The organism is Methylobacterium sp. AC433 (genome assembly GCF_979253015.1).
The window spans coordinates 55,305-110,429 of sequence record NZ_CEEDBN010000010.1; the positions used below are offsets into that span (position 1 = coordinate 55,305).

At 70.8% G+C, this 55,125-nt stretch carries 53 protein-coding genes and 2 pseudogenes (2 of these 55 running past the window's edge); 23 read left to right on the forward strand and 32 right to left on the reverse strand.

Annotated features, from left to right (window positions below; genetic code table 11):
* Nucleotides 1-687, reverse strand: partial view of a L,D-transpeptidase gene (locus AC0IWM_RS15025; protein WP_471756267.1) — the 5' portion only. Its footprint begins 627 nt before the window's first position; 687 of the gene's 1,314 nt are visible here — the first part of the coding sequence; the start codon lies at nt 685-687; its stop codon lies off the left edge, out of view.
* A gap of 70 nt (nt 688-757) precedes the next feature.
* Nucleotides 758-1,705 (reverse strand): extensin-like domain-containing protein, encoded by a 948-nt coding sequence (locus AC0IWM_RS15030; protein WP_471756269.1) that lies wholly within the window; start codon nt 1,703-1,705, stop codon nt 758-760.
* Nucleotides 1,706-1,907: 202 nt separating this feature from the next.
* Here AC0IWM_RS15030 and AC0IWM_RS15035 point away from each other — a divergent pair, with 202 nt between their 5' ends.
* Nucleotides 1,908-4,010, forward strand: a complete 2,103-nt coding sequence (locus AC0IWM_RS15035) for a M3 family metallopeptidase (protein WP_471756271.1) — start codon at nt 1,908-1,910, stop codon at nt 4,008-4,010.
* Nucleotides 4,011-4,080: 70 nt separating this feature from the next.
* The gene (locus AC0IWM_RS15040) at nt 4,081-4,896 is read left to right on the forward strand and encodes a hypothetical protein (RefSeq protein WP_471756273.1); all 816 of its coding nucleotides are present in this window, start codon (nt 4,081-4,083) and stop codon (nt 4,894-4,896) included.
* Nucleotides 4,897-4,942: 46 nt separating this feature from the next.
* Here the strand turns inward: AC0IWM_RS15040 and AC0IWM_RS15045 are convergent, their stop codons facing one another.
* The 9 genes and pseudogenes from AC0IWM_RS15045 to recQ form a co-directional block, all read right to left on the reverse strand.
* Nucleotides 4,943-5,158 carry a hypothetical protein gene (locus AC0IWM_RS15045; RefSeq protein ID WP_056474321.1) on the reverse strand — a complete coding sequence of 72 codons (216 nt, stop codon included), beginning with the start codon at nt 5,156-5,158 and terminating at the stop codon, nt 4,943-4,945.
* 168 nt (nt 5,159-5,326) lie between these two features.
* Nucleotides 5,327-6,316: pseudogene (locus AC0IWM_RS15050) on the reverse strand (SMP-30/gluconolactonase/LRE family protein).
* Entirely contained in the window at nt 6,285-7,184 is a 900-nt protein-coding gene (locus AC0IWM_RS15055; protein ID WP_471756275.1) for an NAD(P)/FAD-dependent oxidoreductase, read from the reverse strand. The pseudogene AC0IWM_RS15050 and the gene AC0IWM_RS15055 overlap by 32 nt, the downstream one beginning before the upstream one ends.
* 132 nt (nt 7,185-7,316) lie before the next feature.
* A complete protein-coding gene (gene grxD / locus AC0IWM_RS15060) occupies nt 7,317-7,658 on the reverse strand; it encodes a Grx4 family monothiol glutaredoxin (protein ID WP_056473356.1) in 342 nt (113 codons plus the stop codon).
* A 32-nt stretch (nt 7,659-7,690) separates the two neighbouring features.
* Nucleotides 7,691-8,068: a DUF29 family protein gene (locus tag AC0IWM_RS15065; protein WP_471756277.1), complete on the reverse strand. Its 378-nt coding sequence runs from the start codon at nt 8,066-8,068 to the stop codon at nt 7,691-7,693.
* 22 nt (nt 8,069-8,090) lie between these two features.
* Nucleotides 8,091-8,327, reverse strand: a complete 237-nt coding sequence (locus AC0IWM_RS15070; protein WP_055951915.1) for a BolA family protein — start codon at nt 8,325-8,327, stop codon at nt 8,091-8,093.
* A 33-nt stretch (nt 8,328-8,360) separates the two neighbouring features.
* Nucleotides 8,361-10,586 carry a phosphoribosylformylglycinamidine synthase subunit PurL gene (gene purL / locus AC0IWM_RS15075; protein WP_471756279.1) on the reverse strand — a complete coding sequence of 742 codons (2,226 nt, stop codon included), beginning with the start codon at nt 10,584-10,586 and terminating at the stop codon, nt 8,361-8,363.
* A gap of 111 nt (nt 10,587-10,697) precedes the next feature.
* Nucleotides 10,698-11,861 (reverse strand): hydrolase, encoded by a 1,164-nt coding sequence (locus AC0IWM_RS15080; RefSeq protein ID WP_471756281.1) that lies wholly within the window; start codon nt 11,859-11,861, stop codon nt 10,698-10,700.
* A 170-nt stretch (nt 11,862-12,031) separates the two neighbouring features.
* Nucleotides 12,032-13,882 (reverse strand): DNA helicase RecQ, encoded by a 1,851-nt coding sequence (gene recQ, locus AC0IWM_RS15085; protein WP_471756283.1) that lies wholly within the window; start codon nt 13,880-13,882, stop codon nt 12,032-12,034.
* Nucleotides 13,883-13,989: 107 nt separating this feature from the next.
* On the opposite strand from recQ, the gene AC0IWM_RS15090 reads away from it, so the two are divergent.
* Complete coding sequence (locus AC0IWM_RS15090) at nt 13,990-14,250, forward strand: type II toxin-antitoxin system VapB family antitoxin (RefSeq protein ID WP_471756285.1); 261 nt, start codon at nt 13,990-13,992, stop codon at nt 14,248-14,250.
* A 3-nt stretch (nt 14,251-14,253) separates the two neighbouring features.
* On the opposite strand, the gene AC0IWM_RS15095 is transcribed toward AC0IWM_RS15090, so the two are convergent.
* The 5 genes from AC0IWM_RS15095 to rpsT all read right to left on the reverse strand — a co-directional run bounded on the left by AC0IWM_RS15095 (nt 14,254) and on the right by rpsT (nt 19,728).
* Nucleotides 14,254-14,865, reverse strand: a complete 612-nt coding sequence (locus tag AC0IWM_RS15095; protein ID WP_471756287.1) for a LysE family translocator — start codon at nt 14,863-14,865, stop codon at nt 14,254-14,256.
* 14 nt (nt 14,866-14,879) lie between these two features.
* Nucleotides 14,880-16,007 (reverse strand): DNA replication/repair protein RecF, encoded by a 1,128-nt coding sequence (recF, locus tag AC0IWM_RS15100; RefSeq protein WP_471756289.1) that lies wholly within the window; start codon nt 16,005-16,007, stop codon nt 14,880-14,882.
* Nucleotides 16,008-16,068: 61 nt separating this feature from the next.
* Complete coding sequence (dnaN, locus tag AC0IWM_RS15105; RefSeq protein WP_471756291.1) at nt 16,069-17,190, reverse strand: DNA polymerase III subunit beta; 1,122 nt, start codon at nt 17,188-17,190, stop codon at nt 16,069-16,071.
* 189 nt (nt 17,191-17,379) lie between these two features.
* Complete coding sequence (gene dnaA / locus AC0IWM_RS15110; protein ID WP_471756440.1) at nt 17,380-18,894, reverse strand: chromosomal replication initiator protein DnaA; 1,515 nt, start codon at nt 18,892-18,894, stop codon at nt 17,380-17,382.
* A 567-nt stretch (nt 18,895-19,461) separates the two neighbouring features.
* Nucleotides 19,462-19,728, reverse strand: a complete 267-nt coding sequence (gene rpsT, locus AC0IWM_RS15115; RefSeq protein WP_056190238.1) for a 30S ribosomal protein S20 — start codon at nt 19,726-19,728, stop codon at nt 19,462-19,464.
* A 240-nt stretch (nt 19,729-19,968) separates the two neighbouring features.
* Between rpsT and speB the strand changes: the two genes are divergently transcribed.
* Nucleotides 19,969-20,958, forward strand: a complete 990-nt coding sequence (gene speB / locus AC0IWM_RS15120) for an agmatinase (protein ID WP_471756293.1) — start codon at nt 19,969-19,971, stop codon at nt 20,956-20,958.
* A gap of 52 nt (nt 20,959-21,010) precedes the next feature.
* The gene (locus AC0IWM_RS15125; RefSeq protein ID WP_471756295.1) at nt 21,011-21,646 is read left to right on the forward strand and encodes a glutathione S-transferase family protein; all 636 of its coding nucleotides are present in this window, start codon (nt 21,011-21,013) and stop codon (nt 21,644-21,646) included.
* Between the two features lie 44 nt (nt 21,647-21,690).
* Here the strand turns inward: AC0IWM_RS15125 and AC0IWM_RS15130 are convergent, their stop codons facing one another.
* The 4 genes from AC0IWM_RS15130 to ubiE all read right to left on the reverse strand — a co-directional run bounded on the left by AC0IWM_RS15130 (nt 21,691) and on the right by ubiE (nt 25,971).
* On the reverse strand, nt 21,691-21,978 hold the full coding sequence (locus AC0IWM_RS15130; RefSeq protein WP_471756297.1) for a hypothetical protein: 288 nt from the start codon (nt 21,976-21,978) through the stop codon (nt 21,691-21,693).
* 270 nt (nt 21,979-22,248) lie between these two features.
* A complete protein-coding gene (gene coaBC / locus AC0IWM_RS15135; protein WP_471756299.1) occupies nt 22,249-23,520 on the reverse strand; it encodes a bifunctional phosphopantothenoylcysteine decarboxylase/phosphopantothenate--cysteine ligase CoaBC in 1,272 nt (423 codons plus the stop codon).
* A gap of 47 nt (nt 23,521-23,567) precedes the next feature.
* A complete protein-coding gene (gene ubiB, locus AC0IWM_RS15140; protein WP_471756301.1) occupies nt 23,568-25,124 on the reverse strand; it encodes a 2-polyprenylphenol 6-hydroxylase in 1,557 nt (518 codons plus the stop codon).
* Nucleotides 25,125-25,185: 61 nt separating this feature from the next.
* Nucleotides 25,186-25,971, reverse strand: coding sequence for a bifunctional demethylmenaquinone methyltransferase/2-methoxy-6-polyprenyl-1,4-benzoquinol methylase UbiE (gene ubiE / locus AC0IWM_RS15145; protein WP_471756303.1), 786 nt, complete (start codon nt 25,969-25,971; stop codon nt 25,186-25,188).
* A gap of 131 nt (nt 25,972-26,102) precedes the next feature.
* Here ubiE and mutM point away from each other — a divergent pair, with 131 nt between their 5' ends.
* Both mutM and AC0IWM_RS15155 read left to right on the forward strand, forming a co-directional pair.
* Nucleotides 26,103-27,002: a bifunctional DNA-formamidopyrimidine glycosylase/DNA-(apurinic or apyrimidinic site) lyase gene (gene mutM, locus AC0IWM_RS15150; RefSeq protein ID WP_471756305.1), complete on the forward strand. Its 900-nt coding sequence runs from the start codon at nt 26,103-26,105 to the stop codon at nt 27,000-27,002.
* Between the two features lie 241 nt (nt 27,003-27,243).
* Nucleotides 27,244-28,647: a diguanylate cyclase domain-containing protein gene (locus AC0IWM_RS15155; RefSeq protein WP_471756307.1), complete on the forward strand. Its 1,404-nt coding sequence runs from the start codon at nt 27,244-27,246 to the stop codon at nt 28,645-28,647.
* A 7-nt stretch (nt 28,648-28,654) separates the two neighbouring features.
* Here AC0IWM_RS15155 and AC0IWM_RS15160 read toward each other — a convergent pair whose 3' ends face one another.
* The 3 genes from AC0IWM_RS15160 to uvrB all read right to left on the reverse strand — a co-directional run bounded on the left by AC0IWM_RS15160 (nt 28,655) and on the right by uvrB (nt 32,857).
* Nucleotides 28,655-29,389 carry a YidB family protein gene (locus tag AC0IWM_RS15160; protein ID WP_471756309.1) on the reverse strand — a complete coding sequence of 245 codons (735 nt, stop codon included), beginning with the start codon at nt 29,387-29,389 and terminating at the stop codon, nt 28,655-28,657.
* Nucleotides 29,390-29,513: 124 nt separating this feature from the next.
* The gene (locus AC0IWM_RS15165; RefSeq protein ID WP_471756311.1) at nt 29,514-29,897 is read right to left on the reverse strand and encodes a hypothetical protein; all 384 of its coding nucleotides are present in this window, start codon (nt 29,895-29,897) and stop codon (nt 29,514-29,516) included.
* A 104-nt stretch (nt 29,898-30,001) separates the two neighbouring features.
* Nucleotides 30,002-32,857: an excinuclease ABC subunit UvrB gene (gene uvrB / locus AC0IWM_RS15170; protein ID WP_471756313.1), complete on the reverse strand. Its 2,856-nt coding sequence runs from the start codon at nt 32,855-32,857 to the stop codon at nt 30,002-30,004.
* 52 nt (nt 32,858-32,909) lie between these two features.
* On the opposite strand from uvrB, the gene AC0IWM_RS15175 reads away from it, so the two are divergent.
* From AC0IWM_RS15175 to AC0IWM_RS15205, 7 genes and pseudogenes are all read left to right on the forward strand, one after another.
* Nucleotides 32,910-33,683, forward strand: a complete 774-nt coding sequence (locus AC0IWM_RS15175) for a hypothetical protein (protein ID WP_471756315.1) — start codon at nt 32,910-32,912, stop codon at nt 33,681-33,683.
* Nucleotides 33,684-33,800: 117 nt separating this feature from the next.
* Nucleotides 33,801-34,331 (forward strand): annotated as a pseudogene (locus AC0IWM_RS15180) (glycosyltransferase family 61 protein); the annotation flags it as partial.
* Between the two features lie 25 nt (nt 34,332-34,356).
* A complete protein-coding gene (locus tag AC0IWM_RS15185; RefSeq protein WP_471756442.1) occupies nt 34,357-34,530 on the forward strand; it encodes a hypothetical protein in 174 nt (57 codons plus the stop codon).
* Nucleotides 34,531-34,633: 103 nt separating this feature from the next.
* On the forward strand, nt 34,634-35,173 hold the full coding sequence (locus tag AC0IWM_RS15190) for an ankyrin repeat domain-containing protein (RefSeq protein WP_471756317.1): 540 nt from the start codon (nt 34,634-34,636) through the stop codon (nt 35,171-35,173).
* Nucleotides 35,174-35,244: 71 nt separating this feature from the next.
* Nucleotides 35,245-37,011 (forward strand): outer membrane protein assembly factor BamB family protein, encoded by a 1,767-nt coding sequence (locus tag AC0IWM_RS15195; RefSeq protein WP_471756319.1) that lies wholly within the window; start codon nt 35,245-35,247, stop codon nt 37,009-37,011.
* Between the two features lie 94 nt (nt 37,012-37,105).
* The gene (locus AC0IWM_RS15200; protein ID WP_471756321.1) at nt 37,106-37,528 is read left to right on the forward strand and encodes an acyl-CoA thioesterase; all 423 of its coding nucleotides are present in this window, start codon (nt 37,106-37,108) and stop codon (nt 37,526-37,528) included.
* Entirely contained in the window at nt 37,525-38,661 is a 1,137-nt protein-coding gene (locus AC0IWM_RS15205; protein ID WP_471756323.1) for an endo-1,4-beta-xylanase, read from the forward strand. Before AC0IWM_RS15200 ends, AC0IWM_RS15205 begins: the two co-directional genes overlap by 4 nt.
* Nucleotides 38,662-38,665: 4 nt before the next feature.
* On the opposite strand, the gene AC0IWM_RS15210 is transcribed toward AC0IWM_RS15205, so the two are convergent.
* Nucleotides 38,666-39,574, reverse strand: a complete 909-nt coding sequence (locus AC0IWM_RS15210; RefSeq protein WP_471756325.1) for an alpha/beta hydrolase — start codon at nt 39,572-39,574, stop codon at nt 38,666-38,668.
* A gap of 111 nt (nt 39,575-39,685) precedes the next feature.
* Entirely contained in the window at nt 39,686-40,639 is a 954-nt protein-coding gene (locus AC0IWM_RS15215; RefSeq protein ID WP_471756327.1) for a lytic transglycosylase domain-containing protein, read from the reverse strand.
* 138 nt (nt 40,640-40,777) lie between these two features.
* Here AC0IWM_RS15215 and AC0IWM_RS15220 point away from each other — a divergent pair, with 138 nt between their 5' ends.
* The 4 genes from AC0IWM_RS15220 (at nt 40,778) to AC0IWM_RS15235 (ending at nt 44,305) form a co-directional block, all read left to right on the forward strand.
* Nucleotides 40,778-42,406, forward strand: a complete 1,629-nt coding sequence (locus AC0IWM_RS15220; RefSeq protein WP_471756329.1) for an ABC transporter ATP-binding protein — start codon at nt 40,778-40,780, stop codon at nt 42,404-42,406.
* A 10-nt stretch (nt 42,407-42,416) separates the two neighbouring features.
* On the forward strand, nt 42,417-43,637 hold the full coding sequence (locus AC0IWM_RS15225) for a phosphopentomutase (protein WP_471756331.1): 1,221 nt from the start codon (nt 42,417-42,419) through the stop codon (nt 43,635-43,637).
* 20 nt (nt 43,638-43,657) lie between these two features.
* Nucleotides 43,658-43,849, forward strand: a complete 192-nt coding sequence (locus AC0IWM_RS15230; protein WP_471756333.1) for a DUF1192 family protein — start codon at nt 43,658-43,660, stop codon at nt 43,847-43,849.
* A 237-nt stretch (nt 43,850-44,086) separates the two neighbouring features.
* Nucleotides 44,087-44,305: a hypothetical protein gene (locus tag AC0IWM_RS15235; protein WP_471756335.1), complete on the forward strand. Its 219-nt coding sequence runs from the start codon at nt 44,087-44,089 to the stop codon at nt 44,303-44,305.
* Nucleotides 44,306-44,315: 10 nt separating this feature from the next.
* Here AC0IWM_RS15235 and AC0IWM_RS15240 read toward each other — a convergent pair whose 3' ends face one another.
* Nucleotides 44,316-45,428: a helix-turn-helix transcriptional regulator gene (locus tag AC0IWM_RS15240; protein ID WP_471756337.1), complete on the reverse strand. Its 1,113-nt coding sequence runs from the start codon at nt 45,426-45,428 to the stop codon at nt 44,316-44,318.
* Nucleotides 45,429-45,659: 231 nt separating this feature from the next.
* Between AC0IWM_RS15240 and AC0IWM_RS15245 the strand changes: the two genes are divergently transcribed.
* The 5 genes from AC0IWM_RS15245 (at nt 45,660) to AC0IWM_RS15265 (ending at nt 49,196) form a co-directional block, all read left to right on the forward strand.
* On the forward strand, nt 45,660-46,301 hold the full coding sequence (locus tag AC0IWM_RS15245) for a TetR/AcrR family transcriptional regulator (protein ID WP_471756339.1): 642 nt from the start codon (nt 45,660-45,662) through the stop codon (nt 46,299-46,301).
* Between the two features lie 87 nt (nt 46,302-46,388).
* Nucleotides 46,389-46,841, forward strand: a complete 453-nt coding sequence (locus AC0IWM_RS15250) for a DUF2852 domain-containing protein (RefSeq protein WP_471756341.1) — start codon at nt 46,389-46,391, stop codon at nt 46,839-46,841.
* 195 nt (nt 46,842-47,036) lie between these two features.
* Nucleotides 47,037-47,678: a uracil phosphoribosyltransferase gene (gene upp / locus AC0IWM_RS15255; protein ID WP_471756343.1), complete on the forward strand. Its 642-nt coding sequence runs from the start codon at nt 47,037-47,039 to the stop codon at nt 47,676-47,678.
* Nucleotides 47,679-47,751: 73 nt separating this feature from the next.
* The gene (locus AC0IWM_RS15260) at nt 47,752-48,762 is read left to right on the forward strand and encodes an NAD(P)H-quinone oxidoreductase (RefSeq protein WP_471756345.1); all 1,011 of its coding nucleotides are present in this window, start codon (nt 47,752-47,754) and stop codon (nt 48,760-48,762) included.
* A gap of 131 nt (nt 48,763-48,893) precedes the next feature.
* Nucleotides 48,894-49,196 (forward strand): hypothetical protein, encoded by a 303-nt coding sequence (locus AC0IWM_RS15265; protein ID WP_056473427.1) that lies wholly within the window; start codon nt 48,894-48,896, stop codon nt 49,194-49,196.
* 25 nt (nt 49,197-49,221) lie between these two features.
* Here AC0IWM_RS15265 and AC0IWM_RS15270 read toward each other — a convergent pair whose 3' ends face one another.
* The 6 genes from AC0IWM_RS15270 to AC0IWM_RS15295 form a co-directional block, all read right to left on the reverse strand.
* Nucleotides 49,222-50,103 carry a 3-hydroxybutyryl-CoA dehydrogenase gene (locus tag AC0IWM_RS15270; protein ID WP_471756347.1) on the reverse strand — a complete coding sequence of 294 codons (882 nt, stop codon included), beginning with the start codon at nt 50,101-50,103 and terminating at the stop codon, nt 49,222-49,224.
* A 203-nt stretch (nt 50,104-50,306) separates the two neighbouring features.
* Nucleotides 50,307-51,254: an electron transfer flavoprotein subunit alpha/FixB family protein gene (locus AC0IWM_RS15275; protein ID WP_471756349.1), complete on the reverse strand. Its 948-nt coding sequence runs from the start codon at nt 51,252-51,254 to the stop codon at nt 50,307-50,309.
* A gap of 101 nt (nt 51,255-51,355) precedes the next feature.
* The gene (locus AC0IWM_RS15280) at nt 51,356-52,105 is read right to left on the reverse strand and encodes an electron transfer flavoprotein subunit beta/FixA family protein (protein ID WP_447676008.1); all 750 of its coding nucleotides are present in this window, start codon (nt 52,103-52,105) and stop codon (nt 51,356-51,358) included.
* A gap of 272 nt (nt 52,106-52,377) precedes the next feature.
* Nucleotides 52,378-52,950, reverse strand: coding sequence for a cob(I)yrinic acid a,c-diamide adenosyltransferase (locus AC0IWM_RS15285; RefSeq protein ID WP_471756351.1), 573 nt, complete (start codon nt 52,948-52,950; stop codon nt 52,378-52,380).
* Between the two features lie 162 nt (nt 52,951-53,112).
* On the reverse strand, nt 53,113-53,727 hold the full coding sequence (locus AC0IWM_RS15290) for an acyloxyacyl hydrolase (RefSeq protein WP_471756353.1): 615 nt from the start codon (nt 53,725-53,727) through the stop codon (nt 53,113-53,115).
* 131 nt (nt 53,728-53,858) lie between these two features.
* Nucleotides 53,859-55,125, reverse strand: the 3' portion of a protein-coding gene (locus tag AC0IWM_RS15295; RefSeq protein WP_471756355.1) for an AmpG family muropeptide MFS transporter. 26 nt of this gene lie beyond the right edge of the window; the window shows 1,267 of its 1,293 coding nt (coding positions 27-1,293); its start codon lies beyond the right edge, outside the window — the gene reads right to left on this strand; the stop codon is at nt 53,859-53,861.

Below are 55,125 nucleotides of genomic sequence, written 5' to 3' on the forward strand. Positions count from 1 at the left end.
CGGCTTCACAGCGGCGACCAGGATCGTCGTGCCGGCCTTGCCGAAATCAGCGTCCGGATTGAGCGCGCCGAGGAGATCGGGGGACATGTGGAAGCGCTCGGCCAGCATCTCGCGCGGACTGGTGTAGCCCAGGGCGTCGAGGTCGGCCTGATCCTCCATCTTCGGCGGCATCTCGTCGACGAACGGCCCGGCCGCGTCGGCCTCCGTGATGGCGTACGCGGTCAGCACCGGATCGCGGCTGGTGGCCTGCAGCTTGTCGGCGAGGTCCGGCTTGATCTCCGTCTCGGGCTTGAGGCCGTTGGCGGTGGCGAAGGCCGCCAGGGCGCCGCGGAGGTTGTCGCCGTCGCGCCCGTCGATGGCGCCGGGCGAGAAGTGCGCCCGGTCGAGGAGGACCTGGGCCTTGATCAGGGCGGGCTCGGGCCGCTTCGCGCCGCTGCGCCTGGCCGCCTCGCCCTTGTCCGCCTTCTTCGCGTCGCTCTTCTTCGCCTCGCCATCCTTGGCATCGGGCTTCGTCGCGTCCTCGGCCGGCGCCAGCGCGGCGGATTCCACCGCCTCGCGCGTCAGGGCCGGCGCCTCGGCCTTGCCCTTCGTCTCGGCGCGCGCTCCGCCCGCCAGCGTGACCAGGGTCAGGACCGCGAGGCCGCCGATGGCCCGCCCGCCGATCCGTGTCGAAGGATACCTGATCACCGAAGAACTCCCGCGCTATCCGCCTGATGGCGCAGAAGTAAGCGCGCTGGGGCGTTCAGCGTTCCGCCCCTCACTGACACAGGCGGTGGCCGGCATTGCGCTGCCGCTCGTCGAGGTGGAGATGGTTGGCATGCGCCGCATCCGAGCCCGGGCCGAGGACCGTGCGGAAGAAATCGCAGGCCCGGCCCCGCGCCGCGGCGAGGAAGGTCGCCTCGGGCGTCCCCTCGGGCGCGGCCAGGACGGAGATCGCCGGGCGATTGGCGAAGGTGAAGCCCATCACGTCGACCCCGTTGGCGAAGCTGTGCTCGCTCAGCTTGGCGTCGGGATCGTGGTTCTGGCCCCGGCACTCGTAGGAGGTGCCGATCGTCAACCCCTTCAGCGGCTGGCCGAGGTCGCGTTCGGCGGCGACCTGCGCCTCCGTCGCCCAGCGGGCGAGGGATTCGGCCGCCGCGCAGACCAGGGTCACGGACGGCGTCAGGGCGAGGTCGTCGGCGAGCGCCGTGACCTTGAGGGGCTTGGCGGCCCCGCACTGGCCGTTCGTGATGGCCGGCAGGGGTTCGAACCGGGCGCCGAGGCGCTCCAGGCGGCGGCGGCAGCCGCTGTCGTCGGCGGGCGCGACGGTGAGCGCGAGCGCGGGGGCCGAGAGCTCGGCCGGCCGCGGCGGCGGGGCCGGCACCTCGGCGCCTTCCGACGGCTTGACCGGCTCGGGCTCGCGGGCCTTGGCGGAATCCGCGGGCGGCGAAACGGCGGGCGCCGAGATTGCGGGCGCCGAGATTGCGGGCGCGGAGAGTTCGGGCGGGCGCTCGGGCGGGCGCGGGGCCTCGGCCGGTACCGGCGCCGGCGTCGCGAGTTCGGGCGGGCGCTGGGGCGGCTCCGGCGGCGGCATCGGGATCGCGGTGGCGTCGGAGGGCACGCCCCTCTGCTCGGCCATCGCGGCGCCGGTCAGGGCGCCTCCGCCGGACAGGGCGAGGATCGCGGCCGCGGCGAGGCGCGTGGCGAGGCGGTGGCGCAGGGGCATCTCGTTCCCGATCTGGTCCGTCGAAACTGGTCCGTCTCGGCGGACGGCCTGTAACGGCCGAGACGACCGCAGGGTTCGAACGGGCGGAAGCGTGACGGATGACGCCCCGCGACGCCGCCGACCGCGCGCACGGCTTTGCGCTTCGCGCCCACGTGCTTACCTTGCGGCGCGACGCGCGACGAACCGCTCGAAGGAACCGCGAATGACCATTGGCACGCCCGACGCTTCCCAGGAGACCGCCCAGGAGACCGCCACCGCCCCGGCGCAGATCGGGCCCTTCGCGGAGCGGACCTGGTCGACGCCCCACGGGCTGCCGCCCTTCGAGCAGATCGCGCCGGCCCATTACCTCCCGGCCTTCGAGGCCGCGCTCGCCAGCCACCGGGCCGAGATCGACGCCATCGCGGCGGAGACGAGCCCGGCGCGCTTCGACGACACGGTCGCGGCCCTGGAGCGGGCCGGGCACGACCTCGACCGCGTCGCCTCGGTGTTCTTCAACCTGAGCGGCAGCCACACCAATCCCGAGCTCCAGGCCGTCGAGCGCGCCATCACGCCCCGCCTCGCCCGCCACGGCAGCGCGATCTACCTGAATGCGGCCCTCTGGGCGCGCATCTCCGCCGTCGATGCCGAGGCCGAGCGGCTCGGACCGGAGGAGCGGCGGGTGCTCGACCGCTACCGGACCCGCTTCCGCCGCTCGGGCGCCGACCTCGCGCCGGACGCCAAGGCCCGGATGGCCGAGATCGCCGCGCGCATGGCCGAGCTCGGCACCACCTTCAGCCAGAACCTCCTGGCGGACGAGAGCGCCTTCGCGCTGCCCCTGGAGAGCGAGGACGACCTTGCCGGGCTGCCGCCCTTCCTGCGCGCCGCCGCCGCCTCGGCCGCCCGCGAGCGCGGCAGCGCGCACGGCCACGTCATCACCCTGTCGCGGTCGCTGATCGAGCCGTTCCTGGTCTTCTCCACCCGCCGCGACCTGCGCGAGAAGGCCTACGAGGCCTGGACCCGCCGCGGCGAGGGCGGCGGCGCCACGGACAATCGCGGCATCATCGCCGAGATCGTCTCCCTGCGGGCCGAGCGCGCGCGCCTCCTCGGCTACGACAGCTTCGCGCATTTCAAGCTCTCGGACACGATGGCCGGTTCGCCCGACCGGGCGATGGACCTGCTGCGCAACGTCTGGACGCCGGCCCACCACCAGGCCGCCGCCGAGCGCGACCGGCTCCAGGCCCTGGTCCAGGCCGAGGGCCACAATTTCGACCTCGCCAAGCACGACTGGCGCCACTACGCGGAGAAGCTGCGCCGGGCCGAGCACGACCTCGACGAGAGCGAGATCAAGCCGTACCTGCCCCTCGACGGCGTCATCGCGGCGGCCTTCGACACGGCCGAGCGGCTGTTCGGCCTGCGCTTCACGGAACTGCCCGACGTGCCGCGCTACCATCCGGACGTGCGCGCCTGGGCCGTGCGCAACGCCGACGGCTCGGAGGTCGGTCTGTTCCTCGGCGACTATTTCGCCCGCGCCACGAAGCGCAGCGGCGCCTGGATGAGCGCCTTCCGCTCGCAGGAGCGGCTCAACGGCGACATCAAGCCGATCATCGTCAACGTGATGAACTTCGCCAAGGCTCCGGAGGGCGAGGCGACGCTGCTCTCCTTCGACGATGCCCGCACCCTGTTCCACGAATTCGGCCATGCCCTGCACGGCCTCCTGTCCGACGTGACCTACCCGCTGCTGGCGGGCACCGCGGTCGCGGGCGACTTCGTCGAATTGCCGTCGCAGCTCTACGAGCACTGGCTCGAACAGCCCGAGGTGCTGCGCAAGCACGCCCGGCACCACCGCACCGGCGAGCCGATGCCGGAGGACCTGCTGAAGCGGCTGCTCGCGGCCCGGACCTTCAACCAGGGCTTCGCCACCATCGAGTACACCTCGTCGGCCATCGTCGACATGACGCTGCACCTGTCGAGCGGCGGCGAGGACGGCCTCGACGTAACCGCCTTCGAGGCGGACGCCCTGAAGCGCATCGCCATGCCGGCGGAGATCTCGATGCGGCATCGGACGCCGCACTTCGCGCACATCTTCTCGGGCGACGGCTATGCCGCCGGCTACTACAGCTATCTCTGGTCGGAAGTCCTCGACGCCGATGCGTTCGACGCCTTCCGCGAGGCCGGCGACATCTTCCATCCCGAGACGGCGGCCCGGCTGCGCAAGTACGTGTACGGGGCCGGCAACCTGCGCGATCCGGGCGAGGCCTACACCGCCTTCCGCGGCCGCCTGCCGAGCATCGACCCGCTCCTGCGCCAGCGGGGGCTCGCGGCCTGAAAACAGGGTAACGGTTTCGTAAAGAAACAGCCTTAACCAATGCTTCCTGCCCCATCAGGAAGCATTGGTCATGACGGATAAGGTCCTCGCGGCGTCGGCGGAACCCTCGCCCGACACCCTGCTCAAGCAAGCGATCCTCGGCGCCCGCGCCTCGGCCGAGAAGGCCGCGGCGCCACCGACCGAGACCGGCACGGCCTGGGCGGGCAGGTTCCGCGTCGAGCCGCGCCTCCTCGCCATCGCTGCTGCGAGCCTCGGTCTCGGGTCGCTTCTGGGCGCGGGCGCGATGGGCCTGACGGCCCCAAGGGGAACCGAGAGCGGCGAGACCCTGACGCAGATCCGCCACCAGATAGAGATCGGCCGCACCGAATCCGAGCGCCAGGTCGAGCGCCTGGCCAAGGGGATCGCCCAGCTCCAGGACAATGCGGAGGCCGCCCGCACGGAAGCCAAGGCCCGCCACACGAACCTCGCCGAGCGGCTCGGCCGGGCCGAGCAGAGCCTCACCACGAAGCTCACCGCCACCGGCGACCGCCTCGAACAGGCCGAGAAGGACCAGACCGCACGATTGGCGGCCCTCACCACGCAGATCGAGAAGCGCGCCGCCGCTCCGGTTCCGGCCGCGGCGCCGCAGGCGGCCAAGGCCATGCCAGCGGAGCCCACCGAGACCGGCACGATCCCGGACAAGCCGAAGCCGTCACCGGCCGAGGGCTGGGCCGTGCGCGAAGTCTACGACGGCGTGGCGGTGCTGGAGGATCGCAAGCGGCGACTGGTCGAGGTCGGCCTCGGCGACACCATTCCGGGCGTCGGACGAATCGAAAACATCGAGCGGCGCGGCAAGACCTGGGTCGTGGTGACGAAGCAGGGAACGATCACGCCGCAGGCTTGGTGAGATCGAAGCAAGCCGATGCCGTGGGCCGGAGAGACGCGGCGCGAGCCTAGGAAGCCTGTGCCTCGATCTCGGTCTCGGCGCTGCGCACGGGAAACCGCGGCTCGATCGTCAGCGGATCGGCGATCATCGAGCCGCGGGCCGCACGGTTGCGGCCATGGGTCAGGGCCCGGGTCTGCGCCTCCGCGGACGGATGCAGAATCGCCGTCAAGAAGGCAAAGCCTTCGAAATCGGCATCGAGGTTCTTGGCTTCGAACACTGGCATGGCGGTCACCGGACCCGAGGTCCTGAATGGCCCCCGGAAGGGAGCCTCAAGACCCGTCATTGGCAGATAATGTGGACAACGGCAATAAGTTCCGAAAGCCGACGATTATTTACCCTTAATTTACGTATGCCCGCCGCCAAAGGTTAACGCCGTGTGGCAGCGCACCCATTACAGTGTTCGCGCGTCGCGGTAGATTCCCGTCGGCAGCCCGGCGACATCGGTCTCGACGGCGAAGAGGTGGCCGGCCATCGGGTCGATCGTGGGGTCGCGGCCACGCGTTCCGGTGGTGATGAACAGGGTCGTGAGGTCGGGCCCGCCGAAGGCGCACTTGGTGACGAGCGCGGTCGGGACCGGCAGGACGCGCTCGATCGCGCCGTCCGGATCGTAGCGAGTGATGCGCGATCTGCCGTAGTGACAGCCCCAGAGATGCCCCGCCGCGTCGACGGTCAGGCCGTCGGGCCTGCCCCAGCCCGATTCGAAGACGGCGAAGGACCGGGGTGGCCCGATCCCATCGTCATCGACGCGATGAACCCGGATCAGCCCCTCGGTGGTATCGGCGGTGTAGATGCGGCGGCCGTCGGGCGTCACCACCGGGCCGTTCGAGACCACCACCCGGCCGCCGAAGGCATCGAGGCGCTCGCCATGCCAGCGGTGGAAGATGCCGGTCGGCTCAGCCTCGGCGTCGTCCATGGCCCCGAAGTACAGGGCGCCGTCCGGTCAGACATAGCCGCTGTTGAGCCGGTTGCCCGAGCGAGGAGCGTCGGGCGTGATCAGCGGGCGTCTCCGGCCGCTCTCGAGGTGCAGCAGGGCGATGCCGGCCTCGAATCCGGCGAGCAGCGTGTCCGGATCTTCGGTGAGGAGCGCGAAGCCGAGCCTCTCGTCCTGCGGATGGTGCTGCGTCGCCCCGCTCGCCGGGTCGTAGCGCCAGATCGTCGGCTTCTCGACGTCCACCCAGATGAGCGCGCCCGACCGGGCGTCCCAGGTCGCCTCCTCGCCGAGTTCGCAGCCGCAGGGAACGGCGATGCGCGGCGTATGCGAATGGACGCTGACGGTGAATCTTATCTCGGACTCCGGGGGCAGGTGGCTCGATCGGCGAGACGGCGACGGTCCCTTCGCGCGGCTCCGGTCAGGCGACGTCCTCGCGCAGGAGCTCGGTATTGGCCGCGAAGGCCGCCATGGCGCCCTCGGCGGCGGCGACCACCGCGAACTGCACCCGACGGGAGGCGTCGCCCGCGACGAACAGGCCGGGCACGTTGGTGGTCTCGTACTCGCCTGTGGGCACGACGCCCTTGTGGGTCAGGTCGCAGCCGAGCTGTGTGATGAGGTCGGAGGGGTCGCAGGGCATCGGCATCAGGAAGACCGCGTGGCAGGGCAGGGCGCTGCCGTCCGTGAAGCGGATGCGCTGCGGCTGCCGCCCATCGCCCTCCAGGCGCCGGATCGGCGTCTCCACGATGCGGACGCCATGGCGTCCGAGGCGCTTCCGGTCGTGCTCGGAGAAGTCGGTCGGATGGGCGTCGGTGCAGAGGGTGACGTCGTCGCTCCAGACCGTCAGCTCCAGAGCCATGCCCTTGGCGGCCCGGCCATGGGCATAGACCACGAGGGGCCGGTCCCGATTCTCGTAGCCGTCGCAATAGGGACAGGAATGGACGCCGTGACCCCAATAATCCTCGAAGCCCTCCACCGAGGGCAGGGCCTGGTGCAGGCCCGTGGCGAGGATCAGCTTGCGGGTCGCCTCTCGGGTTCCGTCGGCGAGCAGGACCGAGAAGCCGTCGTCCCGGCGCTCGGCTCGCGTGATCTCGGCCTCACGCCGCTCCACGGTCGGGTACCGGGCGAGATCGGCCTCGGCCTGCGCCCGCAGCTCCAGGGGCGGGGTTCCGTCCCGCGTGAAGACGCCCCAGCTTCGCGGCGTGACCGCGTTGCGCGGATGCCCGGCATCGCAGAGCAGGACGTTGCGGCGGCAGCGGCCGAGGATGAGCGCCGCGTTGAGCCCCGCGGGGCCGCCGCCGACGATGATGACGTCGCGCATGTCGTGCCGCTCCCCGGTCCGGACTGTCCGAGGCTCAACGGCTCGACCGGGGCGGATGTTCGGTCGCCTGCCCCGCGGACAAGAAAAAGGGCGCTTTCGCGCCCTCGTTCCGTCCCGCAGGGGTGATGCGCCTCAGGCGGCGGTCGGCGCCTTCACGGGGATGCCCTTCTCGGACAGGAACTGCTGCAGCTCGCCCGACTGGAACATCTCGCGGGTGATGTCGCAGCCGCCGACGAATTCGCCTTTCACGTAGATCTGCGGGATCGTCGGCCAGTTGGAGAAGGCCTTGATGCCGTCGCGGATCGCCATGTCGTCGAGGACGTTCACGCCCTTGAACGGCACCTCGAGGTAGTTGAGGATCTGCACGACCTGGCCCGAGAAGCCGCACATCGGGAATTGCGGTGTGCCCTTCATGAACACGACCACGTCCTGGGACTTGATCTCGTTCTCGATGGTGGTGTTCGCGTCGCTCATGGTGTCTCGATCCTCTAACGTGTGACGCTGATCTAATGATGGTCGGCCGGCCTGTTCAAGGTCGCGGCCAAGCGTTCGAGCGCCCAATCCATCGTGAAGGTCTCGGCGACGAGTTCGTCCGGGGTGAACGGCATCCTGTCGGGCAGGCCCGCGACACGATGATCGTCGTACGTCCGAAGCGATGCTTCCGCCTGGAGTCGGGCCGTCTTCAGGACATGGATGAGGGTCTGGAGCAGTGGCTGCTCCGCCGCGCTGATCTGCGACCGCCCCGCGCTCTCGATCTCCACGGCGACGTTCTCCCAGTCGAGAATGTTCGCCGGGTCGGGCCGCCGCGCGAGTTCGTGCAGGGTCGAGGCCTGCTGCTCGGCCCAGGTCACGATGTCGTCGTCGTAGAGGCTCGGCTGGTCCATGCGGTCCGCCTCCGGAGGGGCCTCAATCCTGCGGGACGCCCGTGGTCAGCGCAAGGGCGTGCAGCACGCCCCCCATCCGCCCCTGGAGCGCGCCGTAGACCATCTGGTGCTGCGCGACCCGGGTCTTGCCCTTGAAGGCCGAGGACAGCACCGTGGCGGCGTAGTGGTCGCCGTCGCCGGCCAGGTCCTTGATCTCGATCCGGGCGTCGGGCAGCGCCTCGCGGATCATCGCCTCGATCTCGCGCGCATCCATCGGCATCGGGTTGGCTCCTGACGATCGGGAAAGGGGGCTTCAGGCGGGAACGCCCGCCGGCTGGCTCGCCATGTAGGCCGGCAGCCAGCCCTCGTGGGTCTCGCGCAACTCGGCCACCGATATGGTCTCGCCGTGCGGCAGGGTCAAATGGTCGTTGCCCGTCACGCCGATCACCGCGGCCGGCACCCCCTGCGCGGAGGCGCTGTAGAGGAGGTCGGGCGCGGTCTCCGGGTCGACGGCGAGGAGGTAGCGGGCCTGGTCCTCGCCGAAGAGGTAGGCGTGGGTCGGCACGCCCGGCGGCACCTCGGGAATTACGGCGCCGATGCCGCCGGCCATCGCCATCTCGGCGAGCGCCACGGCGAGGCCGCCGTCGGACAGGTCGTGGACGGTGTCGACGAGCCCCGCGGTGATGAGTCCGCGCACGAAGTCGCCGTTGCGGCGCTCGACGGCGAGGTCGACCGGGGGCGGGGCGCCCTCTTCACGTCCGGCGACGACCGCGAGGTAGACCGACTGGCCGAGCCAGCCGGCGGTCTCGCCGATCAGCACGAGGACGTCGCCGGCGCGCTTGAGGTCGAGGGTGGCGTGGCGCGTCACGTCGTCGAGGACGCCAACGCCGCCGATGGTCGGGGTCGGCAGGATTCCGACGCCGTTGGTCTCGTTGTAGAGCGAGACGTTGCCGGAGACGACGGGGAAGTCGAGGGCCTTGCAGGCCTCGCCGATGCCCTTGAGGCAGCCGACGAGCTGGCCCATCACCTCGGGCTTCTCGGGGTTGCCGAAATTCAGGTTGTCGGTGATGGCGAGCGGGCGTCCGCCGACCGCCGTGATGTTGCGCCAGGCCTCCGCCACGGCCTGCTTGCCGCCCTCGACCGGGTCGGCCTCGCAGTAGCGCGGCGTGACGTCGGCGGTCATGGCGAGGCCCTTCGGGCCATCCTCGACGCGCACGATCGCGGCGTCGCCGCCCGGCTTCTGCACGGTGTTGCCGCCGATGAAATGATCGTACTGCTCGTAGACCCAGCGCTTCGACGACAGGTCGGGCGAGCCGACGAGGCGCTTCAGGGCCTCGGCGCTGCCCACCGTCTCGGGCACGTCGGCGGCGGCGAGCACCGGCTGGTGCGTGTTGGCGATGTGGGGCCGGTCGTAGAGGGGCGCCTCGTCGCCGAGCTCCTTGATCGGCAGGTCGGCCATGACGACGCCGTCATGCTTCACGACGAAGCGGAGCGTGTCGGTGGTGTGGCCGATGATCGCGAAGTCGAGGCCCCACTTCACGAAGATGGCTTCCGCCTCCGCCTCCATGCCGGGCTTGAGCACCATGAGCATGCGCTCCTGGCTCTCGGAGAGCATCATCTCGTAGGCGGTCATGCCGGCCTCGCGGGCCGGCACCTTCTCGATGTGGAGCTCGACGCCGAGGTCGCCCTTGGCGCCCATCTCCACGGCCGAGCAGGTCAGGCCGGCCGCGCCCATGTCCTGGATCGCGATCACGGCGCCCGACGCCATCAGCTCGAGGCAGGCCTCCAGCAGCAGCTTCTCGGCGAAGGGGTCGCCGACCTGCACGGTGGGGCGCTTCGACTCGGAGGCGTCGTCGAACTCCGCCGACGCCATGGTGGCGCCGTGGATGCCGTCGCGGCCGGTCTTCGAGCCGAGATAGACGATCGGATTACCCACGCCGGTGGCGGCCGCATAGAAGATCCCGTCGGTGCGGGCGAGGCCCACCGCCATGGCGTTGACGAGGATGTTGCCGTCGTAGCGCGGGTGGAAGCCCATGGCGCCGCCCACCGTCGGCACGCCGAAGGAATTTCCGTAGCCGCCGATGCCCGCGACGACGCCCGAGACGAGGTGGCGGGTGCGCGGATGGTCCGGCGAGCCGAAGCGGAGCGCGTTGAGGGCCGCGATCGGGCGCGCGCCCATCGTGAACACGTCGCGCAGGATGCCGCCGACGCCGGTCGTCGCGCCCTGGTAGGGCTCGATGAAGCTCGGGTGGTTGTGGCTCTCCATCTTGAAGACGCAGGCGAGCCCGTCGCCGATGTCGATGACTCCCGCGTTCTCGCCCGGCCCCTGGATCACCCAGGGCGCCGAGGTCGGCAGGCCGCGCAGGTGCTTGCGGGAGGACTTGTAGGAGCAGTGCTCGTTCCACATCGCCGAGACGATGCCGAGCTCGGTCAGGGTCGGGTCGCGCCCGATCAAGCCACGGAAGCGCGCGTACTCGTCCGGCGTCAGGCCGTGCTGGCGGACCAGTTCGGGGGTGATCGGAACATCGTTGCGGAACATGCGACCCTCTCGGCACGGCCCCCGTCCGGGTCCGGCCGTGCGTGACGGCTCTAAAGCGGAACGCCGCGCCCTGGCAACACGCGATCGCGGATCGGGGCCGCTCCCGGAGGGTTAATCCGCCGGCTCTTCCTCGAAGAACCGGCCCTTGGGCTGCTCCTTCACGTCGCGCCAGCGCCGGATTAGGTCGTGGACCGGCTCCGGGCCGGCCACGAAGGCGATGTAGTCGAACGCCTCCGGGTCGCGGCTCGACATCAGCAGCTGGAAGTGCATCCGGAACAGGTTCCACTTGCGCCGCGCGATGATGCGCTTCTCGATCAGGTCCTCGATCCGGACGTGGATCTCGACGGGGCGATGGGCGAAGGGCGCCGGCAGCTTCGAGGCGCTGAGCGGGTTGCGCTGATGCACCGAGAGCCAGTCCCACTTCGCCCGCACGTCGAGCCAGCGGATGGCCTCGCTCGCCGCCACGCGGGCGAGGGCGCCGCGGGTCTCGGCGGCGCGGGGGTCGAGGGTGATCCAGGGAATCACGCTGCCGATGCTGACGAAGGAGACCGGCGTGCCGCGCAGGCCGAATTCGGGATCGGCGGTGAGAACCCGGTCCAGGGCCTCGAGGCCGAGGAAGCTCGACGAGGAATGGCCGATGACCACGATCTCGGAGGCCTTGCCCTCCGCCCCCCGGATGATCGCCGCGAAGGCGTCGAGCCGCGCGCGCATGCGGGTGTCGCCGCCGCCGGCGTGATCGTGGGTGAAGGCGGTGTCGTCGACGAGGTGGGCCACGTAGAACGGCTTGCCGCGGGTCGCCCGCATCAGCAGGGCGAGGAGCCCGTAGGCCAGGACCGGGATCGCGGGGAGCTTCCAGGTCCAGCCCAGGCCGGGCACCAGGGCGACCGCGCCCGCGGCGAGGCCGAGGCTCAGGACGACCAGGAACAGGTAGATCAGGTGAACGCCGACGATGACCCGGGCGAAGCGCCGGGCCTCGCGGCGAAAGGGCCGGATGTAGCCGGACCGGATCAGGCGCCACCACAGGGCCGGCACGGAGAGGAGCCGGCGCCCGTTCGAGCGCGGGAAGCGGGCGCCGACGATGTCGTCCCAGCGGAGCAGGGTGTAGTGCGTCGTGTGCCCGTCGAGGTCGACCCGCCAGTCGACGGCGAGTCCGTCGGCCGTCCGCTCCGGGTCCCCGACCGTGATCGTCATTCCGCGGCGGACGGCCGTCAGCCGGGCCTCGCGCCGGAACAGGCCCCAATAGGTCTCGGGTTCGCGGGGGTCGAACCCCGGCATGTAGAAGACCTGACGGGCGACCGTCGCGGGCGTCGCTGAAGGCGTGATGATGAGAGACCCGTTCGATTCTTGGCTTGCGATCCCTGCCGCGCCCGTCCCTACACGAAGGCGATCCGGAAAGACGAGTGCGAAAGCGCATCAGGCCGGCGAGGTCCGGGAGGGCCGGATCCCTACCGGGCGGCCGGTGCGTGGGAGAGGAAGTCGGCCACCGCCGCGACGAAGCGCTCGCCATAGGCCTCGCGCTTGCGCTCGCCGACCCCGTGCACGGTGCGCAGGGCATAGAGGTCGACGGGCTTGGTGCGCGCCATCTCGATCAGGGTCCGGTCGGGGAACACCATGAAGGCGGCGATGCCCTCGGCCCGGGCGATGGTGGCGCGCAGGCCGCGCAGGTGCTGGAACAGGGCCTCCGTGGCCGGATCGAGGTCGAGGCTCGCCTCCTCGCGGGCCGGCCCGCGCCTGCGGTCGCGCGGTTCGGCCAGCTTCGGCTCCGGGTCGGGCCGCATCTGGATGGCCTCCCGGCCGAACAGAATCGCCTCGCCCTTGTCGGTGAGCGAGAGGCCGCCGAAACCGTCGCCGTTCTCGGTGACGGCCCCGGCCGCGAAGAGCTGCCGCAGCATGGCCCGCCAGGCGGCGATCGGCTTGTCGGCGCCGACCCCGAAGGTCTTGAGCGCGGTGTGCCCGTTGCGGCGGATCGTGTCGGATTCCTTGCCGTGGACCACGTCGCAGACATAGGCCGCTCCGAAGCGCTGGCCGGTGCGTACGATGGCCGAGAGCAGCTTCTGGGCCGGGACCGTGGCGTCGATGAGCGAGACGCCCGAGCGGCAGAGGTCGCAGCGCCCGCAGGGTTCGCTCGCCTCGCCGAAATAGCCGAGCAGCGACTGGCGCCGGCAGGTGGCGCCCTCGCAGAGCGCGATCATCGCCTCGAGCTTGCGCCGCTCCACCCGGCGGCGCTCGTCCGGCACCTCCTTCTCGTCGATCTGGCGGCGGCGCAGGGCCATGTCGTCGAGGCCGTAGATGGTGAGCGTGTCGGCGGGCAGGCCGTCGCGGCCGGCGCGGCCGATCTCCTGGTAGTAGCCCTCGACGTTGGAGGGCATGTCGGCGTGGCAGACGAAGCGCACGTCGGGCTTGTTGATGCCCATGCCGAAGGCGACGGTGGCGGTCATCACCACCCCGTCCTCCTGCAGGAAGGTGTCCTGGTTGCGCATGCGCGTGCCCTGGTCCAGGCCGGCATGGTAGGGCAGGGCGTTGAAGCCGTCCTTCGAGAGGACCTCGGCGAGTTGCTCCGTGCGCTTGCGCGAAGAGCAGTAGATGATCCCGCTCTCGGACCGGCGCGGCCGGAGGAAGCGCTCGATCTGGCGGGTGGGGTTGTCCTTCGGCACGAAGGTCAGGCGGATGTTCGGCCGGTCGAAGGAATGAACGAAGGCCTTCAGCTCGCGGCCGGCCGGAAACAGCCGCTCGGTGATGTCGGCCCGGGTCGCCTTGTCGGCGGTGGCGGTGAGCGCCACGGTCTGGACGTTGCCCAGCGCTTCCCGCGCCCGCGCGAGGTCCCGGTACTCGGGCCGGAAGTCGTGCCCCCATTGCGAGACGCAATGCGCCTCGTCGACGGCGAGCCGGCGCACGCCAGCGCCCCGCAGGGCGTCCATCAGGCCCTCCATCATCAGGCGCTCGGGCGAGACGAAGAGCAGGCGCAGGTCGCCGGAGCGGATCTGCCGCCAAGTCTCGCGGGACGTCGCCTCGGCCACCGAGGAGTTCAGGGTCGCGGCGGCGACGCCGAAGCCGAGCATCTGCTGCACCTGGTCGTGCATCAGGGCGATCAGCGGCGAGACCACGACGGTCAGCGAGGATTCCACCAGCGCCGGAAGCTGGTAGGTCATCGACTTGCCGGAGCCGGTGGGCATCACCGCGAAGACGTCGGTTCCGTCGAGGACGGCGCCGATCACCTCGTCCTGGCCGGGCCGGAAATCGTCGTAGCCGAAGGTGGTCTTCAACGCGGCGCGAGCCTCGTCGAGGCGGCTTGTCATGGGCATCCTGGCCTGGCGGTGTACGGGCGGGCGGCTTATGGCCCCGATGTGTCGGCAATACGCTCGCGGCGTCGACACGGGCGGCGGGCCTATCGGCGATCGGCATAATGCCTCTGGCCATCCGAAGCGAGGAGGTCAATCACCTCGCGGAAAAGGTCGCGGCGCGGGCCGGGGTCAGCAGGTCCGAGGCGGTGCACCGGGCGCGGGCGCACGAGATCGAACGCCCGGAGCCCGGGCCGCCGCACGCCCTCGCCCCATGCAGATTCGCCCGATCCAAGAAAGCACTCGGAGCGGCACCAGGTATCGAGTCGGATGACGGCAGATACCTGAACGAGGCATCCGACGATGTCCCGTCGGTCCACGCCTGACCCTCAACGCAGGGCGATCGCGGCCGCGGCACCGGCCATGACGGTCGCGGAACCCTGGTTCAGCCGGCGGCGCGCCCGCCGCGAGGTGAAGGCCCGGCGGGCGCGGTCGGCCGCGAGGACGTAGAGGCCGAGCACCGTCCCGAGCACAACGACCAGGGTCGCGGCCATCGACCCGAGGCCGGCCGGCGAGAGGTGCGGAAGATCGACGACGCTCGGGAGGAGTGCGACGAAGAACAGGATCACCTTCGGGTTTCCCAGGGTCATCGCGAGCCCGCCCAGGAAGGCGCGCAGGGCGTCCTGGCGCGCGGAGGCGGCCGGCACCGCCGCGTCCACGGGCGCGTTCCAGGTCTTCCAGGCCAAGTAGACGAGGTAGAGGACGCCGCCCGCCTTGAGGGCGACGAAGGCGGCGGCGAAGGCCTGCGCCAGGAGCGCGAAGCCGCAGGCGGCGATGGTGAACCAGACGAGATCGCCGACGATCATCCCCAGGACGAAGCCGACGAGGCCACTGGTGCCCGCGGTCATCACCCGGGCCACGAGCGCGGCGATCCCGGGCCCGGGCGAGGCCACGGCACCGGCATAGATCAGCGCGAAGAGGGCGAGGCTGGAAAGGGGCATGGTCCCGGCGCGAGTCAGTCCTGGACGATCCGCCCGTCCGCGACCTTGACCATATCCGCCCGCCCGTCCAGTTCGCCGAACAGCGCCGGGTCGGCGCCCGTCATCCAGACCTGACCCTGCAGGGCTTCGAGGGCGTCGAAGAGCCCGGCGCGCCGGCGCGGATCGAGATGGGCCGCGACCTCGTCGAGGAGGATCACCGGCGCCAGGCCGCTCATGGCCTGGACGAGCCGGGCATGGGCGAGGACGAGGCCGATGAGGAGCGCCTTCTGCTCGCCGGTGGAGGCAGTGGCGGCGGGCACGTCCTTCGGGCCGTGGCGGACCACGAGGTCGCTGGTCTGCGGGCCGCTCAGGGTGCGCCCGGCGGCGCGGTCGCGGCTGCGGCCCTGGCGCAGGGCCATGCGGAAGCGGTCCTCGGCCTCGATCGCCGGCCACACCGCCACGAGGTCGTCGAGGTCGCCCTCCAGGCGCAGGCCGGCCCAGGGGAAGGGCTGGGCATCGTCGCGTCCCTCGGCGATGAGGCGGTCCAGGCGCTCGGCGGTCTCCCGCCGGGCCAGCGCGACCGCGACTCCGAGTTCGGCGACCTCGCGCTCGATGGCGTCGAGCCACTGCCCGTCATTCGGCCGCTCGTCGAGGAGCCGGTTGCGCGAGCGCAGCGCCCGCTCCATCGCGTTGACGCGGGCGCCGTGCGTGGCGTCGACCGCGAGCACCAGACGGTCGAGGAAGCGGCGCCGGTCGCCGGCCGGCCCGCGGAACAGGCCGTCGAGGTCCGGGGTCAGCCAGACCACCCGCAAGAATTCCGAGAAGGCCACGGGGGAGGGCGCGGTGGCGCCGTCGATGCGGCACAGGCGGGCGGCGCGCCCGTCGAAGCCCGGCGGCTCGTAGCCGGTCCCGATCCGGTGCTCGGCCTCGTCCCCGGCCAGGGTCATCGAGACGGCGAAGCCGCCCGGCCCGCCGCTGCGCGGCATCGCGGCGAGATCGGCCCGGCGCAGGCCGCGCCCGGGGGAGAACAGCGAGATCGCTTCGAGAAGGTTGGTCTTTCCGGCCCCGTTCTCGCCCACCAGGGCGACGAAGCGGCGGTCGACCGCGAGGTCGAGGTCGGCGTGGTTCCGGAAATCGCGGCAGATCAGACGGGTGAGGCGCACCCGTTTGCCCTTAGCCGATCGGCCCGGGCCTGTCTCGCATCGCGACGCGGCAGCGCGCCGGTCACACCCGCATCGGCATCAGCACGTAGAGCGCCGCCGCGCCCTCGCGGTCCTGGATCAGGGTCGGCGAGCCGGGATCGGCGAGCTTGAACAGGGCGGTGTCGCCCTCGAGCTGGCTGGTGATGTCGAGGAGGTAGCGGGCGTTGAAGCCGATATCGAGGGCGGGCGCGTCGTAATCGACGTCGAGCTCCTCGGTGGCGCTGCCGGAATCCGGGTTGTTCACCGAGAGGGCGAGGCGGCCCTCCTGCACGGCGAGCTTCACCGCGCGGCCGCGCTCCGACGAGATCGTCGAGACGCGGTCGACGGCCTTGGCGAAGACCTCGCGCTCGACGGTGAGGAACTTGTCGTTCCCGGCGGGGATGACGCGCTGGTAATCGGGGAAGGTACCGTCGATCAGCTTGGAGATCAGCACCACGCCGCTGGCGAACTTGAAGCGGATCTTGGCCGGCGACAGGTCGATCTCGACGCTCTCGCCGCCATCCTCGACCAGCTTGATGATCTCGGCGACCGCCTTGCGGGGCACGATGATGCCCGGCATGTCGCGGCTGCCCTCGGGCGCCTCGATCTCGACCCGGGCGAGGCGGTGACCGTCGGTGGCGACGCCGCGCATGCGCAGCGCGCCCTCCACCTCGATGGTGTGGAGGTAGATGCCGTTGAGGTAGTAGCGCGTCTCCTCGGTCGAGATCGCGAACTGCGTCTTCTCGATCAGGCGCTTCAGGTCCGAGGCCGCGATGACGAAGCGGGTCGGCAGCTCGCCGGCGGCGAGGTCCGGGAAGTCGCCCTCGGGCAGGGCGCCGAGGGAGAAGCGCGAGCGGCCGGAGCGGATCGTCATCTGGCCGGTCTCGCCGCTGGTCTCCAGCGAGACCTGGGCGCCGTCGGGCAGCTTGCGGACGATGTCGTAGATCACGTGCGCGGGCACCGTGGTGGCGCCGGCATCCACCACGTCGGCGGGGATGGTTTCCGTGACCTCGATGTCGAGGTCGGTCGCCTTCAGCTCGAGGCCGTCCGCATGGCAGCGCAGGAGCACGTTGGAGAGGATCGGGATGGTGTTCCGCCGCTCCACCACGCGGTGCACGTGGCCGAGCGACCGAAGGAGGGCCGCACGCTCGACAGTGACTCTCATGGTCTGAACTCGTGGTCTCTCGTCGGGCGTCGCCGGGAGGCGCGCGATCGACGCGCTCCGGTCCCGCGTGCGCCCTGGCACCGTGGCCGCTGAACTTGGCGAAGCCTCCGGGCGAACGCAAGTGCGAGAGGCCGGCTATCCCGCAGATGATTCGGGGCGTCGCGGGTCGCCGCGACGCCCCGGCGGGCCTCAATCCTGGAGCATGCGCTTCAGGAGCTCGACCTCATCGTTCAGCACGTTGTCCTCGCCGATCAGCTTGTCGATCTTGCGCACGGCGTGCAGCACCGTGGTGTGATCGCGCCCGCCGAAGCGGCGGCCGATCTCGGGCAGCGAGCGCAGGGTGAGGACCTTCGACAGGTACATCGCGATCTGGCGCGGCTTGACCACGGCCGCGGTGCGCCGCTCTGAGAGGATGTCGGAGCGCGAGACGTTGTAGCGCGAGGCCACCAGCTTCTGGATGTCCTCGATCTTGATGCGCTTGGGCTCGCGGTTCTTCACGAGGTCGCGGATCGCGGTCTCTGCGGTCTCCATGGTCACGGCGGTGCCCGTGAGGGTCGCGTGGGCCAGGAGGCGGTTCACGGCGCCCTCGAGGTCGCGGCCATTGGCCGTGATCGCCCGGGCGACGTAGGTCGCCACCGTCGGCGAGACCTCGAAGTTCGGGTGCGAGACCTGCACGGCGGCGAGACGCGCCGACAGGATGGAGGTGCGCAGCTGCTCGTCGAGGCTGCCGATCTCGACCACGAGGCCGCCGGCCAGGCGCGAGCGCACGCGCTCCTCCAGGGCTTCGAGCTCGGTGGGCGGGCGATCCGAGGCGACGACGACCTGGCGGCCGGCATCGATCAGCGCGTTGATGGTGTGGCCGAACTCGGCCTGGATCGACTTGCCCTGGATGAACTGCACGTCGTCGAGGATGAGAAGGTCGATCGCCCGCAGGCGCTCCTTGAAGGCGAGGGCGTTCTGGGTCTTCAGGGCGTTCACGAAGCCGTACATGAAGCGGTCGGCGGTGAGGTAGATCACCCGGCGGCCGGATTCGCGGGCCGCGTGGCCGATGCCGTGCAGGAGATGGGTCTTGCCCAGGCCGACGCCGGCATGGAAGTAGAGCGGGTTGTAGAGCGCGCCCTGGCCGTCGTGACGGGCGACGCGCTCGGCGGCGGCGTGGGCCAGGGCGTTCGAGCGGCCGACGACGAAGCTCGCGAAGGTCAGGCGGTTGTCGAGGGGCGCGCCGTTGAGGTCGCCGCCGGCCTCGCCGCGCGGGGCCTGGATCGACTCGCCCTCGGAGGCGCTCATCGCGTCGCCGTGCGACGGCATCGCGGCGTTGACGGATTGCAGGCGGGCCAGAGGGCTCGCCGCGCTGCTCGCCGTCTTCGGGGTGCTCGGGACGGGTCGGGCCGCGGCGGACGGGCCGCGCACCGAGACGTCGAGGCGCGAGACGGTCTCGACCTCGCTGCGGAAGGTGTTCAGCACGCGATCGAGGTAGTGGGATTCGATCCAGCTCTTGAGGAATCGGGTCGGGACCGTGAGGCGGGCGGTCCCGTCGACGACCTCCACCAGTTCGAGCCTGGCGAACCAGCTCGCGAAGACATCCTCACCCAGCTCCGCCCGCAGGCGGCGCTTCACCCGGGCCCAGGCGGCCACCATATCGGGACCGCTCACGCCGCTCATGCCCATCTCGGCATTGCCGGACACGCTTCCGTCGACATGCATCATCGCTCTCCTCGTGCCGAGGGCGGAGGGCCGCCACCGGTACGTACGCACACTTGACTGACGTCGCGCCCCGCGAGGTATTCGCGAGACCCATAATGCCGGGCCAGAGTCAACAGGCTCTGGAGTGGCTTTTGTCGATGAAGCAAGCCTATCAACAATAAGCTACGGTTCTCCTAACAACGGGACTTATGGGGACAGCAAAAATTGCAGCAATTCCGGCCTGGGGTTCGTGGCCAGAGTCGAGGCGACCATCCCACCTTGTGGACGATTCGGCTTGGACTCAGAGGTGCGGGGGATTTGCTGGTTCATCGTCAGACATCGTTAAGCTACACTCGGCACGAACGGGTCGCAACAAAACAGATTTCGGTTAGCGTTAACGCCTTATCACCGAAACTGTCCTGATTCGGGAGTCCGATCGCAGCGGCGCTTCGCCAGACCGTGCGGCACGGGCCGGGCCCAGCGGGCGGCCTTCGCCTCCGCATCGGGCGCCTCCGCATCGAGAAGGCCGAAACGAAAAAAGCCCGGCATCGCTGCCGGGCTCCTTCGCGTCACTGCTGGAAGGATGGCTTAGGCGGCGAGCGCCTTCACCCGCGCGGCGAGGCGCGACACCTTCCGGGAGGCGTTGTTCTTGTGCACGATACCGTGCTGGGCGGCCCGCATGATCTCGGGCTCGGCGGCGCGGAGGGCGGTCAGCGCGTTCGACTGATCACCGGTGGCGATGGCCTCCTCGACCTTGCGGACGAAGGTGCGCATACGGCTGCGACGCGAGCGGTTGACCGCGGTGCGCTTCGCAATCTTGCGGGTCATTTTCTTGGCCGACACGGTGTTGGCCATGGGGCATCCTCGTCACGTTTGAGGCGATCGCGACGAGCCCGCGGGCTGAGATGTCGGTTGATCGCGTGCAGGTTGTTCGGGCAATGGCGAAGCCGACGATCGCGGTGTGCGCGCCCGTCGGCGATGGGGGCTCTATAGCCACGCGTTGCCGATCCGTCAACGGAACGTCATCGTGCCGTCTTCGGTCCGGCGCGGAAAGCCGGTTCGCCTCCATCACCATCCCCGTCACGAGGAGACCCCATGCTGAGCGCGGCGGATCAGGCACGGATCGCACGGCACAGCCCGCTCTCGGGCATGGCGACGCCCCGGTTCTCGGGGCTTGCGAGCTTCATGCGCCTGCCCCTCGTCGATCCCGCGGAGGCGCCGGGGCGAATCGATATCGGCCTCATAGGTATTCCGTTCGACGGCGCTACCACCAACCGGCCGGGCGCCCGCCTCGGTCCGCGCGGGGTGCGGGAGGCCTCCACCGGCACCCGCGCCCGCAACGCCGTCACGGGCATCGCGCCCTACGACCTCGCGGCCTGCGCCGATCTCGGCGACGTGCCGGTCAATCCCATCGACGTGGCGGCGACCGCCCGGGCGATCGAGGCCTTCTACCGGCCCCTGGCGGAGGCCGGCATCGTGCCGCTCTCGGTGGGCGGCGACCACTTCGTCACCTACCCGGTGCTGCGCGCCCTCGGGCGGCCCCGTCCCGTCGGCCTGATCCACGTCGACGCCCACAGCGACACGGATGACGGGCAGTACGACGGCACCCGCCTGACCCACGGCACCCCGTTCCGCCGCGCCATCGAGGACGGCGTGCTCGACCCGCGGCGGATGGTGCAGATCGGCCTGCGCGGCAGCACCGATTCGGCGGACGAGCTCGACTGGGCCCTGGCTCAGGGCGTGCGCATCGTGCCAATGGAAGCGGTCGTCGCGCGCGGCCTGCCGGATGTCCTGGCCGAGGCCCGCGCCGTAGCCGGGACCGGCCCGGCCTACCTCAGCTTCGACATCGACGCCCTCGATCCCGCCTACGCGCCCGGCACCGGGACGCCCGAGATGGGTGGATTCACGTCCCGGGAGGCGTTGCAGATCGTCCGCGCCCTGCGCGGCCTCGACCTCGTCGGCGCGGATGTCGTCGAGGTCGCCCCGCCCCTCGATCCCTCCGGCGTGACGGCGCTCGCCGGGGCGACCCTCGCCTTCGAGATCCTGTGCCTCCTGGCGGTGGCCGTGGCGGCGCGGCGCGATTGACGCGGTGGACCCGAATGGAAAGCCTGCACCGATCGATTCGCAGGAGCCGACCTTGGACGCCGACCTGACCCTCTACCACTCGCCCCAGACGCGCTCGACCGGCGTGCGCATCCTGCTCGAGGAGCTCGGCGCGCCGCACAGGCTCGACGTCCGCGACCTGCGGTCGGGACAGGGGCGGGATCCCGCCTACCTGCGGGTCAATCCCCTGGGCAAGGTCCCAGCCCTGCGCCACTGCGATGCGCTGATCACCGAGCAGGCGGCGATCTACCTGTACCTCGCCGACCTGTTTCCGGAGCGGGGCCTCGCCCCGCCGATCGGCGACCCGCTGCGGGGGCCGTACCTGCGCTGGATGGTGTTCTACGGATCGAGCTTCGAGCCGGCCGTGGTCGACCGGGCGCTCCAGCGCGAACCCGGCCCCAAGGCGATGTCGCCCTACGGTGATTTCGATGCGGTGCTGAAGACGGTGGTGGATGCGCTCACGCCCGGTCCTTACCTCCTCGGCGCGCGGCACTCGGCGGCCGACGTGCTCTGGGGGTCCGCGCTGAACTGGACCACGAGCTTCAAGCTCGTGCCGGAGGAGCCCGCGATCATGGCCTACCTCGCCCGCATCAACGCCCGACCGGCGGTCGGCACGATCCTGGCGGCCGAGGCCGCCCTCTCGGCGGAGCTGGAGGCGGCAAGGGGGTGATTCCCGAAACCGGTCTCGGCCGCGTGACGGAGCCTGGCGAAGCCTCAGCCCGGCGGCAGCGACGTCGCCGTGTTGCGGGCCGCCACGTCGGAGGCCGGCGCGGTGGGGGCGTAGGCGGCGATCAGGTGGACGCCGATCACCGGGCCGAAGACCAGGGTCATCATCACGGCCATGATCAGGGCCACGTTGGCATCGCCCGAGGCGGCCTTGCGGACTTTGGGGCGACGCGTCTTGACGCGCACCGGCGCCGCGCCGTCCGCGCGGCGGAAGCTCAGGGTCCGCACGGGCGCTACGGCGACGCGCAGGCGTGGAAGGGCGTTCGAGAAGGTCATCGGCTCACCTCGTTCGACCGGGCCATCGGCGGCCGGTCGCGGGCGAGCCCGATCAAGCGATCAGGCGCGGGTCTCGCGGAGGGCCATCGGCGGCGCGGTCCATCGACTACTGTCGCTGGGCATTAGGGTCGGGAGTTCCTGTGGAGCCGCACGGGCGAGCGAATGTGCTGCACGTGCGAACGACGCCGAAATGATGCGGCGGGAGACGTTAGTCAAGCCTTAACGCGCCAGCACCGGATCGGCTCCGCCCGCTTTTCCCGAGGCTGTGGATCAGGCGCCCAGCAGGCCGGCGAAATGTCGGATCAGCCGGCGTCCGACTTCGTCCTTGTCGAGGGTCGGCCAGGTCTCGACGTGGCCGTCGCGGCCGACGAGGTGGACGGTGTTGGCGCTGCCGCCCATGACGCCGCCGGCCGGCGAGACGTCGTTGGCGACGATGAGGTCGCAGCCCTTGCGGGCGATCTTGGCGCGGGCGTTGTCGAGGACCGCGTCCGTCTCGGCCGCGAAGCCGACGACGAGGCGGGGCCGCCCGGCCGAACGCCCCGCGATGGTCGCGAGGATGTCGGGATTCTCGACGAGGGCGAGGGGCGCCGGCGCGGCGCCGTCCTTTTTGATCTTGGACTCCCGGGTCTCGGCCGGGCGCCAGTCGCCGACGGCAGCGGCGAAGATCGCGAGGTCGGCCGGCAGCGCGGCCTCCACCGCCGCCAGCATCTCGCGGGCGGTCTCGACCGCCACGACCTGCACGCCCGGCGGGTCGGGAATCGCCACCGGGCCGGAGACCAGAGTCACGGTCGCGCCGGCCGCGGCGGCCGCGGCGGCGATGGCGTGGCCCTGGCGCCCGGAGGAGCGGTTGGCGAGGTAGCGCACCGGATCGATCGGCTCGTGCGTCGGGCCGGAGGTGACGAGCACATGCCGGCCGGCCAGCGGACCGGCCGGCGAATCGGCGGTGGCTCCGCGTCCCGCCAGAAAGCCGAAGCCCGAGGCCGACCGCGCCTCGGCCAGCATCGCCTCCACCGCGTCGGCGATCTCGGCCGGCTCGGCGAGGCGGCCGGGTCCGAACTCCGCCTCGGCCATGGCGCCTTCGTTCGGGCCGACGACCCGGACGCCGTCGGCCCGCAGGGTCGCGAGATTGCGCTGCGTCGCCGGGTGCTGCCACATCCGCACGTTCATCGCCGGCGCGATCAGGATCGGCAGGGTGGTGGCCAGCAGCACCGTGGCGGCGAGGTCGGAGGACTCACCGGTGGCCATGCGCGCCATCAGGCTCGCGGTGGCGGGCGCGACCACGATGGCGTCCGCGTCCCGCGCCAGCTTGATGTGGCCGATATCGGCTTCCTCGGCCCGGTCGAACAGGTCGGTATGGGCGCGCTCGCCGGCGAGCGCCGCCGCGGCCAGGGGCGTCACGAATTCCTGGGCGCCCTTGGTCAGGAGTGGGCGCACCTGCGCCCCGCGCTCGCGCAGGCGCCGGATCAGGTCCAGCGCCTTGTAGGCGGCGATGCCGCCCCCGATGACGAGGAGGACGCGGCGGTTCTGGAGCGGGCGGGTCATGGTTGAACCCCTCGGGAGGCGAGCCTGACGGATCGTTGCGAAGCAGGCTACCGGAACGCCATCACCAGCGCACCGATGGCGATGCCCCACAGGGCCACCGTCGACCAGATCGCGCGCTTGCGCTCGGACCGGGCGAAGATGTCGAGGCGGCTGGCCTCGCTGGCCCCCGTCTCGTCGAGGCGCACCAGGATGCGGCGCAGGCGCTGGGCCAGGTCGGGAATGTCGGAGACCACGTCGGTGATGGTGAGCGCGGCGCGGCCGAGGCTCTCGACGCGCCCCACGGGACCGAGGTTGCGGGCGATCCAGGAGCGCACCACGGGCTCGGCCCCGGTCCACATGTCGAGCTGCGGATCGAGGGAGCGGGCGACGCCCTCGACCACCACCATGGTCTTCTGCAGCATCACCAGCTCGGTGCGGGTGCTCATGTCGAACAGAGCGGTGATGTCGAACAGCAGGGTGAGCACCTTGGCCATCGAGATCTCGTCGGCCTTGCGCTGGTGGATCGGCTCGCCGATCGCCCGGATCGCCTGGGCGAAATCCTCGACCGAGTGGTGGGCCGGGACGTAGCCGGCCTCGAAATGCACCTGGGCCACCCGCTTGTAGTCGCGCAGGATGAAGCCGAGCAGGATCTCGGCGAGGAAGCGCCGCTCCATCTGGCCGAGCCGGCCCATGATGCCGAAATCGACCGCCACCAGGGTGCCGGTCGGATCGACGAACAGGTTTCCGGGATGCATGTCGGCGTGGAAGAAGCCGTCCCGGATCGCGTGGCGCAGGAAGGACTGGATCACCGCCCGGCCGATGGCCCTGGGGTCGTGCCCGGCCGCCACGATGGCGGCGCGGTCGTTCAGGCGGATGCCCTCGATCCACTCGCTGGCGAGCACGTCGCGGGCGGTCAGCTCCCAGTCGGGCTTGGGGACGCGGAAATCGGCATCGTCCTTCGTGTTCTGGGCCAGCTCGGACATCGCGGCCGCCTCGAGCCGAAAGTCCATCTCCATCATGACGGAGCGAGCGAGGATCTCCACCACCTCGCGGGGGCGCAGGCGCTCGGCCTGGGGCGACAGCGCGTGCACCACGCCGGCCATGAAGCGCATGACCTGAAGGTCGCGCTGGAAGCGCTCGCGCACGCCCGGGCGCATGATCTTGATCGCCAGCACCCGCTCGGCGCCGTCGGCGTCGAGGACATGGGCCTTGTGGACCTGCGCGATCGAGGCCGCCGCGATGGGCGGGCTGAACGAGACGAAGAGATGCGCCACGGGCTTGCCCAGGGCCGCCTCGACGAGGCGGATCGCGGTCTCCTGCGGGAACGGGGGAACGCGGTCCTGCAGGGTCTCGAGGTCGCGGGCCGCCGCCATGCCGACGATGTCGGGGCGGGTCGCCAGGAACTGTCCGAACTTGACGTAGCTCGGCCCGAGGCGCGTCAGCGCGCGCTGGAGGGGACCGGCGCCGGCACCGAGGCCGGGACGCTCCAGCATCCGCCCGATCCGCAGCACGAAGCGCAGGTGCGGCGGCAGGTCGGCGGAATCCACCAGCGCGAGCGCGCCCTCGCGGGCGAGCACGAAGCCGACATGCGCCCCCCGGACCAGGTGAACGACGGCACCGAGCATCAGGCAGCCCAGTCCGTCACAGGACCTGCCGTCACAGGACCCGCCGTCACGGGACCCGCCGTCACGAGACCTTCCAGCCCGAATGGATCGCCACGATGCCGCCCGTGAGGGCACGGTGGCTGACGTGCCGGAACCCGGCCGCCTCGATCATCCCGGCGAAGCGCCCGGGGGAGGGGAACTTGCGGATGGACTCCACGAGGTAGCGGTAGGAATCCGCGTCGCCCGCCACCTGCGCGCCGAGGCGCGGGATCACGTGGAACGAGTAGGCGTCGTAGATCCGGTCGAGCACCGGCAGGTCGACCTTCGAGAATTCGAGGCAGAGGAAGCGGCCGCCGGGCTTCAGCACCCGGTGCGCCTCGGCGAGGGCCTTGTCGATCCGCGGCACGTTCCGGATGCCGAAGGCGATCGTGTAGGCGTCGAACCGCTCCGCGGGCAGCGGCAGCGCCTCGGCATTGGCCGTGACGAAGTCGATGCGCCCGGTGAAGCGGTCGCCCGCCCGCTCGGCGCCCACCCGCAGCATGGCCTCGTTGATGTCGAGGACGGTGGTGTGCGTGCCGGGGCCGCCGGCCTCCAGGGCGCGAAAAGCGATGTCCGCGGTGCCGCCGGCCACGTCGAGGTGACGGAAGGGCCGGTTGCGCGGCGGCCGCAGCATCGAGATGAGGTGCGACTTCCAGGCGCGGTGGAGCCCGCCCGACATCAGGTCGTTCATGAGGTCGTAGCGCTTGGCCACGGAGCGGAAGACGTCGTCGACGCGTCCCTGCTTGTCGTCGAGGGCCACGCTTTCGAAGCCGAAATGCGTGCTCGCCTCGTCCGCGGATTGATCGACCGACCGTTTCACCGAACTCATGGACCACCCTCTCGCGGACGCTCATAGCGAAACGTGGTCGAAATCGCCATCTGCCTTCCGAACCCATTCCCCATCGGCGACGCCGCACGTGCCCCATCGGCGACGCCGCACCGAAGACCCCGATCGAACGCATGCCCGAACTTCCGGAAGTCGAAACCGTACGGCTCGGCCTCGCACCCGCCCTGGTGGGCGCCCGCTTCAGCCGGGTGATCCTGCGACGCCCGAACCTGCGCTTCCCGTTCCCCGACCGGTTCGCCGAGCGCCTGGAGGGCCGCACGGTGACGGACCTCGCCCGCAGGGCGAAGTACCTCGTGGCCGGCCTCGATTCCGGCGAGTCGCTGATCATGCACCTGGGCATGAGCGGCCGCTTCGACGTGGCCCTGCCGGACGGACGCAACCTCTCGCCCGGCGATTTCTACCTGGAGGGCGCGCAGGGCAACGCCAAGCACGATCACGTCGTCCTGGCGATGTCGAACGGCTGCACCGTGACCTACAACGACGTCCGGCGCTTCGGCTTCATGGACCTCGTTCCGACCCCCGCCCTGGCCGAGAGCCGGCACTTCGCCGGCATGGGCATCGAGCCCCTGAGCGAGGCCCTGACGCCGGACGCCGTCGCCCGCCTGTTCCGCAACAGGATCACGCCGCTGAAGGCCGCGCTCCTCGACCAACGCCTGATCGCCGGCCTCGGCAACATCTACGTCTGCGAGGCCCTGCACCGGGCGGGCCTGCATCCCGAGATGCGGGCCGGGCTTCTCGCCAGGCCCGACGGGACGCCGACCCCGAAGGCGCGGCGCCTCGCCAGGGTCATCGGCGAGGTGCTGACGGAGGCGGTGGCGGCCGGCGGCTCGACCTTGCGCGACTATGCCCGGACCGACGGCGCCAGCGGCGCCTTCCAGCACGCCTTTCGGGTCTATGACCGGGTCGGCCATGCTTGCGGGGCCAGGGGATGTACTGGTGTGATCGAGCGGATCGTCCAGTCCGGACGGTCGACGTTCTTCTGCGCGACCTGCCAGACGCAGCCCGCGAAATAACGGAGTCCGAAGACGGCCGGTCGTTTCGTTCCAGAAATCGTCGGGACCGGTCCGTTAAAGCTGATTTGATGATTCGGTGCGAGGATCAGGTCCGAAGAACGGAAATCCGGTTCTTCGGAAAACCTATCCTTCAACCACACGATGAGAGCTTCGGCCCGAGACAATCAGGCCGGTTCCGGCCCGCGGGAGGCGCCGGGTCGGCTCGGTCGGGTGCGCCGGTCCGCTGGAATCCTGGGCACGCATGTACCCCAAAGCGAGCAACGAAGCCGACCGCCTCCGGGCCTTGCAGGATCTCGATCTCCTGGAGGCGGAACCTGAGCCGCATTTCGACGCCCTCTGCCGGACGGCGGCGGCCCTGTTCGGCATGCCGATCTCCTACGTCTCGCTGGTGGCGCAGGACCATCAGCGCTTCGTCGCCAAGTGCGGCTTCGACCTCGACGGAACGGCGCGCGAGGGCGCGTTCTGCAACTACGCCATCCTGTCGGACGCTGTGTTCGTGGTGGAAGACGCGCGGACCGATCCGCGCTTTCGGGACAGTCCGCTGGTCGTCGGGCCGCCGCACGTGCGCTTCTACGCCGGCGCGCCGCTCGTCACGCAGGTCGGCCTGCGTGTCGGCATCCTCTGCGTCCTCGACCGCGTGCCGCGCCGGTTCACGCCGGAGGATTGCGCCCGGCTGCAGGATCTCGCCTCCGTCGTCTGCGCCCAGCTGAGCCTCCACCGGGCCAAGGCGGAACTCCGGGAGCGGGAGGCCCATTACCGGCTGCTCGCCGAGAACAGCTCCGACATGGTGATCTGGGCGACCCTCGACACCGTGCGCCGCTACGTCTCGCCCGCCTCCCGGAGCCTCCTCGGCTACGAGGCGGAGGAGCTGATCGGCACGAAGCCCCTGGACCAGGTCCATCCGGCCGACGCCGAGGCCTATCGCCGGCTGCTCGACGACCTCTGCCACGGACGCGTGACGCGTGCGGTGGCGACCCAGCGCTATCGACGCAAGGACGGCAGCTGGATCTGGGTCGAGGTCAATTTCAACCTGACCTACGAGGCCGAGGGCGGGCGCGCGACGGGCTACGTCGCGGCGGCGCGCGACATCAGCGCCCGCAAGGAGGCCGAGTTCCAGATCGCCCACATGGCCCGCCACGATGCGCTCACCGACCTGGCGAACCGGACGCTGTTCCACGAGCGTCTGGTCCAGGAGCTCGCCGTGAGCCAGCGCCGGGGCGCCAGCTTCGCCGTGCTGTGCCTCGACCTGGACCGGTTCAAGTTCGTCAACGACACCCTCGGCCACCAGGCCGGCGACGCCCTGCTGCGCAAGGTGGCGGATCGTCTGCGCACCCTGGTCCGCGCCGAGGACACCGTGGCCCGGATCGGCGGCGACGAGTTCGTGATCATCCAGACCGGCCCGGTGGTGGGAAGCAGCATCCGCACCCTCGCCCAGCGGCTGATCGAACTGGTGTCCCAGCCGATCGACCTCGACGGCACCAGCGTGACGGTGGGCGTCAGCGTCGGCGTCGCCGTGGCGCCGCAGGACGGGACGGATCCCGACCTTCTGTGCCGGCATGCCGACCTCGCCCTGTTCCAGGCCAAGGATGCCGGCCGAAACACCTTCCGGCTCTACGAGGCCGGCATGCGCTTCGGCCCGGCCTGACGGCCGGTCACCAGCCGCGGACGTCCTCGCCCGTGGGCCGACGGCCCTGCGGCGTCAGCCCGTTGATCACCTGCGGCAGCGCCTGGGCCAGCTGCGACAGCAGGTCGTCGCGGTTCAGGCCGGTGCGCTGCTGCAGGGCGTTCACCGTGTCAGAGCCGAGGGCGTCGGCGAGGCGGTTCGGGGCCACCGGGCGGTTCTCGCCGTGCCCGATCCAGGATTCCATGACGTCGCCGAGGCCGCCCCGCTGGAAGCGGTCGATCAGCCCGTCGAGGCCGCTGCGGCCATCCTGGGCCTCGTGGTCGAGATGCGCGTAGGGGCCGGCGCCGGCGCTGCGATCCTCCGGAGCCGAACCACGGTCTCCCGGGCCGTCGAGCATGCCGGAGAGGTCGCTGAAGTCGCCCTCCCGGCCGGACGGGGGCGGACCCTCGCGGTTCTCGTCCCGCCCGTAGCCGCCTTGGCCGCGGTCCTGGCCGCGGTCCTGGCCGAAGCCGCCGAGATCGCCGCCATCGTCACCGCGCGGGGCGCGCGCCTCGCCGCGATGGCCGCCGCCGAGGAGATCGCCGAGGCCGCCGGCCCCCTTCGACATGAGCAGCATGAGCAGCGCCTGGACGATCGGCGACATCGCACCGCCGAGCATGCCGCCGCCCTGACCACCGCCCTGGCCGCCGCCCCGTCCGGGCTCGCGCCCACCGCCGAGCACCTGCCCGAGCACACCGCCGATGACCTGATCGAGCAGACCCATTGCGCTTCTCCCCTGTATCGCCTGAAGGCGGTGGTGCGAGAGCCGTGGCCGACCGCGTCGGATCGGATCACGTCTCGAGACCTTTGATTTGGCGTGCTTTCTTTCGACGTCGCCGGAAAGCGCTCTAGTCGCGGCGGGTTCCGCCGGTGGCCGCGCGGTCCTTCGCCGGCAGGTGGTCGAGCGGATTGGTGCGTGCGCCCGACCTGGCGCCCGAGGCGGTGACGGCGGTCGTGGCCGAGATCGCCTTCGGCGGAGCGACCTGACCGGTGGGCCGCTCGGCCGCGCCGGCGCCGGTGTCGCGGCCCGGCAGGGTGCCGGGGGTCGGCTGGTCGTTCGGATTGGCCACCGTCTGCGCGGCGGCCGGGCGCAGGCTCGCGGGGCCGACGAGCAGGCCGGCGGCACCCGAGAGGGCGAGGCCGGACAGGAACAGGGCGGTGACCGCGCCACCGGCGCGCGGCCGGAAGACCGGACGGGACGATCGGGATCGGAGAGTCGGAATGCGAGTCACGGGACGGTCTCCGGGCGCGGGGGGACGTCTGATCCCGAACCAAGCCTTGCCGCCGCCGATGGGTTCCGGCCCGCTCGCGGGCAAAAAGCCGGCGGGCCCGGCGCTCAGCCGCGCTTTCGGCCGCCGCCGCCCTTGTATTTCGGCTTCTGGCCGCCGAGCCCCTGGGTCGAGCGGGCCTTCGGGCGCTCCTGCCAGACCGGCGCGCCGACGGGCACCTCGCGGTCGGTGCCCGGCCCCATATTGTCGAGGGTCGGCTTGGAGATGCGGCTCTGCTTGGCGCCGTAGCGCCCGGCCTCGCGCTCGACGTCGCCCTGGCGGGCCATGGGATCGTCCGAGACCAGCAGCTCGGTCGCCTGGAGGCGCTTGAGCTCGTCGCGCAGCCGGGCCGCTTCCTCGAAGTCGAGGTCGGCGGCGGCTTTGCGCATCCGCTTCTCCAGGTCGGCCATGACCGCCTTGAGGTTGTGGCCGATGGTGACGGCGTTCTTGGCGAGCCCGGTATCGACCTGGACGTGGTCGCGCTCGTAGACGCTGTCGAGGATGTCGGCGATGCCGCGCTTCACGCTCTGCGGGGTGATGCCGTGCTCTGCGTTGTAGGCCAGCTGCTTCTGGCGCCGGCGCTCGGTCTCCGCCATCGCCCGCTCCATCGAGCCGGTGATCTGGTCGGCATAGAGGATGCAGCGGGCATCGGCGTTGCGGGCCGCGCGGCCGATGGTCTGCACCAGCGAGGTCTCGGAGCGCAGGAAGCCCTCCTTGTCGGCGTCGAGGATGGCCACCAGGGCGCATTCCGGGATGTCGAGGCCCTCGCGCAGCAGGTTGATGCCGATCAGCACGTCGAAGGCGCCGAGCCGCAGGTCGCGGATGATCTCGATGCGCTCCAGGGTGTCGATGTCCGAGTGCATGTACCGCACCCGGACGCTGTTCTCGTGCAGGTACTCGGTCAGGTCCTCGGCCATGCGCTTGGTCAGCGTCGTCACCAGGGTGCGGTAGCCGGCCTGCGCGACCTCGCGCACCTCGCCGAGGAGGTCGTCGACCTGGGAGCGCGCCGGGCGCACCTCGATCACCGGGTCGACGAGGCCGGTCGGGCGGATGACCTGCTCGGCGAAGACGCCGCCGGTCTGCTCCATCTCCCACTTGGCCGGCGTCGCCGAGACGTGGATCGACTGGGGGCGCATCGCGTCCCATTCCTCGAACCGCAGCGGGCGGTTGTCGAGGCAGGACGGCAGGCGGAAACCGTACTCGGCCAGGGTCGCCTTGCGGCGGAAGTCGCCCTTGTACATGCCGCCGATCTGCGGAACCGTGACGTGGCTCTCGTCGGTGAAGACGAGGGCGTTGTCGGGCAGGTACTCGAACAGGGTCGGCGGCGGCTCGCCGGGCTTTCTCCCGGTCAGATAGCGCGAATAGTTCTCGATGCCGTTGCAGGCGCCGGTGGCCTCGATCATCTCGATGTCGAAGGTGCAGCGCTGCTCGATGCGCTGCGCCTCGATGAGGCGGCCCATCTTCGTCAGCTCGTCGACGCGCTGCTTGAGCTCGGTCTTGATGCCCTTGACCGCCTGCTGGAGGGTCGGGCGCGGCGTGACGTAGTGCGAGTTGGCGTAGACCTTCACGAACTTCAGGTCGTTGATCTTCTTGCCCGTGAGCGGATCGAACTCGGTGATCGACTCGATCTCGTCGCCGAACAGCCCGATGCGCCAGCCGCGGTCCTCCAAGTGGGCGGGCCAGAGCTCGATCACGTCGCCGCGCACCCGGAAGGTGCCGCGGGCGAAGTCCGACTGGATGCGCTTGTACTGGAGCGCCACGAGGTCCGCGATGAGCTGGCGCTGCTCGATCTTCTCCTCCAGCGACACCGTGAACGACATCGCGGTGTAGGTCTCCACCGAGCCGATGCCGTAGATGCACGAGACCGAGGCGACGATGATGACGTCGTCGCGCTCCAGCAAGGCGCGCGTCGCCGAGTGGCGCATCCGGTCGATCTGCTCGTTGATCGAGGATTCCTTCTCGATGAAGGTATCCGAGCGCGGCACGTAGGCCTCGGGCTGGTAGTAGTCGTAGTACGAGACGAAATACTCCACCGCGTTGTCTGGGAAGAAGCTCTTGAACTCGCCGTAGAGTTGCGCCGCCAGGGTCTTGTTCGGCGCCAGGATCAGGGCGGGACGCTGCGTCTCGGCGATGATCTTGGCCATGGTGAAGGTCTTGCCGGAGCCGGTGACGCCGAGAAGCACCTGATCGCGCTCGGCCTTTCGGACGCCGTCCACCAGCTCGGCGATGGCGCGCGGCTGGTCGCCGGCCGGCTCGAACTCGGATTTCAGCGTGAAGGCGACGCCGCCCTCGGACTTCTTCGGCCGGTCCGGGCGGTGGGGCACCCAGGTCTGGCCGTCCCTGAACAACGGATTGCCCTCGGTGAGCAGGCGCGAGAGCGCGTCCACCGTGGCCGAGACGCCGTCCGTGGCCAGCGACGGATCGCCGTCATCCGCCGATCCGGCCGGGTCGAGGCCGGCGGGCACCGGGCCGTCCTCCGGCGCGCGCAGCCCCAGGGCCTGGGCGAGGCGCGGATCGACATCGGCCGCCTCGCCATGGGCGAAGGTCGCCTGCGCGGCCTCGCCGAAGCCCATCCCGGACGTCTTGTCGGGGGTGGCCGGGCTCTTGTCGGGGGTGGCCGGGCTCTTGCCACGTCCGCGCGCCGGCTTCGGCTGTCCCGGACGCGCCGGGGCATGCGGCTCGACCGGCGGCAGGCGATTCCGGTTCAGCGCCGGGCTGAGCAGCGCCGCAAGGTGCTCGTCGAGGGGCTGAAGCTCCGGCTTCGAGGCCTTGGAGTTCGGCGTCCGCGGGCTCGACGCCTTCGCGCCACCTCTAGAGCCCGCCCCCTTCGATCCCGCACCCTTGGAATTCTCGACGTTCCTGGCCAGAACCTCGGCGTCGGGAGCTGGGTCGGATGCGGCGCGTGGCTTCTTCGGAGTCGGCATGGTGCAAGTATGGTTTCTACCGGCCGCTTGGAAAAGGGTGCGATCCGGCCGGATGTGGCGCGCGCTCCGATCCGCCCGCCCGGAGGGCGCCGCACGGGGCGATATATCGCGCCTCGCGACGCTGCCGGCGGTCCTCGCGATGGCGACGCGGCCGAGCGCGATCCTGATCCTGAGCGATCACCTCGACCCCGGCCTCGACGCGTTCGCACGGCGCTTCATCCATGCGCCGATCTGCCTGGCGACCGGGAATCCGAACCTTGCGCAGCACCCACCGGCCGGCGTGACCGTCGCGTGCGGCGACCTCGAAGACCGCCGATGGCTGCGTGCGCTGGCCGTCGCGCACGGACCGAGCCTGATCGTCGATCAGCGCGCCGGCTCCGAAAGGACGCTGGCCCGGGCCTTCACCGTTCTCTTCCCGGTCCTCGCCCAGGGGGGCGTCTACGCGATCCAGGGCCATGGAGGGCCGTGGGACCGTCTCCGGGCCTGGAGCCGGTCGGCGCGGGCACTCGACAGGCGCCTGGCGGCCGCGGGCGGATCGGCTCGTCGCCGGGACGGCGACCGGATCGCCGGCAAGCCGGACGCGGTGCCCCGACCGATCCGCCTGCGTCCCGCCGCCGAGATCCCGGCGCCTCCGGCCGTCGCCATCGACGCGCCGCGCTATCGCCGGGCGACGGCCGTGCTGATCGGCGCACAGCCTGCGGTCGCGGATTTCGCCGCGCGGTTTTCCGGCTCCGAGGCCGTTCCGCCGGAGGCCCGGGTCTACCGGTTCCCGGAAGCGATCGTCTTCGGCATCGCCCTGGTGCAGGTCGGCGACACCCTGGTTTAGGAGAGCCTGATCAACCGCGACCGCAACGGCTACCTCGGCGCGCTGTCGCTCGGCCCCGACGGGACGGGCACAATTCACCATACCCTCCCGCGTCCCCGCCGGATCGCTGGTCGCACCGTGCATCTCTGGCAGCTCTGGGCGGAGAATTACGGGCACTGGCTCATCGAGTGCCTGCCGCGGCTCCACGTGGCCGCCCGGGCCGGCCTCCTCGACGGCGCCAAGGTCACCGTCCAGGCCATCCCGTCGATGGAGGCACTGTACCGGGAGTCGCTCTCGGCCCTCGGCATCGGCGCCGACAGGATCGTCTGGCTGACGCAGCGCGAAGTCGTGTTCGAGGAGCTGGTCTATCCCACCCCGGTCACCCTGCAGCCGATCACCAAGTCGCCCCTCGTCATCGACGCCGCGCGGGATCCGCGCGAACGGATCGGCCCGCCGCCCGAGCCCTTGCCGGAGCGCATCTATGTGAGCCGCAACCGCAACGCCCGGCGGCGGCTCGTCAACGAGGCGGAGGTGGTCGCTCTCCTGGCGGAGCGCGGTTACCGAACCGTGCATCCGGAGACGGAGTCCTTCGCGCGTCAGATCCAGCTCTTCGCCGCCGCGCGCTTCGTCGTCGGCGGCATGGGGGCCGCCCTCAGCAATCTCGCCTTCTCCGCGCCCGGGGGTGCGCTGCCTGATGCTCACCAACCAGGACATGCTCGACGACTTCTTCCTCGACCTCGCCGGCCTCGTCGGCGGGAGCTACGTCTCGATCCACGGCGACAGCATCGCGCCGGAACTCGGCATGCAATCCGACTACACCATCCCGATCGAAACCCTGCGCGAGACCCTCGACCGGCACGGGTTCTGAGCGGCGGCGCAGGCGAGAATTGCGCGCGCGTTGCTCGACACCGAGCCGAACGGAGCTAGGTTCCGGGCCAGCCCCCTGCCGCATCCCCAGACCGGACGGACCGATGGATCCCGCGACGCCGCCGAAGCCCGAGCTCGACGCCGACACCCTGGCCTTCGCCGCCCGGGTCTTCCAGTACGCCCGGATGGGCCGCGCGGAGGAGCTCGCGGAGCTGTTCGGGCAGGGCCTGCCGGCGAACCTGCGCAACGACAAGGGCGACAGCCTGCTGATGCTCGCGGCCTACAACGGACAGGCCGAAGCGACCCGGGTGATCCTCGAGGCCGGCGGCGACCCCGAACTTCACAACGACCGGGGCCAAACACCGCTGGCCGGCGCCGCCTTCAAGGGCGAAATGGACATCGCCGGCCTGCTCCTCGCCCACGGCGCCGCGGTCGACGGCACCGGACACGGCAGTCGCACTGCGTTGATGACCGCGGCGATGTTCAACCGCACCGAGATGGTCGCACTGCTCCTCGACCACGGGGCCGACCCGGACGTTCGGGATGGCGCCGGCCAGACCGCCGCCGCCCTGGCGGAATCCATGGGGGCGGCCGACACGCCCGCGCAGCTTGCCCGGGCGAAGCGCCCGGGCACCACCGGCTGAGCCGGAACGTTCCCGTCCCACGATCTGCTGCGGATCGCCAGGCCACGGGGCGACCGAGGTGAGGAATGTCCATGCCGAACACAATCCGTCGCGGCCTCGCCGCGCTCCTCGTCGCGTGCCTGCCCTGTGCGGCCCTGGCCGCCGACGACTGGCCGATGTTCGGGCGCGACCACACCAACCAGCACTTCTCGCCGCTCACCGGGATCGATCGGGACAATGTGAAGGCTCTGCGCCCGGCCTGGATCTTCCAGACCGGAATCACGGGCTACTTCCAGGCGGAGCCCGTGATGGTGGGCGGGACGCTCTACGTGTCGACCACCCAGAACCACGTCGCCGCCCTCGATGCGCGCAGCGGGCGCGTGCTCTGGACCTACACCCACAAGGCGCGCACGGAGAAGATCTTCGGGCCGCCCTCGAACCGGGGCGTCGCCGTCTCCGACGGCAAGGTCTTCGAGGCCACCATGGACGGACGGGTGATCGCCCTCGACGCCGCCACCGGCAAGGTCCTGTGGGACCACGAGGCGGTGCGCCCGGAGGAGGGTGAGTCCGAGACCGCCTCGGCCCTGGCCGACACGCTCGGGGCCGGTGCCGTCCAGGGATCGAGCCGCCTCGGCTTCAAGATGCCGCCCCTGGTGGCCGACGGCCTCGTCATCGTCGGCGTGGCCGGCGCCGGCTACGGCCTCCATGTCGAGGACGCCAAGGGCGGCCTCGACGGCGGCGCGGTGGTGGGCATCGAGGGCGGCTATGGCCGCCGGGGCTGGCTCGCCGCCTACGATGCCGCCACCGGCGCCGAGCGCTGGCGCTGGTACGTGACCAAGGCGGATGGCTGGGAGGGCGACTTCTCCGCGACCACGCCGGACGGCGTGCCGCTGCACCGGGACATCGCCGCCGAGAGGGCCACCGCCCCGGCCCATCCGAAGGCCTGGCGGGTGGGGGGCGGCTCGCTCTGGATGACGCCGGCCTACGACCGGGATCTCGGCCTGATCTACGTCGGCACCGGCAATCCGGCTCCGCAGAATTTCGGCCTCTCGCGCCCGGGCGACAACCTCTACACCATGAGCCTCGTCGCCCTCGACGTCCGCACGGGGCAGCTGCGCTGGTACTACCAGCAGGTGCCCCATGACGAGTGGGGCTACGACGTGGCGAGCCCGCCCTTCCTCCTCGACCAGCCGACGCCGCAGGGACCGGTCAAGGCCGTGGCGCAGGGTTCGAAGACGGGCTGGCTCTACGTGCACGACCGCAGCACGGGCAAGCTCCTGGCGAAGTCCGAGCCGCTGATCCGGCAGAAGAACCTCTACGCGCCGCCGACCGAGGCCGGCACCGTGGTGAGCCCCGGCCCCCTCGGTGCGATCTCCTGGCACCCGGTGGCCTACGATCCCCGTGCCGGCACCGCCTATGCCCAGGTCCGTCACGGGGCGACCACCTACGTGGTCCGGACGGTGCCCGCGTCGGGCGACCGCCCGGCAATCCGCTACACCGAGACCACCGAGGCCAAGGGCGAACCGAGCTTCAGCACCCTGACGGCGGTGGACCTCGCCAAGGGCGGGGCGATCAAGTGGACCGTGAAGGGCGGCAGCCGCCTCTCCGGCGGGACCCTGGCCACGGCTTCGGGGCTCGTCTTCTCCGGCGAGGAGGACGGCCTCCTCGACGCCCACGATGCCGAGACCGGCGCCGTGCTGTGGCGCTTCCAGTGTGGGGCCGGGATCGGCGGCCCGCCCATCACCTACGCCCTCGACGGCAAGCAATACGTTGCGGTGGCGGCAGGCGGCGCCTCCTTCACCAAGGGGTCGGGCTTCGGCACGGGCGATGCGCTCGTGGTGTTCGCCCTGCCGGATTGAGGATCTGGCCGCTGCGGGGTTGATGTGACATGACGGCGCGGGCGGCCCACGGCTTGCGTGCCCCGCCCAACCGCAGCCAGAGACCACATCTTCCATGACGACCGACGCTCCCGAACCGCGCCAGCCTGAGGACCGGGGGCCGCCGGTGGTCCGCACCATCGCGATGCCCGCCGACACCAACCCGGCGGGCGACATCTTCGGCGGATGGCTGATGGGGCAGATGGATCTGGCGGCCGGCAACATCGCCGCCCGCCGCTCCCGGGGCCGCTGCGCGACGATCTCGGTGGAGGCCATGACCTTCCACCGCCCCGTCATCGTCGGCGACGAGGTCAGCATCTATGCCTGGATCGTGCGCGTCGGCCGCACATCCATGGGCATCCAGGTCGAGGTCTGGCGCCGGGAGCGCGAGGGCGAGGAGACCATGAAGGTGACGGAAGGCCTGTTCACCTTCGTGGCGATCGGACCGGACCGCCGGCCCCGGGCAATCCCGCCGGAGAGCGAGACCGCCGGGGCGTGAAGCCCCCCGGTCCCACCCGTCGGGCTCTCGTCGGCGGCGCGTTCTGCCTCGCGGCGAGCCCCGCTTCGGCAGCCGCGCCGTCGTGGTCGGCGGACAGTCTGCAGGCGGCGGCGGCGCGCAAGGGCGTGGTCTACGGTTCGGCGGTGAACGGGGTGACCCTGCGCCAGGACCCGGCCTACGGACGGGCGCTCGCGCGCGAGGCCGGCATCCTCGTGTCCGAGAACGCGATGAAGCTGACCTATGCTTGGCGCGCGCCGGATGCCCTCGACTTCACCTACGCGGACGAGGTCATGGCCTTCGCGGAAGGCAATCGCCAGCGCATGCGCGGCCACACCCTGGTCTGGCACGAGGGCCTGCCCGCCTGGGTCGCGGCCCGGCTCGCGGCGGGCGAGGGCGAGGCCTTCCTGCGCCGCTGGATCGGCGCCATGGCCGGGCGCTATCGCGGCCGGATCGAGGCCTGGGATGTCGTCAACGAGATCTGCGGTCCCCAGGACGGGCGCGCGGACGGGCTGCGACGCACGCCGTGGCTGGAGGCGCTCGGCCCCGGCTACGTCGATCTCGCGTTCCGCATCCAGCAGGCGGTCGCACCGGGCGCGGCCGGGGTCTGGAACGAGAACGACCTCGAACTCGACGCGGACTGGATCGACCAGCGCCGCGCGATGGTGCTGCGGACCCTCGAGGGGATGCGGCGGCGCGGCGTGCCGATCCGCCGCCTCGGCCTGCAGGGCCACCTCTACGCGAGGCACCCGCTGAACCAGGACAAGCTCCGCCGCTTCCTGAAGGAGGTCGCCGGCCTGGGTCTAGCCATCGAGGTCACGGAGTTCGACGTCAACGACCGGACCTATCCGGCCGCGCTCGGCGCCCGCGACCGGGCGGTGTCCGACCTCGCCCGCCGCTTCCTCGACGTGGTGCTGGACGAGGCGGCCGTGCTCAACGTCCTCACCTGGGACATCACCAACCGCAACACCTGGCTGAACACCAACCCGGAACGCCGGCGCGCCGACGGCCTGACCCAGCGCGCCCTGCCGCTCGACGAGCGGCTGGCGCGCACGCCGCTCTGGTCGGCGATGCACCGGGCCTTCTCGGAGGCGCCGGACCACCGCAGGGCACGGGAGGGCCTGCGCGGCGCCTGAGCCCCTAGCGGGCGATCATCCGCGCCTGCTGCGGCCGGTCGCCGGCATGCTGGCGCAGGAACGCCGCCATCTCGGCGAGTTCGGGCGCCTTGGAGCGGAAGGTCACGGACAGCGCCAGCAGCGTGTCGGCATGGTCGAGGCCGGCATAGATCCGCTCCTGTACCGGCACGCGGACGGCGCGCAGGCGGGCGGCGAGATTGCGGGTGTTGGACGGCCGTACCGTGGTGTCGCCGTCGCCCGAGGCGAGGAAGGCCGGCGGCGAGTGCGGCCCCGCGAAGGTGATTGGCTGGGTCGCGGCCTTGTCGGGAGCCTCGCCGAACAGCTCCGTGGCGGTGCCGGCATCGAGGGGCAGGAAGTCGTAGGGACCGGACAGGCCGGCCACCGCGCGGATCACCCGCGGGTCGACGCCCGCCCGGCGCAGGTAGGCGGGGTTCAGCCCGAGCATCACCGCGCTGTAGGCGCCCGCCGAGTGCCCGGCGAGGACGATCCGGCTCGGGTCGCCGCCATAGGCGGCGATGTTCCGCTCGACCCAGGCCAGGGCCTGCGCGCCGTCGTCGAGGAAGTCTGGGAAGCGGACCTCCGGGTAGAGCCGGTAATCCGGCAGCACCGTCACGAAGCCTTGGGCGGCCAGGGCCTGGCCGACGAAGGCATAATCTTCCTTGGCGCCGTTCTTCCAGGAGCCGCCGTAGAAGAACACCAGCACGGGCGCCCCGGTGGGGCCGGCCACGGGCGTGAACACGTCGAGCCGCTGGCGCGGATGCGCGCCGAAGGCCGCGTCCTTCAGGCTGAGCCGTCCGCCCTGGTCGCGGGGACCGATCGCATCGAAGAAGGCGAGGGGCGAGCAGGCCGTGATGCCGAGCGCGACGAGCGCGAGTCCGGCGAGGCTTCCAAGGACGGCGAGAACCCGGTTCATGCAACTCTCTGTTGGGGCGTGTCCCCCCTGTGACAGGGCTGGCGCGGCGGATTCATGGCGTTCCGGACCGTCCCGGCGCGCCCCCGACGGCGTCGCGGTCCGATGTCACAGTCAGGTTCTCAGAACGAGGCAGGCACCGCCGACCTGCCGGATTTTTCCGCAAAGCCCGTCGGCGGCCTCGCGGCTTTGGGCCGGAATGCGGACGCGGTAGAAGGCACGCGTGCCGCGGCTGCGCAGGCGGGTTCCGATGATCATCGGACGAACATCGCCGATGACGCTTGTATAGAGCTTCCGTGTCCGCGCGAAGCTCTGCAGGGCCAGGGACTTCGAGAAGTTTCCGGCGAGCTGGATGCCCCAGGGCGCCGCCGGTCCCTCGTTGCCGCCGAGGGCGAAGCGGTCGCCGCGCGACGGGATCCGCAGGGCCGCCGTCACCTTCAGGCAACTCGTCTCGGTCTCGGCCTTTGCCTCGGAACTCTTCGTTTCGGAACCCTTGGTTTCCGAGCCCTTGGCCGCCGGGTCCTTCGCCTTCGGCTCGTCGCCCTCCGGCATCTCGACCGCGGCACCGGGGCGCCACGCTTCGGCGGGCGAGCCGGTGATCGCCAGCACGTAGTTGCGGGTCTCCGCCGGAAGGCCCCCGGTCCCCGCGAGCCAGGCCGAGACCCGGCCCGGCCCACCGTTATAGGCCGCCGCCGCGAGGCCGAGATTGCCGAATTGCCGGTTGAGATCGGCGAGGAGGTGGGCCGCGTGCGGGATCGCCTGCTCGGGGTCGAACGGGTCGGTCAGCCCGCGCTCGCGGGCCGTGCCGGGCATGAACTGCGCCACCCCCTGCGCACCCACGGGGCTCACCGCGCCGACGCGGAAGGCGCTCTCGCGCCAGATCAGCCGCGTCAGGAACGGCACGGGCAGGCCGCGTGCCTTGGCCGAGCCCTCGATGAGGCGGCACAGGGCCTGCTCGACCGTCTCGGTCGCCGCCTCGGCGGCGGCATTCGCCGGCCGGGCCGCGAGGGGGAGAACGAGGAGCAGGGCGAGGAGGGCTGCGGCGAGGCGGCGGAGGAACGAGGTCACCGGCGGGTTGTAGAGCGTGCGCGGCGCCGATCAATTACAAAGGGCGCCGACCGCGGCGCATCCGCGTTCGCCGATCCGGGATGCCCACGCTATAACGGAAGGGGCGACGACCTCCGCCGCGCTGCAGAACAGGCCTCGATGCCCGAAACGCTCCTCGACGTTCAGGACCTGTCGGTCGCCTTCCGCTCGCGGGAGCGCGAGACCCGCGCCGTGGACCGTGTCAGCTTCACGATCACGGCCGGCGAGACCCTGGCCCTCGTCGGCGAATCCGGCTCGGGCAAATCGGTCACCGCCCTCTCGATCCTGCGCCTCCTCGACGGCAGCGCCTATCATCCCGGCGGCCGCATCCTGTTCAAGGGCGAGGACCTGTTGAGCCTGCCGGAGAAGCGGCTGCGCGGCATCCGCGGCGCCGACATCACCATGGTGTTCCAGGAACCGATGACCTCCCTGAACCCGCTGCACACGATCCAGCGGCAGATCGGCGAGGTGCTGGAGGTGCATCGCGGCCTGTCGGGCCGCAAGGCGCGGGCGCGCATCCTCGAACTCCTCGAACTCGTCGGCCTGCGCGACGCCGAGCGCCGCCTCAACGCCTATCCGCACGAGCTCTCGGGCGGCCAGCGCCAGCGCGTGATGATCGCCATGGCGCTCGCCTGCGAGCCCGACCTGCTGGTGGCCGACGAGCCGACCACCGCCCTCGACGTGACGGTGCAGGCGCAGATCCTCACCCTGCTGGCGGACCTGCAGAAGCGCCTCGGCATGGCGATGCTGTTCATCACCCACGACCTCGGCATCGTGCAGCGCATCGCCGACAACGTCTGCGTCATGCTCGCCGGCCGCATCGTCGAGGCCGGCCCGGTGGCGGAGATCTTCGCCCGCCCGCAGCACGAGTACACCCGGCGCCTGCTCGCCTCGGAGCCGAAGGGCCGGGCCAACCCGATACCGGAGGACGCAGCGCCCCTGCTGGAAGCCGGCCCCCTCAAGGTCTGGTTCCCGATCCGGGAGGGCCTGCTGCGCCGGACGACCAGCCACGTGAAGGCGGTGGACGGTGTCTCCCTGCGCGTCCGGGCCGGCGAGACCGTCGGCGTCGTCGGCGAATCCGGCTCGGGCAAGACCACCCTCGGCCTGGCGCTCCTGCGCCTCACCGGCTGCGAGGGGCCGATCGTCTTCCTCGGCCGCTCCATCGCGGGCCTGCCGCCCGCCGCCATGCGCCCGGTCCGCCGCGACATGCAGGTGGTCTTCCAGGACCCCTACGGCTCGCTCTCGCCGCGCATGACGGTGGCCGACATCGTCGCCGAGGGGCTCGTGGTCCAGGGCGCGGTGAAGACGCGGGCCGAGCGCCAGGCGGTCGTCGCCAAGGCGCTGACCGATGTCGGGCTCGATCCGGCGACCATGAACCGCTACCCGCACGAGTTCTCCGGCGGCCAGCGCCAGCGCATCGCCATCGCCCGCGCCATCGTGCTCAAGCCGAAATTCGTGGTGCTCGACGAGCCGACCTCGGCCCTCGACCGTTCGGTCCAGGCCCAGATCGTCACCCTCCTGCGCGACCTCCAGCGCGAGCGCGGCCTCGCCTACCTCTTCATCAGCCACGACCTCAAGGTGGTGCGGGCGCTCGCGAACTACGTGCTGGTGATGCAGAACGGCCACGTCGTCGAGGAGGGTCCGGCCGAGGCGATCTTCGCCGCGCCCCAGACCGCCTACACCCAGGCGCTGTTCGCCGCCGCCTTCGATCTTCAGAGCGACGCCGTCGCCGACCCGATCCCGGCCTGAGGGAAGCCCGATGGCCCGCGCCTTCCTCATCGTGCTCGATTCCGTCGGCATCGGCGGCGCCCCGGACGCCGACCGCTACGGCGATGCCGGGTCCGACACGGTCGGGCACATCGCCCGCGCCTGCGCCGAGGGGCGCGGGGACCGGGCCGGTCTGCGCGCGGGGCCTCTGGCACTTCCGAACCTGACCCGCCTCGGCCTCGGCCTCGCCGCGAAGGGCGCGACCGGTGCGGTGCCGCCGGGCCTCGACCTCTCCGGTGATCCGGCGGGGGTCTACGGCCACGCGGTCGAGACCGCCGCCGGCAAGGACACGCCCTCGGGCCACTGGGAGATCACCGGCGTACCGGTCCGCGATCCCTGGGGCTACTTTCCCGTCGCGGTCCCGACCTTCCCGGCCGCCCTGACCGAGGCGCTGATCGCGCAGGCCGGCCTGCCGGGCATCCTCGGCGATTGCCACGCCGCCGGGGTCGCGATCATCGACGGCCTGGGCGCCGAGCACGTCCGGACGGGCAAGCCGATCTGCTACACCTCCGCCGACAGCGTCTTCCAGATCGCGGCGCACGAGGACAGCTTCGGGCTGGAGCGCCTCTACGCCACCTGCCGGATCGCCCGCGATCTCTGCGATCCCTACCGGGTCGGCCGCGTCATCGCCCGTCCCTTCGTCGGCAGCACCGCGGAGGGATTCCGGCGCACCGCCAACCGCAAGGACTACGCCGTCGAGCCGCCCGGCCGCACCCTGCTGGACGTGCTGGACGCCGCGGGCCGGAGCGTCGTCAGCGTCGGTAAGATCGGCGACATCTACGCCCACCGGGCGACGGGCCGGGAGATCAAGCCCGGCGGCAACGCCGCCTGCCTCGACGCGGCGCTCGCGGCCTTCGCGGCGCTGCCGGAGGGCGGGCTCGTCTTCCTCAACCTCGTGGATTTCGACACCGAGTACGGCCACCGCCGCGACGTGCCGGGTTACGCCGCCGAGCTCGAACGCTTCGACGCGCGCCTGCCGGAGATCCAGCGCGTCCTTCGCCCCGGCGACCTCTGCGTGATCACCGCAGACCACGGCAACGACCCGACCTGGGCCGGGACCGAGCATACCCGCGAACAGGTTCCCGTGCTGGCCTTCGGACCGGGGATCGCGCCGGGATCGATCGGACGACGCGAGAGCTTCGCCGATATCGGCGCGACCCTGGCGCATCATCTCGGAACGACCCGGCTGGATGCGGGAACATCCTGGCTCTGACGCACGATTGGGAGACCATCATGAGGGACGAGGACGACCGAGCCGCCGGACAGACCATCGCGCACCGGGTCGGCGAACCCCTCGACACGTTGTCCGTCGAAGATCTGGAAGAGCGAATCGCGCTCCTGCGCTCTGAGGTGGAGCGCCTCGAGGCGGCGCGCCTCGCCAAGAAGGTGGCCCTCGAACGGGCGAGCTCGCTGTTCCGCCTGTAAAAGCCATGTGGCCGAAGGATTTGTGACAAACTTCCATCTTTGAGTTTTGTGACAAACTTCCATCTTCGAGGAAGGAATTTTCAACCTCCCCCAAATGGGGGATGAAGGGCCGCTGCCTGCGGGCTTCACTGTCGCCCGTAACCACGAGCGAGGGCGGTCATGCTTGAGAAATGGACGAGGGCGCCCTGGATGCGCCGGCGGCTTGCACGGCACGTTCAGCGCGGCACGAGCGATCGGGTGATCGCGTTGCTGATCAATCCCGCGACGGCGGCCCAGCCGAGCCAGACCCTGAACGACGCAGGCCCGTCCGCGGAGCTTCGGCCGAGCGAAATTCCCGCACGCGAGATCCGGCAGGCCGGCATGAGCCCCGATCCGGCCACCCCGTACGATCTCTCGAACGTCATCCTGTTCCGCGCCCTGGCCTTCGATCGGGCCGACGGTCGCGACGCCCGGTGACCGCGGGCGATCACCGGACCAGACTGAACCCGGAGATCAGCCGGGCGAGATCGACCTGACGGGTGACACCGGTCTTGGCGAAGATCGCCTTGACCTGACTGCGGATCGTGCCCTCACCGACGCTCTGTTGCGTGGCGAGGAGCGAGATGGTGGCGCCGTCGGCGATGCCGCGCGCGATGCGCGCCTCGGCGGCCGTGAGGTCGAACAACCCGGCGAGAAGCTCGGTGCCGGGGACCGGACGCGGCAGGACCGGTGCGGCGACCATCAGCAGGGTGCCGCCGCCGAAGACATCCTGGGCCAGGCCGCGCATGGGCAGCAGGTGCAGGACCATGGCCGGGTCATCGTCGCCGGCCGGGATCGGGATCGACCGCGCCGTCTGCGCCCGCCGTCCCGCGAGGACGTCGGCCAGCAGCGCATCCGCTCCCGGATGGGCGAGGGTGATCCGCTCGCGGTGATCCCGCACCACCCGCGGGACGAGGCCGGCGAAGCCCTCGTTGCGGTCGTGCAGGCGCCCGCTGGAACCCAGCACCGCGGCGGGCAGGCCCATCACCTCCAGGGCGCTCACTGCCGCCCGCGCACGCTCCAGCTTCAGCCGGGCCGAGACCAGGGCGGCCCGCCCCAGATGCGGCCGCAGGGTGTCGAGGACCTTGATCACGGCATGGGGCACCGGGCCGTCGACGTAGCGCCGCTCGACGCTGAAGATCAGCGTGTCGCCGGTGGTGAGCGGGCAGGCGGTGGCGACGCCCCAGCCCAGGCCGCGCGGGCGCAGGAACTGCTGGATCAGGACGTCCTGCTCCAGTTCCGCCTGGGTGTAGACGTCCTCCTCGCGGATGAAGCCGGCATGCCGGGCACCGAGGAGCCGCGCCGTGCGCTGGCCGGCGCCGCTCCAGCCCCCGGCGGCGAAATCCGCCATGACCTGGTCGAGCGACGCGGAATTGATCCACCGATGCGACTCGAGGTCGGCCGCGATCAGCACCGTGCCCTGGGCGCCGGCGATCTCGGCGAGCCGGTCGAGCACCGCCGGCCACAGTTCGGGCAGGACCGCAGCCTCGTAGATGAGGTCCGTCAGGGTCTCGAAGTCGTCCCGTCCCGATCGATCCTGCACGGCCCCCTGCACCCACATGTGTCTGAATCGTAAACACCATGCGGTCAAAGCGCGGCTCGCGGCAAGCTGGGTCGCCGGCAAAATCCCGTGTTCCGCCCATGGGATAACGGAAACCGAGGGCGATTCGGAACCGCCCGGCCTCGGCAGGGCTCGAAAGCTGCGCCCTTCGTGTTAGGGGAGGGGATCAGGGGGAACCTTGAGCCCATCCGACCGGTCATGTCGATTCGGAGCGGGGGCGGGGAGTTTGGCGTGCGGCACTGGCGAGAAGGACCGGGCGACCGGCGAAGCTACCACCACGGCAACCTCAAGGAGGCGCTGATCGAGGCTGCGCGCCGCTTCATCGCCGAGCGTGGGATCGGCGGCTTCACGCTGGTGGATGCCGCGCGCCTCGTCGGCGTCACGCCCGCGGCCCTCTACCGCCACTTCCGCGGCCGGGAAGCGCTCCTCGAAGAGGTGGCGGGCCGCGGCTTTGCCGATCTGGCCGAGCGCCTCGCCCGGGCGCTCAGCGCGAAGGGTACGCCCCTGGAGCGCTTCACCCGGATGGGCGAGGCCTACCTCGCCTTCGCGGAGGAGGAGCCGGGCTACTACGCGGCGATCTTCGAGACACGCGGCCTCGCCGCCGCGATCCCCAACGAGGCCGCGTCGACCCGGCCGAGCCCCTTCGATCTCTTGGTCGAGGCGCTGCAATCGACGTTTCCCGAGGGGTTCGGCGGTGCCCCGCCGCGCTTCATCGCCCTGGAGGTCTGGGCCCTCGCGCACGGCCTCGCGACGCTCTCGGCCTCCGGGCACCTGCCGAAGGCGTCCGGCATGCCGGACAAGTACGAACTCCTGCGAGCCGGCGTCCTCGCCCTCGTCCACGGTGCGGCGGCCGGCAACCGGTCCCGGGAATAAGGGCCGCTGGAACCTGACCGCCCCTTGAAAGCGCACGGGACCATCCGCAAGTGAATGTCGTTCACATTTACATTGGAGCCGTGAGCCGTGAGCTTCTCTTCCTCCCCCTTCACCACCGGGAAGGTCTGCCGTAGCGGCCCCTTCCCCAAGCGGTCCCTCGAAATCGGCGCGATCGTCGTCGCCTTCGTCTACTGGTGGCCCCTGGCCGCCGCCTACGTCGCCTGGAAGGTGGCGGGGTATCCTGCGCTCGGCGAATTGCGGGGCCTGGCCGGCCGCGGTCTCTCGTGGAACGCGGGCGCCACGCGCTCGCGCTTCGCCGCCGCGTTCGAGGCCGCCAATGGCGGCAGCACGGGCAACCGTGCCTTCGACGATTATCGCCGGAGCGAGATCGAGCGCCTCGAGGCCCAGCGCCGCGCCCTTCAGGAGGAGAGCCGCGCCTTCGCCGAGTTCGTCGAAGAGCTGAAGCGGGCCAAGGACCGCGAGCAGTTCGACGCCTTCATGCAGAAGCGCCGCAGCGCGGACACCACCCGCTCGGTCTGACGCACGAGTTCATCTCCCTGCAACACGAGGGCTTCCGGCGCAGGCCGGAAGCCCTTTTTCGTGCGCGCGGCCGAATCGAACACCCTCGCTCGCGCTGCCGCGATGCTCTAGGAACGGTCCCGGTCTTGCCTCGGACCCGCCGTGCCGTGGATCCGAGCTCGGCCGCCTCAGACCTCGGCTTCTTGGAGATCAGCGATGCAGGCAGAAGCCGCGACCGTCCGGGTGGTGGATCACCCCCTGGTGCAGCACAAGCTGACCCTGCTGCGCCAGCGCGAGCGCTCGACCAAGGGCTTCCGCCAGATCCTCAACGAGATCGGCATGCTGCTGGCCTACGAGGTCACCCGCGACCTGCCCCTGGAATCCGTGACGATCGAGACGCCGATCCAGGCGATGGAGGCGCCCCAGATCGCCGGCAAGAAGCTCGTGCTGGCGCCGATCCTGCGCGCCGGCGTCGGCTTCCTCGACGGCATGCTGTCCCTGGTGCCCTCGGCCCGGGTGGCGCATGTGGGCCTCTACCGCGATCCCGAGACCCTGGAGGCGGTGGAATACTACTTCAAGGCCCCCTCGGACCTCGTCGACCGGACAGTGCTGGTCCTCGACCCGATGCTGGCCACGGCGAATTCGGCGGTGGCGGCGATCAATCTCCTGAAGCAGCGCGGGGCGCAGGACCTGCGCTTCGTCTGCCTGCTCGCCGCTCCGGAAGGCATCGCCCGGCTCCAGGCGGCCCATCCCGACGTGCCGGTCTGGACGGCCGCCATCGACAGCCATCTCAACGACCACGGCTACATCGTGCCGGGCCTCGGCGATGCCGGCGACCGGATGTACGGGACCCGCTGAGGCCCGGAACGGGCGCGATCTTGCCAAGCGCGGCTCCGGCGGCACATGACGGGGCTCCGAGGAGGAGATCCCGATGACAGCCAGCCTGCCCGAGACCATGCGACAGATCCGCTTCGACGGTGCCGGCGGGCCCGACGTGCTAGCCCTGGAGACGGTGCCGCTGCCGCAGCCCGGTGCCGGCCAGGTCCTGATCGAGGTCGTGGCCGCCGGCATCAACCGGCCCGACATCCAGCAGCGCGAGGGCAAGTATCCGCCACCGAAGGGCGCCACCGAGATCCCCGGCCTCGAGGTCGCCGGCCGCATCGTCGCCCTGGGCGAGGGCGTCTCCGGATTCGCCATCGGCGACGAGGTCTGCGCCCTGGTGATCAGCGGCGGCTATGCCGAGTTCGCCGTGGCGGAGGTCGGCCAGTGCCTGCCGAAGCCGTCGTCGCTCTCGCTGGTCGAGGCCGGCGGCCTGCCGGAGAACTACTTCACCGTCTACAGCACCGTGATCGAGCGCGGCCGCCTCAAGGCCGGCGAGTCCTTCCTCGTCCATGGCGGATCGAGCGGCATCGGCTCGACCGCGATCCAGATCGCCAAGCACCACGGCGCCCGCGTCTTCGCCACCGCCGGCTCGGCCGAGAAATGCGACTTCTGCCGCGAGCTCGGCGCCGAGGCCGCGATCAACTACCGTGAGGACGATTTCGTCGAGGCGGTGAAGCGGCTGACCGACGGCAACGGAGTCGACGTCATCCTGGACATGGTCGGGGCGCCCTACCTCGCCAAGAACCTCTCGGCCCTGGCGATCGAGGGCCGCCTCGTGCAGATCGCATTCATGCAGGGCTACAAGGTCGACGCCTTCAGCATGACGCCGATCATGATGAAGCGCCTGACCTTCACCGGCGCGACGCTGCGGGCCAGGCCCAAGGCCGAGAAGGCGGCGATCGCCGAAGGCCTCGCCCGCGATGTCTGGCCGCTGCTCGAGGCCGGGACCATTCGCCCGGTGATCCACGCCACCTTCCCGCTGGAGGAGGCGCGCAAGGCCCACGCGCTGATGGAATCGAGCGCCCATCTCGGCAAGATCATGCTGGTGACCGGCCGCTAAGACCGGACCCGGGCGGAACTCCGCTCTCGACCGTCGCGTTTCAGACCCGAGCCAGAATCACGAGCGGGATTCACGGGAATCGACGCTCGGGTCGAAACATCGGTCTTCAGGACCGTTCAAGCGAGGATCGCATGGTCGAGAAGTTACACGGTCAGGAAGCCCGGCAGGGCAAGCGCGGCAAGCCAGTGCTCTACGTCCTCGTCGCCAGCCTCGTGCTGCTCGCGATCGCGATCACGGGCCTGATGACCTGGCAGGGCGCCAACTCGCCGAAGGACTATGCCAGCCAGAGCCAGGACGCCTCGCGCCAGGAAGTCACCGGCTCCGTGAAGGGCAGCTCGAACGCCACGTCGTCGTCGAACACCGGTTCGGTGCCGACCGCGAACCCGGCCTATCCGAGCCCGGCCCAGCCTGCCGCCAACGGCAACAAGCAGTAGGACGGATCGTGCGTGCCGGTCCGCCTCAGCGGGTCGGCACGGGCGTCTCGCCGCGATAGTCGTAGAAGCCGCGCTTGGACTTGCGTCCGAGCCAGCCGGCCTCGACATACTTCACCAGCAGCGGACACGGCCGGTACTTCGAGTCGGCCAGCCCCTCATAGAGCACCTGCATCACCGACAGGCAGGTATCGAGACCGATGAAATCGGCCAGCTGCAGCGGACCCATCGGGTGGTTCGCCCCGAGGCGCATCGCCGTGTCGATCGATTCCACCGAGCCGACGCCCTCGTAGAGAGTGTAGATCGCCTCGTTGATCATCGGCAGCAGGATGCGGTTCACGATGAAGGCCGGGAAATCCTCCGACATCGTCGAGATCTTGCCGAGCTTGGCGATGAAGGCCTTCGCCGACTCGTAGGTCGGATCCTCCGTCGCGATGCCGCGGATCAGCTCGACGAGCTGCATCACCGGCACCGGATTCATGAAGTGGATGCCGATGAAGCGCTCCGGCCGATCGGTCGAGGCCGCCAGGCGCGTGATCGAGATCGACGAGGTGTTGGTGGCGATTAGGGCGTCCGGCCTCAGGGACGCGCAGAGCGTGCTGAAGATCTGGCGCTTGGTCGATTCGTCCTCGGTGGCCGCCTCGATCACAAGGTCGCAGGGCGCGAGGTCGTCGAAGGTCTCGGCCGCCACGATGCGGGAGACGGCGTTGCGGCGCTGCTCGTCGGCGATGCTGCCCTTGGCGACCTGACGTGCCAGGTTGCCGTCGACGGTGGCCAGGCCGTTGTGGATGCGGGCCGGGTCGCGGTCGTTCAGGCGGACGTCGAGCCCTGCCATCGCGCAGACATGGGCGATGCCGCTTCCCATCTGCCCGGCGCCGATGATGCCGACCGTCCTGATATCGATGCCCATCGTCTGCACTCGCACCCCTGGGGCATGCCTCCGTCGCGCTCCGGGCCCCCCGCCCGGCCGCCGAGGGCGCCCGCCTCGCTTATAACGTCCCGCGGCGGCAGCGTCCTAGAGCAATTCCATGCCGGAGACGCCGTTCGCGCGGGTGGACCGATGCGCCCGGGAGCGCACCGGTCGCCGCCCGACCCTCGAACCGGTGTTCCGGATCAGCCCTTGGCCTTGGCGATCTCGGATTGCAGCTCGGGCACGATCTGGAACAGGTCGCCGACGAGGCCGTAATCCGCCACCTGGAAGATCGGCGCATCCTCGTCCTTGTTGATGGCGACGATGACCTTGGAGTCCTTCATGCCGGCGAGATGCTGGATCGCGCCCGAGATGCCGACGGCGACGTAGAGCTCCGGCGCCACGACCTTGCCGGTCTGGCCGACCTGCCAGTCGTTCGGGGCGTAGCCGGCATCCACGGCGGCGCGCGAGGCGCCCACGGCGGCGCCCAGGCTGTCGGCCAGCGGCTCGATCAGCTCCTTGAACTTGTCCGACGAGCCGAGGGAGCGGCCGCCGGAGACGATGATCCTGGCCGCGGCCAGTTCCGGACGGTCGGACTTGGCGATTTCCTCGCCCTTGAAGCTCGACTTGCCCGACGAGGCGGCCGCCTGGACCGGCTCGATCGCCGCCGCGGCGCCGCCCTCGGCTGCCGGCTTGAAGGCCGCCATGCGGACGGTGATCACCTTCTTGCCCGCCCCGGCCTGCACGGTCTGGATCGCGTTGCCGGCGTAGATCGGGCGTTCGAAGGTGTCGGCGGAGACCACGCTGATGATGTCGGAGATCTGCGCCACGTCGAGGAGGGCGGCCACCCGCGGCAGCACGTTCTTGCCGGTGGTCGAGGCCGCCGCGACGATGACGTCGTAGGGCTCGGCCAGGGAGACCAGCAGGGCGGCGGTGGGCTCGGCGAGGAGATGGTCGTAGGCGGCGTCCTCGGCCAGCAGCACCTTCTCGACGCCGTCGAGCCTGGCGGCGGCCTCCGCGGCGGGGCGGCTGCCGGCGCCGGCCACGAGCGCGTGGACCGGACCGCCGAGGGAAACGGCGGCCGTCAGAGCCTTGAGGCTCGCGTCGCGGACCGCGCCGTTGTCGTGCTCGATGAGAAGAAGGGTGGCCATGGTGTGCGAACCTCGAAATCGATCAGCGGGAGGGTCCCGGACCCCGTCTCACCCGCCGCGGCGAGGCGGCGGGCTCTTGAAACCGTGGAAGCGGCGGCGCCTCAGAGGATGCCGGCCTCGCCCTTCAGCTTCTGTACGAGTTCGGCCGGGGACCCGACCTTGATGCCGGCCTTGCGCCCGGCGGGCTCCACCGTCTTGAGCACGGTGACCCGCGGGGTGACGTCGACGCCCAGGGCATCGGGAGCCAGTTCCTCGAGGGGCTTCTTCTTGGCCTTCATGATGTTGGGCAGTGAGGCGTAGCGCGGCTCGTTGAGGCGCAGGTCGGTGGTGACGATGGCCGGCAGGGTCAGCGTCACGGTCTGGAGGCCGCCGTCGATCTCGCGGGTGACGTCGATCGAGCCCTCGCCGAACTCCACCTTGAAGGCGAAGGTGCCCTGGGGCCAGTCGAGGAGCGCCGCCAGCATCTGGCCGGTCTGGTTCGAATCGTCGTCGATGGCCTGCTTGCCGAGGATGACGAGGCCGGGGGCCTCCTTCTCGACCAGGGCCTTCAGGATCTTGGCCACCGCCAGCGGCTCGACCACGCCATCGGTCTTCACCAGGATCGCCCGGTCGGCGCCCATGGCGAGCGCGGTGCGGAGCGTCTCCTGCGCCTGCTGCGGTCCGATGGAGACGGCGACGATCTCGGTGACCTTGCCCTTCTCCTTGAGGCGAATCGCCTCCTCGACGGCGATCTCGTCGAAGGGGTTCATCGACATCTTGACGTTGGCGAGGTCCACGCCCGAACCGTCGGCCTTGACCCGGATCTTGACGTTGTAGTCGACGACCCGCTTGACGGGCACCAGAACCTTCATGGCGTTCACAATCCTCCGCGCGGATGATGTTCTTCGACCAGGCCGGCGCGGCGCGCAAAGGAACTCCGGGACAACCGGAGGTCCAGAACCCTGGTCATTGAGGCGGCGGACCGTAACGGCCTCATTTCCGCCTTGTCAACGCGCCCCGCGGCCGCCCACCGGGGGGAGGGCCGCCGAGGGCGCCGACCGGGCACGCACCCGCCGGTTCGCGGTCCGGTTGGTATTCAAGATGCCTGGGTCTCGGCGAGGCGGGTTTTCCGCGCTGCCCGCTCTCAGCGATTCTTGCCGGGAACCCAGAGCACGTCGTCGGCGCCGTTGGAATTGGCGGTCCGGCTCGCCACGAACAGGAAATCCGAGAGCCGGTTGAGGTACTGCAGGGCCTCCGGCGAGACGATCTCGCCCTCGGTGGCCGCGAGCGCCACGGCCAGACGCTCGGCCCGCCGGCACACCGTCCGGGCGAGGTGCAGGGCGGCCGAGGCCGGCGACCCGCCGGGCAGCACGAAGGACTTCAGGGGCGACAGGTCGGCGTTCAGGGCGTCGATGTCGCGCTCGACCCGCTGCACCTGCGCGGCGACGATCCGCAGGGGCTCGTATTTCGGCGGCTCGGCGCTCTCCGGGGTCGCGAGGTCGGCGCCCAGGTCGAAGAGGTCGTTCTGGATCGCGCCGAGCATGGCGTCGAGGCGCGGATCGGCATGCAGCCGCACCAGCCCGATGCAGGCATTGGTCTCGTCGACGGTGCCGTAGGTCTCGATGCGCAGGTCCGCCTTCGAGCGCCGCTCGCCGCTGGCGAGCGCGGTCGATCCCTTATCGCCGGTGCGGGTGTAGATGCGGTTGAGGGTGACCACGATGGCGTCCGATCCTGAGCGGGGCTGGCAGGAGCGGGAACCTAGCGCAGTTCGCCGCCGGTGGGAGTCGCCCGAGATGGAGTCGCGCAAAAAGCGGAAGGGCCGGTCCCGCCTCGGCGGAACCGGCCCCGAGGGCTCACGGCGTGCTGGACTGCAGCGCGCTCAGAAGGTGTAGCCGAGCTTGCCGCCGAAATTGGTCAGGCCGCGGTTGTTCGCGCAGAGGCCGGCATTCGACATGTGCTCGACGGTCGCCATGATGCTCCAGTGCTCGGTGAGCCGGAAGCCGAGGGCGGCCGCCTCGCGGAACAGCGGGTTGCAGCCCAGCGTGTTGAACCCGGCCGGGGCCGTGGGCTTGGGACCGGTATAGCCGTTATGGGCGCCGGCGCCGAAGAAGCCTTCGAGGAAGACGATGTTGTTCAGCGTCTGCGGGAAGAGGTCCACGGTCCAGGTCGCGCCGATATAGGCGTAGCTGGTACGGCCGCCGAAGTTGTAGCTGCCGCCGACGGTCGCCCGGGGCACGAAGGCCTGCCAGAACGGGTCGATGCTCACGAGCGGCTTGGAGAACAGGATCTCGCCGTTGATGTTGTTGGTGTTGTGCTCGGCGCTGCCGGGATCCTGCACGGCGCCGCCGATGCGGACCTCGGACACAATGCTCAGGGGCTTCACCGGGCTGACATAGGCGGCCGGCGGCGCGGACGGGAAGTCGGCGGCCTGGACCGGCATGGCCGTGGCAAGTACGGCGGCAGCAACGGCGAGGCGGAACGTGTGGGAATGCATCGAGACGGTTCCGGTTTGACCGAACGTGTCTAGCATGGCCGCCCGCGACACCGGCAGGCATCGGGGGCCTCGCGGCGGCGATAGCTGTGCGGTGAGACCTCCGGGCAACACCGGCCCCGGTGCCGGGAGCCTCAGGCCGCCGCGGCGGGCGCCATCGCCCCGGTCTCGCCCTGGCGGTGCCAGACGTACCAGCACAGGAAGGCGACCGGCACGCCGATGATGGAGGTCGCCACGAAGAACCAGGCGAAGCCCGTCGTCTCGATGACGAAGCCGGAGGCGCCGGCCAGCAGGCTGCCGGGGAGGGCGCAGAGGGACGTGAGGAGTGCGTACTGGCTCGCCGCATGCTCGGAGGCGGCGAGCGACGACATGAAGGTGATCAGCACGATGGACGCGAAGGCATAGGCGAAGCTGTCGATGCTCACCGCGATGGCGAAGGTCCAGAACGCGGTCCCGCCATCGCCGCCGTGCAGCGCCAGGTAGGCGAGGCTGAGATGCGAAGCGGAGCCGAACACGGTCCCGGCCAGGAGGCTCGCCATCATGCCGATCCGCGGGACGACGTAGCCGGCCAGTAAGGTGCCCGCGAGGGCGACGCCGAAGCCGAACAGCTTGGTCACCGTGGCGATGTCGGTGTTGGAGTAGTGCAGGCTCTTGAAGAGCGGCATCGCCATCGCGCTGGCGACGTAGCCGGGCATGCGGAAGCCGGCGACCATGAGCAAGATCGGGACCGCCAGCGGACCCAGGCGGCGGACGAGGTCGCGGATCGGCGCCACGATGGTCTCGACGAAGCCCGGATGGTCGTGCGTCGCGGTCCGGTCGGACTCGGGCTCGGGGGCGAGCAGGGCGGCGACCACTCCCGGCGCCATCGCGGCCACCATGAAGAGGTAGGCCGCCCGCCAGCCATAGGCGTCGGCGAGATAGAGGGCGCCGGCCCCGGCGACGAGGTTGCCGATGCGCCAGCCGATCTCGGCCCAGGACGACATCAGCGACTGGCGCTCGACCGGCGCCGCGGTGATGCGCCATCCGTCGATGACCACGTCCTGCGTCGCGCCGGCAAAGCCGAGCGCCAGGGAGAATGCGATGGTCCAGGCGAGCCAGTGGCCCGGGTCGCCGAAGGCGATGCCGGCGAGCGCCAGCATCACGCCGAGCTGCGAGACGATGATCCAGCCGCGCCGCCGCCCCACGAACCGACTGAGGAGGGGCGCATCGTAGCGGTCGAGGAAGGGTGCCCAAAGGAACTTGAACTTGTAGGCGAGGGTGAGCTCGCTCATCAGCCCGAGGATGCCGATCGGCACCTTCGCCTCCGACAGCCACGCCGATTGCGTGACGTAGACGAGGAGGAAGGGGATGCCCGAGCTGAAGCCCAGGCCCAGCATCGCCGCGACCCGTCGGTCGAGGACC

What these genes read in the sequence shown, in the direction of transcription:
- AC0IWM_RS15240 (WP_471756337.1), bottom strand. Translation starts at nt 45,428, where the DNA reads ATGTGGGTGCAGGGGGCCGTGCAGGATCGATCGGGACGGGACGACTTC.
- AC0IWM_RS15275 (WP_471756349.1), bottom strand. Translation starts at nt 51,254, where the DNA reads ATGGCCACCCTTCTTCTCATCGAGCACGACAACGGCGCGGTCCGCGAC.
- AC0IWM_RS15200 (WP_471756321.1), top strand. Translation starts at nt 37,106, where the DNA reads ATGACGACCGACGCTCCCGAACCGCGCCAGCCTGAGGACCGGGGGCCG.
- AC0IWM_RS15185 (WP_471756442.1), top strand. Translation starts at nt 34,357, where the DNA reads ATGCTCACCAACCAGGACATGCTCGACGACTTCTTCCTCGACCTCGCC.
- AC0IWM_RS15080 (WP_471756281.1), bottom strand. Translation starts at nt 11,861, where the DNA reads ATGCCGGGGTTCGACCCCCGCGAACCCGAGACCTATTGGGGCCTGTTC.
- AC0IWM_RS15035 (WP_471756271.1), top strand. Translation starts at nt 1,908, where the DNA reads ATGACCATTGGCACGCCCGACGCTTCCCAGGAGACCGCCCAGGAGACC.
- AC0IWM_RS15095 (WP_471756287.1), bottom strand. Translation starts at nt 14,865, where the DNA reads ATGCCCCTTTCCAGCCTCGCCCTCTTCGCGCTGATCTATGCCGGTGCC.
- coaBC (WP_471756299.1), bottom strand. Translation starts at nt 23,520, where the DNA reads ATGACCCGCCCGCTCCAGAACCGCCGCGTCCTCCTCGTCATCGGGGGC.
- AC0IWM_RS15160 (WP_471756309.1), bottom strand. Translation starts at nt 29,389, where the DNA reads ATGGGTCTGCTCGATCAGGTCATCGGCGGTGTGCTCGGGCAGGTGCTC.
- dnaN (WP_471756291.1), bottom strand. Translation starts at nt 17,190, where the DNA reads ATGAGAGTCACTGTCGAGCGTGCGGCCCTCCTTCGGTCGCTCGGCCAC.
- AC0IWM_RS15210 (WP_471756325.1), bottom strand. Translation starts at nt 39,574, where the DNA reads ATGAACCGGGTTCTCGCCGTCCTTGGAAGCCTCGCCGGACTCGCGCTC.
- AC0IWM_RS15045 (WP_056474321.1), bottom strand. Translation starts at nt 5,158, where the DNA reads ATGCCAGTGTTCGAAGCCAAGAACCTCGATGCCGATTTCGAAGGCTTT.
- ubiE (WP_471756303.1), bottom strand. Translation starts at nt 25,971, where the DNA reads ATGAGTTCGGTGAAACGGTCGGTCGATCAATCCGCGGACGAGGCGAGC.
- AC0IWM_RS15260 (WP_471756345.1), top strand. Translation starts at nt 47,752, where the DNA reads ATGACAGCCAGCCTGCCCGAGACCATGCGACAGATCCGCTTCGACGGT.
- AC0IWM_RS15195 (WP_471756319.1), top strand. Translation starts at nt 35,245, where the DNA reads ATGCCGAACACAATCCGTCGCGGCCTCGCCGCGCTCCTCGTCGCGTGC.
- AC0IWM_RS15220 (WP_471756329.1), top strand. Translation starts at nt 40,778, where the DNA reads ATGCCCGAAACGCTCCTCGACGTTCAGGACCTGTCGGTCGCCTTCCGC.
- AC0IWM_RS15280 (WP_447676008.1), bottom strand. Translation starts at nt 52,105, where the DNA reads ATGAAGGTTCTGGTGCCCGTCAAGCGGGTCGTCGACTACAACGTCAAG.
- AC0IWM_RS15175 (WP_471756315.1), top strand. Translation starts at nt 32,910, where the DNA reads ATGTGGCGCGCGCTCCGATCCGCCCGCCCGGAGGGCGCCGCACGGGGC.
- speB (WP_471756293.1), top strand. Translation starts at nt 19,969, where the DNA reads ATGCTGAGCGCGGCGGATCAGGCACGGATCGCACGGCACAGCCCGCTC.
- AC0IWM_RS15225 (WP_471756331.1), top strand. Translation starts at nt 42,417, where the DNA reads ATGGCCCGCGCCTTCCTCATCGTGCTCGATTCCGTCGGCATCGGCGGC.
- recQ (WP_471756283.1), bottom strand. Translation starts at nt 13,882, where the DNA reads ATGACAAGCCGCCTCGACGAGGCTCGCGCCGCGTTGAAGACCACCTTC.
- AC0IWM_RS15265 (WP_056473427.1), top strand. Translation starts at nt 48,894, where the DNA reads ATGGTCGAGAAGTTACACGGTCAGGAAGCCCGGCAGGGCAAGCGCGGC.
- uvrB (WP_471756313.1), bottom strand. Translation starts at nt 32,857, where the DNA reads ATGCCGACTCCGAAGAAGCCACGCGCCGCATCCGACCCAGCTCCCGAC.
- AC0IWM_RS15090 (WP_471756285.1), top strand. Translation starts at nt 13,990, where the DNA reads ATGCCTCTGGCCATCCGAAGCGAGGAGGTCAATCACCTCGCGGAAAAG.
- mutM (WP_471756305.1), top strand. Translation starts at nt 26,103, where the DNA reads ATGCCCGAACTTCCGGAAGTCGAAACCGTACGGCTCGGCCTCGCACCC.
- AC0IWM_RS15270 (WP_471756347.1), bottom strand. Translation starts at nt 50,103, where the DNA reads ATGGGCATCGATATCAGGACGGTCGGCATCATCGGCGCCGGGCAGATG.
- AC0IWM_RS15040 (WP_471756273.1), top strand. Translation starts at nt 4,081, where the DNA reads ATGACGGATAAGGTCCTCGCGGCGTCGGCGGAACCCTCGCCCGACACC.
- AC0IWM_RS15030 (WP_471756269.1), bottom strand. Translation starts at nt 1,705, where the DNA reads ATGCCCCTGCGCCACCGCCTCGCCACGCGCCTCGCCGCGGCCGCGATC.
- purL (WP_471756279.1), bottom strand. Translation starts at nt 10,586, where the DNA reads ATGTTCCGCAACGATGTTCCGATCACCCCCGAACTGGTCCGCCAGCAC.
- AC0IWM_RS15230 (WP_471756333.1), top strand. Translation starts at nt 43,658, where the DNA reads ATGAGGGACGAGGACGACCGAGCCGCCGGACAGACCATCGCGCACCGG.
- rpsT (WP_056190238.1), bottom strand. Translation starts at nt 19,728, where the DNA reads ATGGCCAACACCGTGTCGGCCAAGAAAATGACCCGCAAGATTGCGAAG.
- ubiB (WP_471756301.1), bottom strand. Translation starts at nt 25,124, where the DNA reads ATGCTCGGTGCCGTCGTTCACCTGGTCCGGGGGGCGCATGTCGGCTTC.
- upp (WP_471756343.1), top strand. Translation starts at nt 47,037, where the DNA reads ATGCAGGCAGAAGCCGCGACCGTCCGGGTGGTGGATCACCCCCTGGTG.
- dnaA (WP_471756440.1), bottom strand. Translation starts at nt 18,894, where the DNA reads ATGCATGTCGACGGAAGCGTGTCCGGCAATGCCGAGATGGGCATGAGC.
- AC0IWM_RS15055 (WP_471756275.1), bottom strand. Translation starts at nt 7,184, where the DNA reads ATGCGCGACGTCATCATCGTCGGCGGCGGCCCCGCGGGGCTCAACGCG.
- AC0IWM_RS15070 (WP_055951915.1), bottom strand. Translation starts at nt 8,327, where the DNA reads ATGCCGATGGATGCGCGCGAGATCGAGGCGATGATCCGCGAGGCGCTG.
- grxD (WP_056473356.1), bottom strand. Translation starts at nt 7,658, where the DNA reads ATGAGCGACGCGAACACCACCATCGAGAACGAGATCAAGTCCCAGGAC.
- AC0IWM_RS15155 (WP_471756307.1), top strand. Translation starts at nt 27,244, where the DNA reads ATGTACCCCAAAGCGAGCAACGAAGCCGACCGCCTCCGGGCCTTGCAG.
- AC0IWM_RS15130 (WP_471756297.1), bottom strand. Translation starts at nt 21,978, where the DNA reads ATGACCTTCTCGAACGCCCTTCCACGCCTGCGCGTCGCCGTAGCGCCC.
- AC0IWM_RS15190 (WP_471756317.1), top strand. Translation starts at nt 34,634, where the DNA reads ATGGATCCCGCGACGCCGCCGAAGCCCGAGCTCGACGCCGACACCCTG.
- AC0IWM_RS15065 (WP_471756277.1), bottom strand. Translation starts at nt 8,068, where the DNA reads ATGGACCAGCCGAGCCTCTACGACGACGACATCGTGACCTGGGCCGAG.
- AC0IWM_RS15290 (WP_471756353.1), bottom strand. Translation starts at nt 53,727, where the DNA reads ATGCATTCCCACACGTTCCGCCTCGCCGTTGCTGCCGCCGTACTTGCC.